At 71.7% G+C, this 56,671-nt stretch carries 48 protein-coding genes, 1 tRNA gene, 3 pseudogenes and 1 riboswitch (2 of these 53 only partly in view); of the genes and pseudogenes, 14 read left to right on the top strand and 38 right to left on the bottom strand.

What is annotated here, in order from left to right; translation table 11 throughout:
* From ABZ622_RS13360 to ABZ622_RS13345, 4 genes are all read right to left on the bottom strand, one after another.
* Positions 1-246, bottom strand: the beginning of a protein-coding gene (locus tag ABZ622_RS13360; protein WP_360542514.1) for a hypothetical protein. It extends 363 nt beyond the left edge of the window; the window shows 246 of its 609 coding nt (coding positions 1-246); its start codon is at positions 244-246; its stop codon lies beyond the left edge, outside the window.
* Between the two features lie 41 nt (positions 247-287).
* Positions 288-1,139 (bottom strand): MurR/RpiR family transcriptional regulator, encoded by an 852-nt coding sequence (locus ABZ622_RS13355; RefSeq protein WP_360542512.1) that lies wholly within the window; start codon positions 1,137-1,139, stop codon positions 288-290.
* A gap of 238 nt (positions 1,140-1,377) precedes the next feature.
* On the bottom strand, positions 1,378-2,076 hold the full coding sequence (locus ABZ622_RS13350) for a hypothetical protein (RefSeq protein ID WP_360542510.1): 699 nt from the start codon (positions 2,074-2,076) through the stop codon (positions 1,378-1,380).
* Positions 2,069-2,605 carry a SigE family RNA polymerase sigma factor gene (locus ABZ622_RS13345; protein WP_360542508.1) on the bottom strand — a complete coding sequence of 179 codons (537 nt, stop codon included), beginning with the start codon at positions 2,603-2,605 and terminating at the stop codon, positions 2,069-2,071. Before ABZ622_RS13345 ends, ABZ622_RS13350 begins: the two co-directional genes overlap by 8 nt.
* A gap of 184 nt (positions 2,606-2,789) precedes the next feature.
* On the opposite strand from ABZ622_RS13345, the gene ABZ622_RS13340 reads away from it, so the two are divergent.
* On the top strand, positions 2,790-3,209 hold the full coding sequence (locus ABZ622_RS13340) for a hypothetical protein (RefSeq protein WP_360542506.1): 420 nt from the start codon (positions 2,790-2,792) through the stop codon (positions 3,207-3,209).
* A gap of 108 nt (positions 3,210-3,317) precedes the next feature.
* Here the strand turns inward: ABZ622_RS13340 and ABZ622_RS13335 are convergent, their stop codons facing one another.
* Entirely contained in the window at positions 3,318-4,079 is a 762-nt protein-coding gene (locus ABZ622_RS13335; protein WP_360542504.1) for an SDR family oxidoreductase, read from the bottom strand.
* Between the two features lie 149 nt (positions 4,080-4,228).
* Between ABZ622_RS13335 and ABZ622_RS13330 the strand changes: the two genes are divergently transcribed.
* Positions 4,229-5,065 carry a helix-turn-helix transcriptional regulator gene (locus ABZ622_RS13330; RefSeq protein ID WP_360542502.1) on the top strand — a complete coding sequence of 279 codons (837 nt, stop codon included), beginning with the start codon at positions 4,229-4,231 and terminating at the stop codon, positions 5,063-5,065.
* A gap of 322 nt (positions 5,066-5,387) precedes the next feature.
* On the opposite strand, the gene ABZ622_RS13325 is transcribed toward ABZ622_RS13330, so the two are convergent.
* Entirely contained in the window at positions 5,388-6,794 is a 1,407-nt protein-coding gene (locus ABZ622_RS13325) for a cystathionine beta-synthase (RefSeq protein WP_360542500.1), read from the bottom strand.
* Between the two features lie 155 nt (positions 6,795-6,949).
* Between ABZ622_RS13325 and ABZ622_RS13320 the strand changes: the two genes are divergently transcribed.
* The 3 genes from ABZ622_RS13320 (at position 6,950) to ABZ622_RS13310 (ending at position 10,605) form a co-directional block, all read left to right on the top strand.
* Positions 6,950-8,014: an SGNH/GDSL hydrolase family protein gene (locus ABZ622_RS13320; protein WP_360542638.1), complete on the top strand. Its 1,065-nt coding sequence runs from the start codon at positions 6,950-6,952 to the stop codon at positions 8,012-8,014.
* Positions 8,015-8,136: 122 nt separating this feature from the next.
* Complete coding sequence (locus tag ABZ622_RS13315) at positions 8,137-9,357, top strand: acetyl-CoA C-acetyltransferase (protein ID WP_360542498.1); 1,221 nt, start codon at positions 8,137-8,139, stop codon at positions 9,355-9,357.
* 417 nt (positions 9,358-9,774) lie between these two features.
* Positions 9,775-10,605: a hypothetical protein gene (locus ABZ622_RS13310; RefSeq protein WP_360542636.1), complete on the top strand. Its 831-nt coding sequence runs from the start codon at positions 9,775-9,777 to the stop codon at positions 10,603-10,605.
* Between the two features lie 75 nt (positions 10,606-10,680).
* Here ABZ622_RS13310 and ABZ622_RS13305 read toward each other — a convergent pair whose 3' ends face one another.
* From ABZ622_RS13305 to ABZ622_RS13295, 3 genes are all read right to left on the bottom strand, one after another.
* Complete coding sequence (locus tag ABZ622_RS13305) at positions 10,681-10,998, bottom strand: hypothetical protein (protein WP_360542496.1); 318 nt, start codon at positions 10,996-10,998, stop codon at positions 10,681-10,683.
* Positions 10,999-11,170: 172 nt separating this feature from the next.
* Positions 11,171-12,058, bottom strand: a complete 888-nt coding sequence (locus tag ABZ622_RS13300; protein ID WP_360542494.1) for a Bax inhibitor-1/YccA family protein — start codon at positions 12,056-12,058, stop codon at positions 11,171-11,173.
* 186 nt (positions 12,059-12,244) lie between these two features.
* Positions 12,245-12,330: transfer RNA gene (locus ABZ622_RS13295), tRNA-Leu, on the bottom strand.
* 489 nt (positions 12,331-12,819) lie between these two features.
* On the opposite strand from ABZ622_RS13295, the gene ABZ622_RS13290 reads away from it, so the two are divergent.
* Complete coding sequence (locus ABZ622_RS13290; protein ID WP_360542492.1) at positions 12,820-13,590, top strand: ABC transporter ATP-binding protein; 771 nt, start codon at positions 12,820-12,822, stop codon at positions 13,588-13,590.
* A 58-nt stretch (positions 13,591-13,648) separates the two neighbouring features.
* Positions 13,649-16,177: an FtsX-like permease family protein gene (locus ABZ622_RS13285; protein WP_360542490.1), complete on the top strand. Its 2,529-nt coding sequence runs from the start codon at positions 13,649-13,651 to the stop codon at positions 16,175-16,177.
* A 111-nt stretch (positions 16,178-16,288) separates the two neighbouring features.
* On the opposite strand, the gene ABZ622_RS13280 is transcribed toward ABZ622_RS13285, so the two are convergent.
* The 13 genes from ABZ622_RS13280 to ABZ622_RS13220 form a co-directional block, all read right to left on the bottom strand.
* Complete coding sequence (locus ABZ622_RS13280; protein WP_360542488.1) at positions 16,289-17,593, bottom strand: cyclopropane-fatty-acyl-phospholipid synthase family protein; 1,305 nt, start codon at positions 17,591-17,593, stop codon at positions 16,289-16,291.
* A 280-nt stretch (positions 17,594-17,873) separates the two neighbouring features.
* Positions 17,874-19,259, bottom strand: a complete 1,386-nt coding sequence (locus tag ABZ622_RS13275; protein WP_360542486.1) for an NAD(P)/FAD-dependent oxidoreductase — start codon at positions 19,257-19,259, stop codon at positions 17,874-17,876.
* Between the two features lie 437 nt (positions 19,260-19,696).
* The gene (locus tag ABZ622_RS13270) at positions 19,697-20,638 is read right to left on the bottom strand and encodes a Ppx/GppA phosphatase family protein (RefSeq protein WP_360542484.1); all 942 of its coding nucleotides are present in this window, start codon (positions 20,636-20,638) and stop codon (positions 19,697-19,699) included.
* Positions 20,639-20,836: 198 nt separating this feature from the next.
* Positions 20,837-21,370, bottom strand: a complete 534-nt coding sequence (locus ABZ622_RS13265) for a DUF501 domain-containing protein (protein WP_124722936.1) — start codon at positions 21,368-21,370, stop codon at positions 20,837-20,839.
* Positions 21,371-21,429: 59 nt separating this feature from the next.
* Entirely contained in the window at positions 21,430-21,900 is a 471-nt protein-coding gene (locus ABZ622_RS13260; protein WP_259930753.1) for a septum formation initiator family protein, read from the bottom strand.
* A gap of 108 nt (positions 21,901-22,008) precedes the next feature.
* On the bottom strand, positions 22,009-23,289 hold the full coding sequence (eno, locus tag ABZ622_RS13255; protein WP_124722934.1) for a phosphopyruvate hydratase: 1,281 nt from the start codon (positions 23,287-23,289) through the stop codon (positions 22,009-22,011).
* 289 nt (positions 23,290-23,578) lie between these two features.
* A complete protein-coding gene (locus ABZ622_RS13250; protein ID WP_360542481.1) occupies positions 23,579-24,355 on the bottom strand; it encodes a transglycosylase family protein in 777 nt (258 codons plus the stop codon).
* Between the two features lie 3 nt (positions 24,356-24,358).
* Positions 24,359-24,530, bottom strand: a riboswitch (cyclic di-AMP (ydaO/yuaA leader).
* 300 nt (positions 24,531-24,830) lie between these two features.
* A complete protein-coding gene (locus ABZ622_RS13245; RefSeq protein ID WP_360542479.1) occupies positions 24,831-25,805 on the bottom strand; it encodes a transglycosylase family protein in 975 nt (324 codons plus the stop codon).
* A gap of 105 nt (positions 25,806-25,910) precedes the next feature.
* A complete protein-coding gene (locus ABZ622_RS13240; protein WP_360542477.1) occupies positions 25,911-27,236 on the bottom strand; it encodes a cytochrome P450 in 1,326 nt (441 codons plus the stop codon).
* A gap of 69 nt (positions 27,237-27,305) precedes the next feature.
* Positions 27,306-28,268, bottom strand: coding sequence for a nucleoside triphosphate pyrophosphohydrolase (locus ABZ622_RS13235; protein ID WP_360542475.1), 963 nt, complete (start codon positions 28,266-28,268; stop codon positions 27,306-27,308).
* Between the two features lie 46 nt (positions 28,269-28,314).
* Entirely contained in the window at positions 28,315-28,971 is a 657-nt protein-coding gene (locus tag ABZ622_RS13230) for a SurA N-terminal domain-containing protein (RefSeq protein ID WP_360542473.1), read from the bottom strand.
* Positions 28,972-29,129: 158 nt separating this feature from the next.
* Entirely contained in the window at positions 29,130-29,531 is a 402-nt protein-coding gene (locus ABZ622_RS13225; protein ID WP_360542471.1) for a GtrA family protein, read from the bottom strand.
* Positions 29,528-30,490, bottom strand: a complete 963-nt coding sequence (locus tag ABZ622_RS13220; RefSeq protein ID WP_360542469.1) for a glycosyltransferase family 2 protein — start codon at positions 30,488-30,490, stop codon at positions 29,528-29,530. Before ABZ622_RS13220 ends, ABZ622_RS13225 begins: the two co-directional genes overlap by 4 nt.
* Positions 30,491-30,613: 123 nt before the next feature.
* Between ABZ622_RS13220 and ABZ622_RS13215 the strand changes: the two genes are divergently transcribed.
* Positions 30,614-33,169, top strand: a complete 2,556-nt coding sequence (locus ABZ622_RS13215) for a YfhO family protein (RefSeq protein WP_360542467.1) — start codon at positions 30,614-30,616, stop codon at positions 33,167-33,169.
* Between the two features lie 18 nt (positions 33,170-33,187).
* Here the strand turns inward: ABZ622_RS13215 and ABZ622_RS13210 are convergent, their stop codons facing one another.
* The 3 genes from ABZ622_RS13210 to ABZ622_RS13200 form a co-directional block, all read right to left on the bottom strand.
* On the bottom strand, positions 33,188-34,738 hold the full coding sequence (locus ABZ622_RS13210) for a serine/threonine-protein kinase (protein ID WP_360542465.1): 1,551 nt from the start codon (positions 34,736-34,738) through the stop codon (positions 33,188-33,190).
* Positions 34,735-35,427: a hypothetical protein gene (locus tag ABZ622_RS13205; RefSeq protein WP_360542463.1), complete on the bottom strand. Its 693-nt coding sequence runs from the start codon at positions 35,425-35,427 to the stop codon at positions 34,735-34,737. Before ABZ622_RS13205 ends, ABZ622_RS13210 begins: the two co-directional genes overlap by 4 nt.
* 120 nt (positions 35,428-35,547) lie before the next feature.
* On the bottom strand, positions 35,548-37,632 hold the full coding sequence (locus ABZ622_RS13200) for an N-6 DNA methylase (RefSeq protein WP_360542461.1): 2,085 nt from the start codon (positions 37,630-37,632) through the stop codon (positions 35,548-35,550).
* A 251-nt stretch (positions 37,633-37,883) separates the two neighbouring features.
* Here ABZ622_RS13200 and ABZ622_RS13195 point away from each other — a divergent pair, with 251 nt between their 5' ends.
* Positions 37,884-38,732, top strand: coding sequence for a DUF4190 domain-containing protein (locus tag ABZ622_RS13195; RefSeq protein WP_360542459.1), 849 nt, complete (start codon positions 37,884-37,886; stop codon positions 38,730-38,732).
* 119 nt (positions 38,733-38,851) lie between these two features.
* Positions 38,852-39,574 carry a hypothetical protein gene (locus ABZ622_RS13190; protein ID WP_360542457.1) on the top strand — a complete coding sequence of 241 codons (723 nt, stop codon included), beginning with the start codon at positions 38,852-38,854 and terminating at the stop codon, positions 39,572-39,574.
* 72 nt (positions 39,575-39,646) lie between these two features.
* Here ABZ622_RS13190 and ABZ622_RS13185 read toward each other — a convergent pair whose 3' ends face one another.
* Both ABZ622_RS13185 and ABZ622_RS13180 read right to left on the bottom strand, forming a co-directional pair.
* Positions 39,647-40,381 (bottom strand): HNH endonuclease family protein, encoded by a 735-nt coding sequence (locus ABZ622_RS13185; RefSeq protein ID WP_360542634.1) that lies wholly within the window; start codon positions 40,379-40,381, stop codon positions 39,647-39,649.
* 162 nt (positions 40,382-40,543) lie between these two features.
* Positions 40,544-40,660: pseudogene (locus tag ABZ622_RS13180) on the bottom strand (SDR family oxidoreductase); the annotation flags it as partial.
* A 10-nt stretch (positions 40,661-40,670) separates the two neighbouring features.
* Here ABZ622_RS13180 and ABZ622_RS13175 point away from each other — a divergent pair.
* Positions 40,671-40,874: pseudogene (locus tag ABZ622_RS13175) on the top strand (transcriptional regulator); the annotation flags it as partial.
* A 22-nt stretch (positions 40,875-40,896) separates the two neighbouring features.
* Positions 40,897-41,118, top strand: a complete 222-nt coding sequence (locus tag ABZ622_RS13170; protein WP_360542455.1) for a hypothetical protein — start codon at positions 40,897-40,899, stop codon at positions 41,116-41,118.
* A gap of 37 nt (positions 41,119-41,155) precedes the next feature.
* Here the strand turns inward: ABZ622_RS13170 and ABZ622_RS13165 are convergent.
* The 4 genes and pseudogenes from ABZ622_RS13165 to mfd form a co-directional block, all read right to left on the bottom strand.
* Positions 41,156-41,442: pseudogene (locus ABZ622_RS13165) on the bottom strand (hypothetical protein); the annotation flags it as partial.
* Between the two features lie 30 nt (positions 41,443-41,472).
* Positions 41,473-42,129: a TetR family transcriptional regulator gene (locus ABZ622_RS13160; RefSeq protein WP_360542453.1), complete on the bottom strand. Its 657-nt coding sequence runs from the start codon at positions 42,127-42,129 to the stop codon at positions 41,473-41,475.
* A complete protein-coding gene (locus ABZ622_RS13155) occupies positions 42,126-43,223 on the bottom strand; it encodes a saccharopine dehydrogenase (protein ID WP_360542451.1) in 1,098 nt (365 codons plus the stop codon). The genes ABZ622_RS13160 and ABZ622_RS13155 overlap by 4 nt, the downstream gene beginning before the upstream one ends.
* Positions 43,224-43,724: 501 nt before the next feature.
* Positions 43,725-47,255 (bottom strand): transcription-repair coupling factor, encoded by a 3,531-nt coding sequence (gene mfd, locus ABZ622_RS13150; protein ID WP_360542449.1) that lies wholly within the window; start codon positions 47,253-47,255, stop codon positions 43,725-43,727.
* 683 nt (positions 47,256-47,938) lie between these two features.
* On the opposite strand from mfd, the gene ABZ622_RS13145 reads away from it, so the two are divergent.
* A complete protein-coding gene (locus ABZ622_RS13145; RefSeq protein WP_360542632.1) occupies positions 47,939-48,934 on the top strand; it encodes a LuxR C-terminal-related transcriptional regulator in 996 nt (331 codons plus the stop codon).
* A gap of 114 nt (positions 48,935-49,048) precedes the next feature.
* Here the strand turns inward: ABZ622_RS13145 and ABZ622_RS13140 are convergent, their stop codons facing one another.
* Both ABZ622_RS13140 and ABZ622_RS13135 read right to left on the bottom strand, forming a co-directional pair.
* Entirely contained in the window at positions 49,049-49,333 is a 285-nt protein-coding gene (locus tag ABZ622_RS13140) for a hypothetical protein (RefSeq protein WP_360542447.1), read from the bottom strand.
* Positions 49,330-50,631 carry an amidohydrolase gene (locus ABZ622_RS13135; RefSeq protein ID WP_360542445.1) on the bottom strand — a complete coding sequence of 434 codons (1,302 nt, stop codon included), beginning with the start codon at positions 50,629-50,631 and terminating at the stop codon, positions 49,330-49,332. The genes ABZ622_RS13140 and ABZ622_RS13135 overlap by 4 nt, the downstream gene beginning before the upstream one ends.
* A 251-nt stretch (positions 50,632-50,882) precedes the next feature.
* Between ABZ622_RS13135 and ABZ622_RS13130 the strand changes: the two genes are divergently transcribed.
* Complete coding sequence (locus tag ABZ622_RS13130; RefSeq protein ID WP_073790073.1) at positions 50,883-51,059, top strand: thiazolylpeptide-type bacteriocin; 177 nt, start codon at positions 50,883-50,885, stop codon at positions 51,057-51,059.
* 80 nt (positions 51,060-51,139) lie between these two features.
* Here ABZ622_RS13130 and ABZ622_RS13125 read toward each other — a convergent pair whose 3' ends face one another.
* The 5 genes in view from ABZ622_RS13125 to ABZ622_RS13105 are tightly spaced (at most 46 nt apart) and all read right to left on the bottom strand, a layout consistent with a single transcriptional unit that may run on beyond the window.
* Positions 51,140-53,125, bottom strand: coding sequence for a TOMM precursor leader peptide-binding protein (locus tag ABZ622_RS13125; RefSeq protein ID WP_360542630.1), 1,986 nt, complete (start codon positions 53,123-53,125; stop codon positions 51,140-51,142).
* 14 nt (positions 53,126-53,139) lie between these two features.
* On the bottom strand, positions 53,140-53,895 hold the full coding sequence (locus ABZ622_RS13120; RefSeq protein WP_360542443.1) for an ABC transporter permease: 756 nt from the start codon (positions 53,893-53,895) through the stop codon (positions 53,140-53,142).
* A gap of 46 nt (positions 53,896-53,941) precedes the next feature.
* Complete coding sequence (locus ABZ622_RS13115) at positions 53,942-54,907, bottom strand: ABC transporter ATP-binding protein (protein WP_360542441.1); 966 nt, start codon at positions 54,905-54,907, stop codon at positions 53,942-53,944.
* A gap of 35 nt (positions 54,908-54,942) precedes the next feature.
* Entirely contained in the window at positions 54,943-56,109 is a 1,167-nt protein-coding gene (locus tag ABZ622_RS13110) for a M50 family metallopeptidase (protein ID WP_360542439.1), read from the bottom strand.
* A protein-coding gene (locus ABZ622_RS13105) for a lantibiotic dehydratase C-terminal domain-containing protein (protein ID WP_360542437.1) crosses the window boundary here: on the bottom strand, positions 56,106-56,671 show its 3' portion. The gene runs 508 nt beyond the window's last position; only the last 566 of its 1,074 coding nucleotides appear in the window; its start codon lies beyond the right edge, outside the window — the gene reads right to left on this strand; its stop codon occupies positions 56,106-56,108. Before ABZ622_RS13105 ends, ABZ622_RS13110 begins: the two co-directional genes overlap by 4 nt.

Here is a 56,671-nt window from a genome sequence, read left to right as displayed (position 1 = left end):
GAGCCCGTCGAACTCGGCCACGGTGTTCCACCCGGGCTGGAAGAGGTAGCCGCCGAGCCACGCGTCGTGGGCATGGCGGAGCTCGGGGTAGTCGCCGATCGTCAGCGACCCGCACCGCAACCCCAGGTGGACCCCGTCCGCAGAGGCCGTCAGCAGGTCACGGGCCGCATCGGCCCCCGTCCGGAATCGCAGCACCCCGGCCCCGCCCGGCAGCATCACACCGATTCCCGGCAGCAGTTCCAGCACCGCGCCATTCTCCCCGGCCCGGACGACAGCCCCGGGGTCCGTCACTCCACGAAGAGCCCCCGCGCCGCCGCCCTCGCGTCGAACTCCTCCAGCCTCGCCTGCGCGTCGGGCAGGTCGTCGCACATCGCCTCCAACAGCACCCGGCCCAGCAGCATCGGCGCGCACGCCGTGTCGAAGGCGAGACCGGTGCCGACGGCGGCCGGGATCAGCAGATCGCTGTATTTGGCGACGGGCGCGAACGCGGAGTCCGCCACCGACACGACGGTCATCCCCTGCTCCTGCGCGTACGCGAGCGCGTCCACGACCTCCCGCGGGTGCCGGGGCAGCGCGAAGCAGATCAGCGCGGAGGCGCCCGCCCGTCGCGCGGCGTCGATCCGGTCGCGCAGCATGCTGCCGCCCTCGTCCAGCACCCGGACATCGGGGTGGACCTTGGCCGCGAAGTACCCGAAGCCGCGCGCCTGCGAGGAGGCGGCCCGCAGCCCGAGCACCGGCAGCGGCCGCGAGGCCGCCAGCAGCCTGCCCGCCCGCTCGACGGGGCCGGGATCGGCGAGCAGCTCGGCCAGGTGCCGCAGGTTCTCGATCTCGCCGAGCACCGCCTGCTGGTACTCGTTGTACGTGTCGTCCCCGCCGCCGGGCACGGACACGGGCTCGGTGGGCGCGACCTCCCGCAGGTGCTTGCGGAGCGCCGGGTAGCCGTCGAAGCCGAGCGCCACGGCGAAGCGGGTGACGGACGGCTGGCTGACCCCGGCCAGCTCGGCCAGCTCCACGCTCGACAGGAACGGGACGTCCCCGGCCCTGCGCACCATCGAGTGCGCGATGCGGCGCTGGGTGGGGGTGAGCCGGCGCCCCTCGAAGAGCTGCTGCAACCGCGCGGCCGGGCTGCTCCCGCTCATGCTGTCCTCTCGGTAGATTCCGGCGCACCGCGATCCGGCGCCGACAAATCCATTCAGCCAGCAAGGCGTCTGCATGTCCATATGCAGCCGGAGGTGCGGGCCGGACGCAGGCCAGGCTCCGGGCCGGACGCAGGCCGGGCCGGACGCAGGCGAGGCTCCGGACCGGACGCAGGCCAGGCCGGACGCAGGCCAGGCTCCGGACCGGACGCAGGCCGGGCGCCGCCCCAGGGCCCGCCGCTCAGGGCGTGTCCGTGCCGTCCAGGATCTCGACGACCGAGACCCAGGACTCCCATCGCCGCGTGAACACCCGCAGCGTATGGCCGCCCGGCACGGTCCCGGCCCAGGCGACGGTCGCACCCCGGTCACCCCGCCCGTCGTCCGGTGCGCTTCCCGGTGTGCGTCGCAGGCCGTCCGCCTCCAGTCCGGTGTGCACCGTCCCCAGCTGTTCCCGGGCCGTTGCCACGTCGTCGTACTCGACGAGGCACTGCCGGGCCACGGCGTTGTGCCCGCCCCGGTACTCCCGGCTGTAGCCGACCCTGTCGGGCGCGCCCGTCCGCGGTGACGTGACCTGGCAGAAGGTACCGAGACCCGCCCGGTCCAGGAGGCCGCCGCGTGCGTCGGAGCCGACCGGCCGTCCCTCGTTCTCCTTCCAGTGCCACGTGCCGTACAGGGGCACTTCCTCCGCGGGCAGGGTCCGGACCGTGCCGTTCTCGCGGAACGGATTGTCCGGCGCGACGGCCACCGCGCCCCGCTCGTGCTGCCGGTCCGTTCCGGCCGGCAGCAGGATCCATGCCCCGGCGGCCATCAGTACGGCCGCGCACAGTGCCGCCGTACTCGCCCTGCGCCGCGCCCGGCGTCGTTGCCCCCTCTGCCGGATCTCCTCGGCGGCGGGCAGCCGCACGACGACACCGTCCAGCAGCTCCTCGACCTCAGCCATGGCCGGCCCCCCTCACACGCCCGGCGGTGGCAAGAGGATCGGCCAGCCGCTCGCCGAGAACCTTGCGGGCCCGGTGGAGCCGGGTCCGTACCGCACCGTTCGACACCCCCGTCTCGCGCGCCACTTCTTCCACCGGCAGGTCCAGCAGATGGTGCAGGACCACGGTCCGGCGTTGCTCGGCACTCAGCTCGGCGAGCGCGTCCATCAGCGCCACCCGGTCCGCCGAGAGGCCGGGGATGTCCGAGGGCGGCCCGTGCCGGAAGTGCGCGCGCACCCGGTTGCGCGTCCTGCGCCAGGTGCTGATCGCCAGCCGGATCGCCACTGTCCGCACCCAGGGGAGCGGGTCGCCCTCACGCACCAGCCGGTCCCAGCGCTGCCACGCCCGCACATACGCCTCCTGCACCGCGTCCTCCGCCTCCGCCAGATCACCCGTCGTCGCGTAGACGGCGGCGACCAGCCGCTTGGCCGTGGCCGTGTAGAACGCGTCGAAATCCTCGGCCCCCGTCAGCATCGTCCTCCGTCCGTTCATCGCCCAGGAACTGTTCTCACCGGATACACGCACCGGCGGGGCCGGATGTTACGGACGGCTTTCCGGTCTCCTGCCGGTTTCCCCCTTGAGGCGCTCAGCCAACGAGGCGCTGAGGCGCTCCCCCGGGGAAAGAGGGGGGACAGCCCCACTGCGCGCGAGGCCGCCGGCTCATAGCGTGAAGGGCATGAAAGCCGGAGACCCCGAGCTCAAGAGCGAGCTCGATGCCGCCCTGCATGCCCGTAGTGAGCTGGGTTCGGAGTACGAGCCCGCGCTCGTGGAGTCTTTTCTGGAGAAGGTCGAGCAGCAGCTCGACAGCACGCTCCACCGCCAGGTCCGGCGCCATCTCGCCGAACAGCGGGTGAACGTCGCCAGGGGTGCGCGCCCGCCGCAGCCCCTGGGGAATTTCGGCGAACGCTACGGCTTCGGGATCATCTCGCTGATCCTGGCCGTCCCGCTCTCGGCGATCGGCGCCTCGACCGCCGGCACCGGAGGTCTCGTCGTCGCCTGGCTCGGGATCATCGCGGTCAACGCCGTGCACGCCGCCCGCAGCTGGCCCTGGTTCTCGCGCCGCCCGGGACGTACGGACTCCGACTGGGAGGACTGACGGCCGGGGGCCGCGCAGCCGTTTCAGAAGCACAGCCCGCTTCAGAAGCACAGCCCGCTTCAGAAGCACAGCCGCCCCGGAAGCACAGCCGCCCGGAGACGCACGGCCCTACGCCTGGCGGGTGGGCTGCACGATCAGCTGGCGCAGGTTGATGTGGCGTGCCCGGCTGGTGGCGTAAGCGATCAGGTCGGCGATCTCGTCGCTGGAGAGCCCGCCGAGCGCGTCGAACATGCCGTCGAGCTGGCTGCTCAGCTCGGCGTTGTCGATGTGGCCGGCCAGCTCCGTGTCGGTGAGGCCCGGCTCGATGTTCGTGACGCGGACGTCACGCGGCCCGAACTCGGTGCGCAGCGACGTCGACAGGTAGGTCAGTGCGGCTTTCGTCGCCCCGTACACGGCGAAATTGGGGAACATGATGTGCGCGCCGATGGACGAGATGTTGACCAGGTCCGCGGTGCGGCCTTCGGCGGCCGCCGCCACCAGGTCGGCCGTGAAGGCCCGGACGATCCGCAGGGCGCCCGTCACATTGGTGTCGATCATCCGCTGCCACTCGTCGGTCCGGCCCGCGTCGACCGGGTTCGGCAGCATCACACCGGCGGCGTTGACCACCAGGTCCACCCGGCCGAAGGTGCTGTGCACCAGCTCGGCCGCGGCGTCGACGGACGCCTGGTCGGTGACGTCGGTGGCGACGGCGAGCGCCTCGCCGCCCGCCTCCTTGATCGCGGCGGCCAGCTCCTCCAGCCGCTCCGCCCGTCGGGCCAGCAGCGCGACCCGTACGCCCTGGGCGGCGAGCAGCCGGGCGGTGGCGCTGCCCATGCCGCTGGCGGCTCCGGTGATGACGGCGGTGCGGCCTGCGAGAGTGCGGTACGACATGTCGTGCTCCTTGTGCGTTTCCGGGACCGGGGCGTTTCCCCGGGCCTGGTTCCACTCTGCTGGGCCGCCACCGGGTTACCCAGGGCGACGCTGTTCCTGGGTCTGCCAGTACCAGGCTGGGCGTCCGCGCTTCTTCTACGATCGACGCCATGGACGCTGACCCAGGTGATTTCCTCCGCTCGTGCCGTGCCCGTATCCAGCCCGAGGACGTGGGGCTCCAGGCGTACGGCCGGCGGCGCGTGCCCGGACTGCGGCGCGAGGAGGTGGCGCAGCTCGCGGGGGTGAGCGTCGACTACTACATCCGGCTGGAGCAGGGGCGCGGCCCGAGCGTCTCGGACGCGGTGCTCGACGCGATAGCCAGGGTGCTGCGGCTGGACGAGACGGAGCACACGTATCTGCGTACGGTGGCGCGCCCCAGGGCGGGCGCCTCGGCTCCGGCCTCCTCCCAGCGGGTACGTCCCGGGCTGCGCCGGGTGCTGGACTCGCTGGCCGGCGCCCCGGCGTTCGTCCTGGGGCGCCGGATGGACGTGCTGGCCTGGAACGCGCTGGGGGACGCCGTCGTCGGCTTCTCCCGGATGCCCGCCGCCGAGCGCAACATGCCGCGCCAGGTGTTCCTGGAGCCGGCGGCGCGGGAGCTGTACCCGGAGTGGGCGGCGGTGGCGGCGGAGACGGTCGCGTATCTGCGACTGGACGCGGGACTGCACCCCAATGACCGGCAACTGGCCACGCTGGTCGGTGAGTTGTCCCTGAAGAGCGAGGACTTCCGCCGGCTGTGGGCGGACCATCAGGTGAAGTCGAAGACCGGCGGCGTCAAGCGCATCAACCACGCGGTCGCGGGTGAGCTGGTCCTGCCGTACGAGACGCTCGGCGCGGCCGGCGATCCCGGTCAGTCCCTGGTGGTCTACACCCCGGAGCCCGGCAGCGAGACCGCCGAACGCATCGCGCTGCTGGCGAGCTGGGCGGCCGCACCGGCACCGGCCGGCTGATACACGTCCGGCCGGTACCCGGCCGGACGGCCGCGCGCGTGGCCGGACGGATGTGTCGCGGGGACCGCCGCACCCCCGGTTGCCCAGGGGGCGGGACGACGGCGGTCCCCGCGAGGGACACGGTCCGGGTCAGTTCCGGTCACCGCGTCCTGGCGACGATGGAGGTCCGGGAGCCGCTCCGTAGTCCGTGTCGCCGTACCGGGTGCCGGCGGGTTTCCCTGCCGACACCCGTAAATCTGCCGGACTCGTGTTAAGCCGGTGCTGCGCGAACGTGTCGCGCTCGTACCGTTTTCGCGAAGCCCCGGACCCGCGGCGCCAGGTCCTACGCCTTGCCGGCCGTCGCGTCCTTGGCGAGGAACGCCAGCAGGTCCTGGCGGCTGACCACGCCCTTCGGCTTGCCCTCCACCAGCACGATCGCCGCGTCCGCGGTGTTCGTGCCGCCGAGCACGGCCATCAGGTCCTCGACCGGTTCGCCGGAGCCGACCTGCGGCAGCGGCGGCGACATGTGCTTCTCCAGCGGGTCGGAGAGCGAGGCGCGCTGGGCGAACAGCGCGTTCAGCAGCTCCCGCTCCACCACCGAACCGATGACCTCGGCGGCCATCACGTCCGGGTGGCCGGCGCCCGGCTTCACGATCGGCATCTGCGAGACGCCGTACTCGCGCAGCACGTCGATCGCCTCGCCGACGGTCTCCTCCGGGTGCATGTGGACGAGGGTCGGGATCGGGCCGTCCTTGTGGTCGAGCACATCGGCGACGCGCGCGGAGGGGCCGGTGTCCTCCAGGAAGCCGTAGTCGGCCATCCACTCGTCGTTGAAGATCTTGCTGAGGTAGCCGCGGCCGCTGTCGGGCAGCAGGACGACGACCACGTCGTCCGGGCCCAGCCGCTCGGCGACCTCCAGGGCGGCGACCACCGCCATGCCGCAGGAGCCGCCGACCAGCAGGCCCTCCTCCTTGGCGAGGCGGCGGGTCATCTGGAAGGAGTCCTTGTCGGACACGGCGACGATCTCGTCCGTGACCGTGCGGTCGTAGGCGCTCGGCCAGAAGTCCTCGCCGACGCCCTCGACGAGGTAGGGGCGCCCGGAGCCGCCGGAGTAGACCGAGCCCTCCGGGTCCGCGCCGACCACCTGCACCGATCCGCCGCTGATCTCCTTCAGATAGCGGCCGGTGCCGCTGATCGTGCCGCCGGTGCCGACGCCCGCGACGAAGTGGGTGATCTTCCCGTCCGTCTGCTCCCACAGCTCGGGACCGGTGGTCTCGTAGTGGGAACGCGGATTGTTGGGGTTGGAGTACTGGTCCGGCTTCCAGGCCCCCGGCGTCTCACGGACCAGGCGGTCCGAGACGTTGTAGTACGAGTCCGGGTGCTCGGGGTCGACGGCCGTCGGGCAGACGACGACCTCGGCACCGTAGGCGCGCAGCACATTGATCTTGTCCAGGGACACCTTGTCCGGGCAGACGAAGATGCACTTGTACCCCTTCTGCTGGGCGACGATCGCCAGGCCGACGCCGGTGTTGCCACTGGTCGGCTCGACGATCGTGCCGCCGGGCTGAAGCTCGCCGCTCTGCTCCGCGGCCTCGATCATGCGCAGGGCGATGCGGTCCTTGACCGAACCGCCGGGGTTGAAGTACTCGACCTTGGCCAGGACCGTCGCCTGGATGCCGGCCGTCACACTGCGCAGCCTCACCAGCGGGGTATTGCCTACGAGACTGATCATCGAATCGTGGAATTGCACCGTGTACTCCGGGGTCTCCGAGATGGTGCGGCAAGGGTATGCGTACGGGGACGGGATTGGGCGATGCGATTGAGCGACGGTCGCCGCGGGGCAGTTAGCTGTATGTACGGCGGTACGGCGACGAGGAGGTGGACCGGACTGTGTCGAGGGCAAGGGTGGCACGGCGGATCGCGGCGGGCGCGGCCTACGGCGGCGGCAGCATCGGACTGCTCGGTGCGGCGGCGGTGGGCGTCCTGCTGGCGGAGGTCCAGCTGGCGAAACGGCAGGTGGGCGGCGGGACCGCACCGGTTCCGCCGAGCGCGGACGGGCGGTACGGGGTGGCGTTCGCCGGGCCCGCGGACCCGTTGCGGCTGGGGTTGCTGGGTGACTCGACGGCGGCCGGGCAGGGGGTGCGCCGGGCCGGGCAGACCCCGGGGGCGCTGCTCGCCTCGGGGCTGGCGGCGGTCTCGGAACGGCCGGTGGATCTGCGCAATGTGGCGCAGCCGGGTGCCCGGTCGGACGATCTGGAGCGGCAGGTCTCGCTGCTGCTGGCCGACGCCTCCGGTCCGCCCGACGTCTGCGTGATCATGATCGGTGCGAACGATGTGACACACCGGATGCCGGCCACCCAGTCGGTGCGCTGTCTGACCACCGCCGTGCGCAGGCTGCGTACGGCGGGTGCGGAGGTCGTGGTCGGCACCTGCCCGGATCTGGGCACGATCGAGCCGGTCTACCAGCCGCTGCGCTGGATGGCCCGGCGGGTGAGCCGGCAGCTGGCCGCCGCCCAGACGATCGGCTCGGTGGAACAGGGCGGGCGCACGGTGTCGCTGGGCGATCTGCTCGGGCCGGAGTTCGAGGCGAATCCGCGGGAGCTGTTCGGCCCGGACAACTACCACCCGTCGGCGGAGGGGTACGCCACGGCGGCGATGGCGGTGCTGCCCACGCTCTGCGCGGCGCTGGGGCTGTGGCCGGAGTCCGAGCGGCTGGACGGGGCCCGGCGCGCGGACATGCTGCCGGTGGCCAAGGCGGCCTCCCAGGCGGCCAAGGAGGCCGGTACGGAGGTCACCGGGGCACGGGCGCCGTGGGCGCTCCTCAAGCAGCGCAGGCGGCGGCGTCTGCCCGCGGCCACGGAGCCCCACCCGCAGCCGGAACCGCACGGGGAACCGCGCGGCCTTCCGGCGAACCGGCCGGCCCGCCAGGGGCCGGCCGCCCCTCCGGGGTCCGGCCCCGCCATCGACTGAGCGGTCGCTTAGAAAAGAGGTCGGCGTCACATGCGCAGCCCGGTGACCCAGCGTCTACGTACAGGTAACTTCCAAGTCAGTACGTGCCCGAACCCGCCTTCCAGCCCTCATGGAGCCGCGTGATGCCCGAAGCCGTGATCGTCTCTGCAGCCCGTTCCCCCATCGGCCGGGCCTTCAAGGGTTCGCTGAAGGACCTGCGCGCGGACGACCTGACCGCCACGATCATCCAGACCGCGCTGGCCAAGGTTCCCGAGCTGGACCCGAAGGACATCGACGACCTGATGCTCGGCTGCGGCCTGCCGGGCGGCGAGCAGGGCAACAACCTGGGCCGCATCATCGCCGTGCAGATGGGCATGGACCACCTTCCCGGCTGCACGATCACCCGCTACTGCTCCTCCTCGCTCCAGACCAGCCGGATGGCGCTGCACGCCATCAAGGCCGGCGAGGGCGACGTCTTCATCTCGGCCGGTGTCGAGATGGTGTCCCGCTTCTCGAAGGGCAACTCCGACAACTGGCCGGACACCCACAACCCGCTGCTCGCCGACGCCGAGGCCCGCACCGCGGCCCGCGCCGAGCGGGGCGGCGACGACTGGCACGACCCGCGCGAGGACGGCGTCGTCCCGGACGCGTACATCGCGATGGGGCAGACCGCGGAGAACCTGGCCCGGCTCAAGGGCGTCACCCGCCAGGACATGGACGAGTTCGGCGTCCGCTCGCAGAACCTCGCCGAGGAAGCCCTCAAGAACGGCTTCTGGGAGCGCGAGATCACCCCCGTCACCACCCCGGACGGCACGGTCGTCTCGAAGGACGACGGCCCGCGCGCGGGCGTCACCCTGGAGGGCGTGCAGGGCCTGAAGCCGGTCTTCCGCCCCGACGGCCTGGTCACCGCGGGCAACTGCTGCCCGCTCAACGACGGCGCCGCCGCCCTCGTGATCATGTCCGACACCAAGGCCCGCGAGCTGGGCCTGACCCCGCTGGCCCGGATCGTCTCGACCGGGGTCTCCGGTCTCTCCCCCGAGATCATGGGGTACGGACCGGTGGAGGCGAGCAAGCAGGCGCTGAAGCGGGCCGGGCTGACCGTCGGCGACATCGACCTGGCCGAGATCAACGAGGCGTTCGCCGCCCAGGTGATCCCCTCCTACCGCGACCTCGGCCTGCCGCTGGAGAAGGTCAACGTCAACGGCGGCGCGATCGCCGTCGGCCACCCCTTCGGCATGACCGGCGCCCGGATCACCGGCACGCTGATCAACAGCCTGCAGTTCCATGACAAGCAGTTCGGCCTGGAGACCATGTGCGTGGGCGGCGGCCAGGGCATGGCGATGGTCATCGAGCGGCTGAGCTGAGGCGCAGCGGAGGGTAGGGGTCGTCCGAGGCACGAGGACGGCACCTGCCCGCAGCGGAGACAAAGCGAACGCGACCGACAAGCACAGGCGGCTGAGCTGAGGCGAGCTGAGCTCAGCCGGGCCGGGCTGAGCCGGATCGGATCCGGCATTGCCGTCAGCGGGCCTTCGCCCCATACGGTGGCTGGTTCCGAGCCCCGACCGTGACCGAATCTCCCCCAGGATGTGACCTATCTCCTGGGGGAGAGTCATTCCCGCAGGTCACACCCGCATCAGGGTTAAACCCTGGGCCCAAAGACCTGTCCAATTCGTGACGTAATGCACTGACACAGAGCGCAGGTAGGGGACAAGCTGATGTAGGAAGTCGGGGGATCGATTGAAACCGGGAGTATGTCAGTGAGCACCATGCCTCTTGCCCTGTTGCTGACCACCGCCGCCGCCACGGCCGTGGGCGCTGCTGCTCTGCACGCTGCTCACGGGCTGCGCAAGCAGGTCGCGGCCCTTCGTACGGAGCTGGCCGCGGCCCGTGCGCAGGGCATCACCGTGCCCGCACAGAGCCGCAGCACCGCCACCCCCGTCGCCGAGATACGCGCGGCCGTCGCCGAGGCCCTCGCCGAGGAGCGCGAGCGCGAGCTCGCCGAGGCCCGTGCCTTCTGGGCCACCCAGGAGGCCCGCGACGCCGCCGACGCCCCGTCCCTGCTGGGCGGTCTCACCGGGATGGGAGACGACGCCCCCTTCTTCATGCCCCGCCAGTCCGACTTCGCGGGCCTCGAAGCGATGGACCTCGACGCCACCGAGGCCCTCGACGAGCTGGTGGAACTGACGGAGCTGGCCGACGTGACCGAGCTGCCCGGACCGGCGGAGTTCGCCGAGGACTCCCCCGAGCTGGCCGCCGCCCGCCGCCGGCACCCCTCGCACCCCGACTTCGTACCGGTGCAGACCCCGGTCGTCACCGACCACGAGCGCACCGTGAACCGTCTCGAAGAGCTGGCCGACAGCCGTACGGAGCTCTCCGATGTGCGCCCCGGCCCGCTGGGCACCCTGGACGTCTACGTCTTCGCCGACGGCACCACGCTCTGCATGACCCCCGGGCACCGCGAGACGGCCGAACGGCTGGCCGGTTCGCTGCTCGCGGGCGAGCACCCGGTACTGCTGGGCGGCTCCGGCGTCTCCGGCGCGTACGCCCTGACCTTCTCCTGCGGCAAGGAGAACGTCTACATCCTCGCCGACCGGGTCATCGCCTCGTTCTGACACCGCTCCGTCCGGGCACAGCGGCTCTCGCCGGCCGCCGCCCCCGGGCCGGTCCGCCCGGACCCGCCACCGCCGCTACGCGAACGCGCGCGCAGCGGCCCCGTTCACGAATTGCACGGCCTCGTCGAGCTTGTCCGACGGGGCCGTTTCCAGTGCCACCGCCAGATCGCGCCCGGCCACGGCGAGCTGGTCGCCGATGGAGAAGATCCCGGCGTCCGGCATGGGGTGCGGCTCCCGGTCCGGCGCCTCGATCCGCTGGGCGCGCAGCGACAGTTCCCGGGCGGCGGCCAGTCCTTCGGCAGCGGCTCCGCGCTGCAGACGGCTCTGCGGGGCGGCGCGCAGCCGGTCGGCGAATCGGTCCACGGCGGTGATCAGCGGGGTCGTATCGAGCACTCCGCGACCCTACGCGCCCCGGCAGGACGGTTGCCAACGGGCCGGTGAAGGGCAGCCCGCAGGCTGCTCCGAGAAGTGTGCGCCGGCACGGGAAGCACGTGGCGGAGACCGAAAAAGGGAACGGCCCGCAGGCAGTGCCTGCGGGCCGTTCCCGTCGTGCGGGTGCGTGCGATCAGTCGTCGCCGCTGAGGATGGCGAAGAGACGCAGCATCTCCAGGTAGATCCACACCAGGGTCATGGTGAGGCCGAAGGCCGCCAGCCAGGACTCCTCGCGGGGGGCACCGTAGGCGATGCCGTCCTCGACCTGCTTGAAGTCCAGGGCCAGGAAGCACGCGCCGAGGATGATCCCGATGACACCGAAGAGGATGCCGAGGCCACCGCTGCGGAAGCCGAGGCCGTCACCGCCGCCGAAGACGGCGAACAGCATGTTGACCACCATCAGGAGCATGAAGCCCACGGCGGCGGCCATCACGAAGCCGTAGAAGCGGCGGGTGACGCGGATCCAGCGCATCTTGTACGCGAGCAGCACACCGGCGAAGACACACATGGTGCCCATCACCGCCTGCATCACGACGCCGGGCCCGATGTACGTGCTGACCGCGCTGGAGATCACTCCGAGGAAGACACCCTCGAAGGCCGCGTACGAGACGATCAGCGCCGGCACCGGCCTGCGCTTGAAGGACTGGACGAGCGACAGGACGAACGCCACCAGGGCGGCGCCGATCGCGATGCCGTACGACTTGCCGAGGTTCGCCTCATCGACCGGCAGCAGCGCCCAGGCGAGCGCGGCGCCGAGCACCACGGTGCCCAGCGTGATCGCGGTACGCGTGACGACGTCGTCGATCGTCATCGCGCCGGTGCGCGCCGGTGCCTGCGGGGCGCCGTACTGGGCGTCCGGCTGGGCGTAGGGGTTGGTGGCGTACGGGTTGGCGGCGGCGCCCTGCGCGTACGGGTTGGCACCCGCTGCGGGGGCCCCGGCCTGCGGCGCCGCGTTGAAGCCCGCGTATCCGTTGTCGCGGCTGAAGCCCCGTCGCGAGAAGACCGGGTTGCTGCTCCTCATCTCACTCCTCCATGGCCACCCTGCGCGGCCTTCCCACAAGAGTAATGGGTAGGCAAAAGAATCAGACTAGTGCTTGGGGAGGATCTTTGCGGGAACCTGTCCGGAGCCGACCCGGAAACCTGTCGGAAAACCGATCCGGATCACCGGTGGGTGGACCTGCCGCCGGCTCGGCCGCCAAGAGAGAAGTGGTGCCTGGAACCGGACTCGAACCGGTACGCCCCCGAGGGGCAGCGAGGTTTAAGCTCGCCGTGTCTGCATTCCACCATCCAGGCCTGGCGCGCGGCTCCGCGTTGGCACATGACCCTATCCGGGGACTTCCCCCGAACAGCGGATCAGTGACGCGATGTTGTCTTATTTTATTGACCGTTTGAGGGGTCGTCAGCACTCGTGAAAGGGCATCGCCACATGCCTGGGCGGGGTAGCGGGTACGGCGGCCGGTAATCCGGATTGACGTAAAGTCGCCGCACTCGGACGGCGCATTCGCCAGGCGCGCGCCCGTGATCGCCACGGGCGCGCCACCGGGCGGGGCGCGGGGCCGGACACAGGAGCCGGGCGTTCGGCCGGGCGGGTGGCCCCGGACCGGCGACTCAGGGTCGGTGTCATACCGCAGGAGGACCCGGGGCCCTCCCGGTGCGACTCAAGGCTGTCCCCGGAACGGGCATGCGGAGGGACGACCGGCGGCGGAACGGCGGTGACGATTGAGGGGTTCCGTTCAACCACCGGACGAGCCCTCGGCCGGAGCCCCGAAACAGGAGATTCCCGTGACCACCATTTCCACCGCACCCCGCGTCACCACGGTGGCCGCCCGCGCCACGGATCTGTCGAAGGTCTACGGGGAGGGCGAGACCAGGGTGACCGCTCTGGACCAGGTCAGCGTGGACTTCCCCCGGGGCGAGTTCACCGCGATCATGGGCCCGTCCGGCTCCGGCAAGTCCACGCTGATGCACTGCGTGGCCGGTCTCGACAGCTTCAGCAGCGGTTCGGTGCGGATCGGTGAGACGGAGCTCGGCTCCCTCAAGGACAAGCAGCTCACCCAGCTCCGCCGGGACAAGATCGGCTTCATCTTCCAGGCGTTCAACCTGCTGCCGACGCTGACGGCGTACGAGAACATCACGCTTCCCATGGACATCGCGGGCCGCAAGCCCGACGCCGAGTGGGTGCGCCAGGTCATCGACATGGTGGGCCTCGCCGACCGGCTGAACCACCGGCCGACCGAGCTCTCCGGCGGTCAGCAGCAGCGCGTCGCGGTGGCCCGCGCCCTGGCCTCCCGGCCGGAGATCATCTTCGGTGACGAGCCGACCGGAAACCTGGACTCCCGCTCCGGCGCCGAGGTCCTCGGCTTCCTGCGCAACTCGGTGCGCGAGCTGGGACAGACCGTGGTGATCGTCACCCACGACCCGGCGGCCGCCTCCTACGCGGACCGGGTCATCTTCCTCGCGGACGGCCGGATCGTCGACCAGATGATCAACCCCACCGCGGACCGGGTCCTGGACCGGATGAAGGCGTTCGACGCCAAGGGCCGCACCAGCTGAGTCCCGTACCGCCCCGCGCCCCTTCCCGGACCCTCTCCCCATCCCAGGACTGACAGACATGTTCCGTACCGCCCTGCGCAATGTGCTCGCGCACAAGGCCAGGCTGCTGATGACCGTCCTCGCCGTGATGCTCGGCGTGGCCTTCGTCTCCGGCACGCTGGTCTTCACCGACACCCTCGGCAACGCCCTTCGCAACCAGTCGGCCAAGAGTTACGACGACGTGGCCGTCGCCGTCACCACCTACGCCGACCAGCGCGACGAGAAGACCTCGGGCATCACCGCCGCCACCCTGGAGAAGATCCAGGGCCTGGACGGCGTCTCCACCGCCACCGGCCGGGTCTCCGGCTTCGCCGGGGTCGCCGACCCCGACGGCAGGCTGATCGGCAACGGCTGGTCGAACACCGGCGGGAACTACTTCCCCGGCAAGAACGGCAAGGACTCCGCGTACACCTTCGTCGACGGTACGGGCCCGGCCGCGGCCGACCGGATCGCGCTCGACAAGGAGACCGCGAAGAAGGGCGAGTACAAGGTCGGTGACCGGGTCCGGGTCGCCACGAACGGGCCGGTGAAGGAGTACGTCCTGTCCGGCGTCTTCACCACCGAGGACGGCGCGGTCAACGCGGGCGGCAGCCTGGTCCTCTTCGACACCGAGGTCGCCCAGAAGCTCTACCTCAAGCCCGGCGTGTTCCAGGACGCCAATGTGTCCGCCGCGCCCGGCGCCTCCGCCGAGAAGCTGCTGGCCGACGTGAAGCCGCTGCTGCCCAAGGACGCCGAGGCCAAGACCGGCAAGGCGCTCGCGGACCAGCAGGCCAAGGACATCGAGGCCGGTCTGAGCGGTCTCAACGGGATGCTGCTCGCCTTCGCCGGCATCGCCCTGTTCGTCGGTGTCTTCCTGATCGCCAACACCTTCACCATGCTGGTCGCCCAGCGCACCAAGGAACTGGCGCTGATGCGCGCCGTCGGCGCCTCGCGCCGCCAGGTCAAGCGCTCGGTGCTCCTCGAAGCGGCCGTCGTCGGCGTGATCGCCTCGGTCATCGGTTTCGCCATCGGGCTGGGCCTCGCCATCGGGCTGCGCTCCGCGATGGGCCTGTTCGGCGGGAAGATCCCGGCCGGACCGCTGATCGTCTCGCCCACCGCGGTCCTCGCCGCCTTCGCCGTCGGCGTCCTGATCACCGTGCTGGCCGCCTGGCTGCCCGCCCGCCGGGCCGCCAAGATCCCGCCGGTCGCGGCGATGAGCAGCGTGCACGCGACGGCCACGGTCAAGTCCCTGGTGGTGCGCAACTCGATCGGCGCGGTGCTCACCCTGCTGGGCGGGGCGGCGATCGTGGCGGGCGCGTCCAAGAGCGGATCGTCCGGCCGGACGGTCATCGCGGTAGGTGCCTTCCTCACGCTGGTCGGTGTCATCGTGCTGATCCCGCTGCTGTCGCGGCCGGTGATCGCGCTGGTCCGCCCGACGCTGAAGCGGCTGTTCGGGGTCTCCGGCAAGCTGGCCGCGCAGAACGCGGTCCGCAACCCGCGCCGTACCGGCGCCACCGCCTCCGCGCTGGCGATCGGCCTCACCCTGGTCACCGGCATCTCGGTCCTCGGCGTCACCCTCGGCCAGGCGGTCGACCGGATGACCACGGACAACATCAAGGCCGACTACATGGTGACGATGGCGAGCGGCGGTCCGCTCGACGAGTCGGCGCTCACCGCGCTGCGGAAGGCCGACGGGGTCTCGGCCATCTCGCCGCAGCAGGCCACCTCGCTGGAGGTCAAGGGCGAGTACCACTCCGCGTCCGCCGTCAGCCCCGGCGACGTCCAGAAGCTCTTCACGCTGCCGGCCGTCTCCGGCTCGCTCGACGCGCTGGACAAGGGCGAGATCGCCGTCGACAAGAAGACGGCCAAGTCCAACGGCTGGAAGACCGGCGACACCCTCCGGGTGAAGTTCGACGACGAGAAGAAGGGCGAGCTGAAGGTCGGGGCGGTCTTCGAGGGGAACGAGATGCTCTCCCCGATCCTGGTCCCGAAGAACGTCGCCGACGCGCACGGCGGCATGTCGTTCATCCGCGAGATCTGGCTGAAGACGGACGGCGGCGCGAGCGACGCCAACGAGCAGGCCCTGGTGAAGGCTCTGGGTGACAACCCGGCGATCAGCATCATGGACCGTCAGGACATCCGTGACATGTTCGGCGGCTCGGTCAACCTCGCGATGAACATCATGTACGGGCTGCTCGCGATGGCCCTGATCATCGCGGTGCTCGGGGTCGTCAACACCCTGGCGATGTCGGTCTTCGAGCGCCAGCAGGAGATCGGCATGCTGCGGGCGATCGGCCTGGACCGGGGCCGGGTGAAGCGCATGATCCGGCTGGAGGCCGTGGTCATCTCGCTCTTCGGCGCGGTGGTCGGTGTCGTGCTCGGCATGTTCCTCGGCTGGGCGATCGGGCAGACCCTGTCGTCGGAGATCCCGGAGTACGCGCTGGTCATCCCGTGGGACCGGATCGCGGTCTTCCTGGTGCTGGCGGGGATCGTGGGTGTGCTGGCCTCGCTCTGGCCGGCCCGCAGCGCCGCGAAGCTGAACATGCTGACGGCGATCAAGACCGAGTAGTACGACCCGGCGGGCCCCTGGGCCCGCCGGACACAGCCGAGGGCCGGTACCCGCAGCGAAGGAGCTGCGCGTACCGGCCCTCGGCCGTTTCCGTGGCGTCCCGTCCCGGTGTCAGCCGGTCGCGGAAGCCGTCCAGTCGCGGGCCCGCAGCGGCAGGCCGGCGACCCCGCCCTCCGCCGGGCGCACCGCGAGGATCTGGTTGACGCCGATCTTGTTGTGCTCGAAGGAGAGCGCGCAGGCGGCCATGTAGAGCCGCCAGACCCTGGCCCGTCCCGGCGAGGTCATCCGGACCGCCCGGTCCCAGTGCTCCTCCAGGTTGGCGACCCAGCGGCGCAGGGTCAGCGCGTAGTGCTCGCGCAGCGTCTCGACGTCGCGGGCCTCGAACCCGGCCTCTTCGAGGGTGGCCACGGTCCGGCCCACCGGGGCCAGTTCGCCGTCGGGGAAGACATAGGCGTCGATGAAGTCGTCCACGTGGTACGCGGACTCGTCCTTCTCGGGGCGGCGGGCGATCTGGTGGTTGAGCAGCCGGCCGCCCGGCTTGAGGAGTGCGTAGAGGTCGTCGGCGTACTCGCGGAACCGGACCGAGCCGACGTGTTCCGCCATGCCGATGGACGAGATGGCGTCGTAGGGGCCGTCCCTGACGTCCCGGTAGTCCTGGACCCGGATCTCGATCCGGTCGGTCAGGCCCTCCTGTGCGATGCGCTTCCTGGCGAAAGCGGCCTGTTCCACGGAGAGGGTCACTCCGGTGACCCGGGCGCCGTACTCGCGGGCGGCGTGGATGGCCATGGAGCCCCAGCCGCAGCCGACGTCGAGGAGGCGGTCGCCCTCCTTCAGCGCGAGCTTGCGGCAGACCAGGTCGAGCTTGTCGCGCTGGGCGTCCTCAAGGGTCCCGCCGTTCTCCCAGTAGGCGCAGGAGTAGACCATGGACGGGCCGAGGACCAGTTCGTAGAAGTCGTTGCCCACGTCGTAGTGGTGGCTGATGGCCTGCCTGTCCCGGCGCTTGGTGTGGAGGGTGCCGGTGCGGCGGCGGACCTCCTCGGGCGGCGGGGGCGGCGGGGGCAGCGGGCCGGCCAGTTGCAGCAGCCCCTTGGCGAAGGCCCGTACCTTGGGGTCGCGGACCGGGTGGACGCGGTCCGCGGTCTCTCCCCCGCGTTCCCAGATGAGCGAGGCCATCAGGTCCAGGGCCTCGTAGAGATCGCCTTCGATGTCGAGTTCGCCGGCCACCCAGGCGCGGGCCAGGCCCAGTTCGCCCGGCTTCCAGAGCAGCCGGCGCAGCGCGCGACGGTGCCGGATCACAAGTACGGGGGCACCGGGCGGTCCCGATTCGCTGCCGTCCCAGGCCCGGATACGGACCGGCAGCTTTTCTCCCAGCAACTCCTCGGCGAGAGCGGTCAGCCGCAACGCGGCGTCTGCCATGGCGCACACCTCCGTGATGGTGTTCCCAATGTGCCCAAACATGGTCGAACATGCCTGCAACCACGCCGGGCACCCGTGTGCCGCGACGAGGTACGTACTCCTCAACAGTCCGCGAAGCGCCCGCCATCCCGCTACAGCGCAATGGATCGGCAAAATAGCTGTACATCACATGCACTTGGTTGCGGATACGCCGAAGGGGCCGCCCGCACCACGGATGGCGGACGGCCCCTTCGGGCGTCGTACAGGTACTGCTGCGCGGGTGAGTGGGCCCGCGGGCGGACTAGGAGGCCTTGGCCTTCTCGCCCTCGGCCTTGGCGGCGGCCGGTGCCGGGGCCGGCTTGGCGGCCTCGTAGAACTCCTCGCGCGGCGTCTCCATGGCGCCGAGCGAGACGACCTCGCGCTTGAGGAACATCGCAAGGGTCCAGTCGGCGAAGATCCGGATCTTACGGTTCCAGGTCGGCATCGCCATGCCGTGGTAGCCACGGTGCATGTACCAGGCGAGGCGTCCCTTGAGCTTGATCTTCATCTTGCCCATGACGATCATCGCGACGCCCTTGTGCAGCCCCAGACCGGCGACGGCACCCTTGTTGGCGTGGCTGTAGTCCTTCTGCGGGAAGCCGCGCATCCCGGAGATGACGTTGTCGCCGAGGACCTTGGCCTGCCGCAGCGCGTGCTGGGCGTTGGGCGGGCACCAGGCGTTCGGGTTGCCGGCCTTGCGGCCGACCATGTCCGGAACCTGGGCGTTGTCGCCCGCGGCCCAGATGTAGTCGGTGCCCTGCACCTGGAGCTTCTCGGAGGTGTCCACGTGACCGCGCGGACCGAGCGGCAGGCCGAAGCGGGCCAGCGCCGGGTTCGGCTTCACGCCGGCCGTCCACACGATGGTGTTGGAGTCGACCTCAAGGCCGTTCTTCAGCACGACGTGACCGTCGACGCAGGAGTCCATGGAGGTCGAGAGGAAGACCTCGACGCCACGGGACTCCAGGTGCTCCCGGCCCCAGGTGCCCAGCTTCGGGCCGACCTCGGGAAGGATCTTGTCGGCGGCGTCGACGAGGATGAAGCGCATGTCCTCGCGCTTCACGTTCGTGTAGTACTTCGCCGCGTCGCGGGCCATGTCCTCGACCTCGCCGATGGTCTCCGCACCGGCGAAGCCACCGCCCACGAAGACGAACGTCAGCGCCTGGCGGCGGACGTCCTCGTCGGTCGTCGAGTCGGCCTTGTCCAGCTGCTCAAGGACGTGGTTGCGCAGGCCGATGGCCTCCTCGATGCCCTTCATGCCGATGCCCTGCTCGGCGAGGCCGGGGATCGGGAAGGTGCGGGAGACCGCGCCCATCGCGATGACCAGGTAGTCGAAGGGCAGCTCGTAGGCCTCGCCGACGAGCGGCGCGACGGTGGCGACCTTGCGGTCCTGATCGATGGTCGTGACGCGGCCGGTGAGGACCTCGGCCTTCGGCAGCACGCGTCGCAGCGGGACGACGACGTGCCGGGGCGAGATGCTGCCGGCCGCAGCTTCGGGGAGGAAGGGCTGGTAGGTCATGTACGACCGGGGGTCGACGACCGTGACGGTCGCCTCGCCGTAGCGCATCTTCTTGAGGATGCGCCGAGCTGCGTACAGGCCTACGTACCCACCGCCTACTACGAGGATCCTGGGACGCTCCGTGGTGCTCATGCCATCGAGTATCCACCCCCCTCGGGGGGCATGCTCGTGAGCCCCTTCACAAGGTTGGCGTCCCCTTCTGCTACACTTCGCCGCCCACGTGACCCAGGTCATGACGCCGCAGGGGAACCACGGCGTGACGGCGAACGTTGTTCACCGCTTGTGAGCTGGCCCTTGGCCCTCCGGACTGGGTGAACCACCGCCCCGGTTCACCCGCCGGCAACGCGCCCGGAACACTTCCGCGCGACCCCGCAACGGCCTTGCGAGCGACCCCGGATGCCCATCCGGAGCAGAACTGCCCTCCATGGAGCCGAATTCCTTGTGAAGAAGTTCACGAACTTCGTCGCGACGGGTCCCGCGAACCACCGCCCGGGTGGCCCGGAAGAGCTCAAAGGTGCAGGCCAAGGTACGCGTGAGCGCCCCGTCCGGGGGGCTCACGCACAGCCCTTCTAGGCGATCGACCAGCCGATTCCGTCGAGGATGTCGTGCTCGCTGACGACGACCTCGCGGGCCCCGGTCCGTTCCATCACGGCGAGCAGGATCAGCGCCCCGGACGTGATCACATCGACCCGCCCCGGGTGCATCGCGCCGATCGCGGCCCGTTCGGCGTGGGTGGAGCCGAGCAGCCGTCCGGTGATCTCCTGGACCTGCTCGAAGGAGATCCGGGAGTGGTGGATCGCCTCGGAGTCGTACTCGTCCAGTCCCAGGGCGATCGCGGCGATCGTGGTGACCGTCCCGGCCAGCCCGACGAGGGTGGCGGCGCCGGTGAGCGGGACGCTCTCCTCGGCGAGGTCGAGGGCGGCGGCGATGTCGGCCCGGATCGCGGCGATCTGCCCGTCGGCCGGCGGGTCGGTCACGACACCGTCGCGCACGAGGTGCCGCTCGGTCATCCGTACGCAGCCGATGTCCACGGAGCGCCCGGCCCGCACGTGGTCGTCGCCGACGACGAACTCGGTGGAGCCGCCGCCGATGTCCACGACGAGATACGGCTTCGCCAGGTGATCGCGGCCCGCGAGCTCCTTGGTGGCTCCGGTGAAGGAGAACTCGGCCTCCTGGTCACCGCTGATCACCTCGGGCTCGACGCCCAGGATCTCCAGCACCCCGCGGACGAAGTCGTCCCGGTTCTCCGCGTCGCGGGAGGCGGAGGTGGCGACGAAGCGGATCCGCTGCGCCCCGTGCTCCTTGATGACCGCCGCGTACTGCCGACAGGCCGCGAACGTCCGCTCCAGCGCCTCGGGCGCGAGCCGGCCGGTACGGTCGACGCCCTGCCCGAGCCGGACGATCTCCATCCGCCGGTCGAGCTCGGCGAACTCACCGGTGGACGGATCCGCGTCGGCGACAAGCAGACGGATGGAGTTGGTACCGCAGTCGATGGCGGCCACGCGGGTCATGAACGCTCCAGAATCGTGGGCAGAGCCCAAATCAAGCCCCTCCGACGGACGAGGAGCAACCAAGCCCCTCCGACCATCGAGGAGCAAACCAAGCCCCTCCGGCGATTGAGGAGCGGGGGTCGGGGGCAGAGCCCCCGAATCAAGCCCCTCCGGCGATTGAGGAGCAGGGGTCCGGGGGCGGAGCCCCCGTGCGAACGGTCAGCCCTCGTCCGGCGCGCCGCACGGCGAAACGCACGGCCCCTTGCGCCACCACTCCGGCAGCATCGCGATCGCCTCGTCCCCCAGCGGGTTCACCCCCGGCCCCGCGGCCAGCGAGTGCCCGACCAGGACGTGCAGGCACTTGACCCGGTCCGGCATGCCCCCCGCGCTCGGAAAGCCCTCCAGCACCTCGATCGCGTCGCGCCGGGCGATGTAGTCCTCGTGCGCGGCCCGGTACGCGGCGGCCAGCTCGGGGTCCGTACCGAGGCGCTCGGTCATCTCCTTCATGACCCCGTTCGCCTCCAGCGTGCCGATCGCGGACGCGGCACGCGGGCACGTCAGGTAGTACGTCGTCGGGAACGGCGTACCGTCCTCCAGCCGGGGCTGCGTCTCGACCACGTCCGGGTTGCCGCACGGGCAGCGGTGCGCGATCGCGCGCAGACCGCGCGGCGGACGCCCCAGCTGCTGCTGGAACGCGGCGATGTCCGCCTCGGTGGGCGCGGTGGACTCGGTCTGGGGAGGGGGCGTTTCCATGCCTGCCTAGGTTCTGATCGGGCTGCTCGAACTGCGGTTCTGCAGATGGATGAAGAGATTCAGTCGCGGTCGGCGCTGTCGACGCCGTCCCAGAGGTTGGAGTGCCACGGCCGGCCGGACTCGTCCGTCCTGCCCTCGCGCTCCTTGACCGCGTCGGGGTCGATCACCGTGTATCCGGTCTCCCCGGGAAGAAGGTAGTGCAGGTGCGTACGGGCCAGCTGCCGGATGTACGCGTCGTCCTGGAGGCGCGCCTTCTCGTCGCGCAGCTCCTCGGTGCGGGCCTTGGCGTCCTGCGCCAGCCGCTCCTGGTCGGCGATCTCGTCCTGCTGCGAGACGTACTGCCGCATCGGGTACGCGAGCGCGACCACCAGCGAGCACACGACCAGCGCGAGGAAGGCCGCCCGGCCGGTGAGCCGTGAGCGGCGGGCCTGGCGGCGGTTCTGGGACCGGTAGACACGGGCCGCGGTCTGCTCGCCGAGCAGCCGCAGCCGGGTCGCGGTGGAGAACCGGTCCCGGTCCTTCGCGGCCATGTCTCCGCCTCCCCACTACGCACGTCCGTCCCCGCACACGGTACGGGACCGAGTGCGGGGACGGACGGACGCCATGGCCTTCGGCCCCTGCCGGGCCGAACGGGATGATCAGCCCTTGAACCGCGGGAACGCCGAGCGGCCCGCGTACACCGCGGCGTCGTCGAGGATCTCCTCGATGCGCAGCAGCTGGTTGTACTTGGCGACGCGGTCCGAGCGGGCCGGGGCGCCGGTCTTGATCTGGCCGCAGTTCACCGCGACGGCGAGGTCGGCGATGGTGACGTCCTCGGTCTCGCCGGAGCGGTGGGACATCATGCACTTGAAGCCGTTGCGCTGGGCCAGCTCGACGGCGTCCAGGGTCTCGGTCAGCGAGCCGATCTGGTTGACCTTGACGAGCAGGGCGTTGGCGGAGCCCTCCTCGATGCCGCGGGCCAGGCGCTCGGGGTTGGTGACGAAGAGGTCGTCGCCGACGATCTGCACCTTGGCGCCGAGCTTGTCGGTGATGACCTTCCAGCCGGCCCAGTCGTCCTCGTACAGCGGGTCCTCGATGGAGACCAGCGGGTACGCGGAGACGAGCTCCTCGTAGTACTCGGTCATCTCGGCGGCCGAGCGGGACTTGCCCTCGAACTCGTACTTGCCGTCCTTGTAGAACTCGGACGCGGCGACGTCGAGCGCCAGCGCGATGTCCTTGCCCGGGACGTAACCGGCTTCCTTGATGGCCTCGACGATGAGGTCCAGGGCGGCGCGGTTCGACTCCAGGTTCGGCGCGAAGCCGCCCTCGTCGCCGAGACCGGTCGACAGGCCCTTGGTCTTCAGGACCTTCTTCAGCGTGTGGTAGACCTCGGCACCCCAGCGCAGCGCCTCGGAGAAGGACTCCGCGCCGATCGGCGCGATCATGAACTCCTGGATGTCCACGTTGGAGTCGGCGTGCGAGCCGCCGTTGAGGATGTTCATCATCGGAACGGGCAGCAGGTGCGCGTTCGGGCCGCCGAGGTAGCGGAACAGCGGCAGGTCCGAGGCCTCGGAGGCGGCGTGTGCGACGGCCAGCGAGACGCCGAGGATGGCGTTGGCGCCGAGCGAGCCCTTGTTCTCGGTGGCGTCCAGGTCGAACATCGCCTGGTCGATCAGCCGCTGCTCGGTGGCGTCGTAGCCGACGAGCTCCGGGCCGATCTGCTCGATCACGGCGAGGACGGCCTTCTCGACGCCCTTGCCCTGGTAGCGGTTGGGGTCACCGTCGCGAAGCTCAATGGCCTCGAACGCACCGGTGGAGGCGCCGGACGGAACGGCAGCACGGCCCGTGCTGCCGTCGTCGAGGCCGACCTCTACCTCGACCGTGGGGTTTCCGCGGGAGTCGAGGATTTCCCGGGCTACGACGACGTCGATGGACGGCACGAGGCATCTCCTTCTGGGATATGACGCTGTTTGTGCAGGGTCGCTTTGGCCTTGCGACAAGAGCCTAACCGGCCCGGCCCGATCAGTCGGCCGTCCGCCCGACCCCTGGGACGAAAAAGGACCCGAGAGCACACATTGCCGGGCAAACAGTAAGAAATTTACCGGTCGGTAACTACAACAGTTGAACGATCCGGCGCTCCCCCGAGCGCGAACGACAGCGCCCCGGTCCGGCGCACACGGGGGAATGCGCGCCGGACCGGGGTGGTGCTCAGGGAGGAGAGAGCCGCGACTACTTCGTCAGGTGCAGCTGCTGACCCGGGTAGATCAGGTCGGCGTCCTTGACGATGTCCTTGTTCAGCTCGAACAGCTGCTGCCAGCCGCCCTCGACCTTGTTGGCGGCGGCGATCTCGCTCAGCGAGTCGCCGGAGACGACCTTGTACTCGCCGTCGCCCTTCTTGACCTTCTCGCCGGTCGGGGTGGTGACGGTCTTCTTCGACTCGGCCTGCGGGGCGGCGGAGCGGTCCGAGCGGGAGGCGGCGGGGGCCTCGGTGCGCTCGGCCGGCTTCGGCTGGGCCTGCCGGGTCGGCTGCGACTGCTGCTTCGGGGCGGCCGGGGCGCTCTGCTGCTCGGAGGCACCGGAGTTCGAGGTGGAGTTCGAGGAGGAGCCGGTGTCGACACCCGGGTTGACGCCGTCGTTGGTCAGGTTGCCGGCGCCGGCGCAGCCCCAGGCACCCGGGCCCTGCATGTCGAGGAGCTTCTCGGCGGTGGCGATCTGCTGGGCCTTGGTGGCCAGGTCGGCACGGGCGGCGTACTGCGTACCGCCGGCGGCGGCCCAGCTGGACTGCGAGAACTGCAGACCGCCGTAGTAGCCGTTGCCGGTGTTGATGGACCAGTTGCCACCGGACTCGCACTGGGCGACGGCGTCCCAGGTGGCGACGGAGGCGGCGGAGGCGCCGGTCGCGCCCATCAGGGGCACGGCGACTGCGGCACCGGCGACACCGGCGAGCGTGGCGATACGGACGGCCTTGGACGGGCGGCGGTGCTTGCCCTTGCTGGAAAGCAGCATGGAACTTCTCCTCACCGACGCCTACGAGGTGAGCTGTCGGGTTCGGGCCAAGTGAGTTGCCCGGTCGCACGTCCTAGCGCGCGACTTCACCCCAAGCCGGTCCTGATGCGTCTTTCGACGATCGGGCCCGGCGCTTACCTGGGTCCCCCGCTCCTGCCTACGGCGCTTTACGCGTCTGTTCCCTTCGACCGACGGCAGGATTCGGCGTGACGGTCGACGGGGCCCGCGGTGCGAGCGGTTCCGACCGTAAACATACGCAACCCCCACATTCAACGATGGACACATCGGACAATAAGCCCTTACTTGCATCTGAAGAATCATCGTTTCCGCAGGTGGGACACGATGCGGGAGGGTTCCCCGGATGCGACACGCCAGTTGACGCAAAGAGACCCATGTCTCACTTACGCATAAGCGGACATAGGTCCCTGAACTACCCCGATTTTTGAGGCATTTTTAGTCGGTTATCAGACTGCCCTCATGTGGCCTTCACATCGAGATCGAGGCTCTGGCCAGGGAGGATGAGGTCCGGGTCGGCGCCGACGGCAGCCTTGTTGGCCTCGTAGAGCGCGGGCCAGCCACCGGGGATGTTCTGTGCATCAGCAATCGACCAGAGGTTGTCGCCGACATGGACGGTGTACGTGCCGTCGGCGGGCGTGTCGGCCGTGTCGCGCGCGTCGTTGCCGCCGCGCGAGGCATGACGGCCCGCCTCGCGGCCGCCGTCCGTGCCGCCGTCCGTGCCGCCGCCCTTCTCCGCGGCCGGCGCGCCGCGGTGCTTGCCGCCGGACGCGTCGGGCGAGCCGGAGGCGTCGCCGGGCGCCCCGGAGGGGGCGTCGGGGGACGGGGTGGTCGAGGCCGAGGGCTTCGGGGCCGGCGAGGTCTTCCCTGACGGCTCGTCGGTCTTCTCCGAGCCGTCGGCGCCGTCCACGGCGTCCGTGCCGTCGGAGGCGTCGTCGGAGGCGCTGTCGGACGGTGTGGCGTCGTCGGACGGGTCCGCCGACGTGCCGTCGGACGGCTTCGCGCTCCCGGTCGGGTCGTCGGTGGGCACGGAGCCCGGATCCACCCCGGGCAGCGTCCCGTCCACGGCGAGGCCGGAGATGACCGCACAGCTGGGCCAGGCCTTCGGGCCCCGGTCGTCCAGCACCTTCTCGGCCACCGCTATCTGCTGCGCCCGGCTGGCGAGGTCGGCGCGCTCCGCGTACGCCTCACCGCCGTACGCCTTCCAGGTCTCCTGCGAGAACTGGAGGCCGCCGTAGAAGCCGTTGCCGAGGTCGGCGCTCCACATGCCGCCGCTCTCGCACTCGGCCACCCGGTCCCAGGTCTGGGCGTCGGCCGCGTGCGCACCGGACGCGCCGAGCAGCGGGATGGCGATGGCCGATCCGGTCACGCCCGCGGCGACGACGATGGCGGGTGCCTGACGGGGGCGACGGTGTCTGCCGTTCGCGGAGCCCATGGGGTTGCCTTCCGGGTAGCTGACAGGTGACTGGTGAGTCGAACGGTGAACCTAGCCGGGTTCGAACGGGAGTCACAAGTCGATGCAGCGCAGATCACGTGAAAGTCACAGAGTTGACAGGGTGTCACTTTCTGCGTGGGCGGGCCCCGGGGTGAACTCCACGGGAAGCGTGCGAAGTCCGCGCATGATGAGCCCGCCACGCCACCGCAAATCGGTGGGTTCCACCGCAAGCCGCAGGTCCGGAAGGCGGTTCAGCAGCGTGGCGAGCGCGGTCCGTCCCTCCAGCCGGGCGAGCGGCGCTCCCAGGCAGTAGTGGATGCCATGCCCGTATCCGAGGTGCTGATTGTCACGCCGCGCGAGGTCGAGCGTGTCGGGGTCCTCGAAGCGCTCCGGGTCGCGGTCGGCCGCGGCGAGCACCACGAGTACGGGGTCCCCGGCGGCGATGTCCTGTCCGCCGAGCGTCAGCGGCTCGGTGGCGAACCGCCAGGTGGCCAGCTCCACCGGGCCGTCGTAGCGCAGCAGTTCCTCGATGCCGGTCTCCAGCAGCCCGCTCTGCCCCTCATCCAGGGAGTGCTGGAGCCGTTCGCGCTGACCGGGGTCGCGCAGCAGCGCGTAGACGCCGTTCCCGATCAGGTTGACCGTCGTCTCGAATCCGGCGAACAGCAGGATGAAGGCCATGGCGGCGGCCTCGTTCTCGGTGAGGTGCTCGCCATGGTCGCTGGCCCGGATCAGCCCGGAGATCAGGTCGTCCCCGGGGTTCTCCCGCTTGCGGTGGATCAGTTCGGCGAGATAGCCGCGCATCTTCTTCACCGACCTGGCCACCCCGCCGCGCGGGCCGCCGCCGTGCCGGATCATCATGCCCGCCCAGTCCCGGAAGTCGTCCTGGTCCTCGCGCGGAACGCCCAGCAGGTCGCAGATCGCGTAGATGGGGAGCGGGAAGGCGAAGTCGTGGATGAGGTCCGCCTTGCCCTCCGCGACGAAGCGGTCGATGAGGCGGTCCGTCAGTTCCTGTACGCGCGGTGCGAACTCGGCGACCCTGCGCGGGGTGAACGCCTTGGAGACGAGGCGGCGCAGCCGGGTGTGGTCCGGCGGGTCGATGTTCAGCAGATGCGTCATCAGCTCCGCCTTGCGCTCGCCCGGGATGCCCGTCTTCCCCTTGGCGTGCGCGGGCCCGGCGTGGTGCGCCGGGTTCTTGGAGAGCCGGGTGTCGGCGAGCGCCTGCCGCGCGTCCTCGTACCGGGTCACCAGCCACGCCTCGACGCCGCTGGGCAGCGTGGTCCGGTGCACGGGGCTGTGCTCCCGCAGCCAGGCGTACGCCGGGTACGGGTCGGTGGCGAACTCCCAGGTGAAGAGTTCGGGGGCGCCGACGGGGCAGGCGGCGGGCTGATCGGCGGGACTGTCGGCGGGGTTGTCGGCGGGGCTGTGGTTCACCCCCCGACGTTATCCGCCGCCCCCGGACGCCGGGCAACGCCCTCCGGCGTCAGGCATTGCCCTCCGGCGTCACCCGTTGCCCTCCGCCGCCCGGATGGCGTCCCGGTAGGCGCGGCCCGCTGCCCGCAGGGCGGCCTCGGGGTCGATGCCGTCCTGCTCGGCGCGTACGGCGAGGGCGAGCAGTTCGTAACCGATGCCGTCGCCCGTGGGGAGCGGCACGTCGAGCTTCGCGGTACGGACCCGGCCGGCCAGCTTCGCCGCCAGCGCCAGGCCGGGCTGGCCGAGCGGGACCCCGTCGGTGACCGAGTCGCGCTGCTTCTCGATGGCCTTGGTGCGCAGCCAGTGCGCGTGCACGTCCTCCGGGGTCTCGGCGCTCTCGTCGCCGAAGACGTGCGGGTGGCGGTGGATCAGCTTCTCGACGAGGGTCGCGGCCACGTCGTCGACGGAGAACGGCTCCTGCTCGTCCTCCTCCGCGATCCTGGCGTGGAAGACGACCTGGAGGAGCACGTCGCCGAGTTCCTCGCGCAGCTCGTCGCGGTCGCCGTCCTCGATCGCCTCGACGAGTTCGTACGCCTCCTCGATGGCGTACTTGGCGAGGCCCTCGTGGGTCTTCTGCGAGGTCCACGGGCATTCGAGCCTGATCCGGTCCATGACCTGGACCAGATCGAGGAGCCGGGCACCCGGCAGGTCGTACGACCCGGGCAGCAGCTCCAGGTCCGGCATCCGCACCCGGCCCGAACCGGCGAGCCGGGCGAGCCCGTCGGTCAGCGGCTGGTTCCCCTCGCCGCCCGCGAGGACGACGACGGACCGGCCGCCCGCACAGGCGTCGACGAGCTCCTGCGCGGTGGGCGCGGAGTGCTCGACGGTGACGCCCGCCTCGCGCAGATACGGCAGCTGCGGGTGGTCCGGCTCGGCGCAGAGCACCCGGTCCGCGGCGTGCAGCGTCTGCCAGGCGGGCCAGGACAGGAGTCCGGGCGCGACGCGGTGGCTGGCGGTGAGCAGGACGATACGGCCGGGGTCTTCAGCGTTCACCGTTCGAATCTACCCCGGTCGCACCGGCCGCCCCCGCCGCGGCCGGTCAGGCCCCGGTCTCGGCTGCCGCGCCGGCCGGCTTGGTGACCCGGTTGATCCAGGGGGCCTTGTAGTCGGCGAGCTGGGTCTGCTTGTTGTCCCAGCTGCCGTAGCGCGGATTGACGTCGACCCGCAGGGCCTTCGACGCCTTGCCGAGCGCCTCGCCGACGGCCTGCTGGCCGGCGGGCTGCTGGAGGTCGGCGCCGAGCGCCTGGGCCAGCTTGGTCAGCTGGACCTGCTCGCGCAGGACGGCGTCGATCTGGTCGGGGGCGACCCAGCTCTGCTGGAGCATCGCCGTGCGCAGCCGCTCCTCCCCGCCGGACTGGGCGGCCGCCGCCTTGCGCATCTGCTGGATCTCGTTGCGGTTGACGGACACGCCCGCGTCCTGGGCGGCCCGGTCCAGGACCCGGTCGAAGATCAGGCCGTGCAGCTTGGCCCGGCTGAGCTGTCCGGACTTGTCGATGAGCTGGGCGGCGTCCTTCGAATCGCGCTGCGCCTCGCGTACGGCGGCCACCTGGCCCTGCAGCGTGGAGATCTCGATCCGGTCCCCGCCGACGACGGCCGCGGCACCCGGGTGGGACTCGCTGCCGCAGGCGGTCAGGAGTGGGGCGGCGGCGAGCAGGGCGGCGGAGACGGTGAGCGCGGTGCGACGGCGGCGGTGCAAAGGAACCTCCCGGGGAGAGTTTGTGCATCAGTGCACAAGACCTTGCGGTGATCGATGTTAGGCAGTGGACACGGCTGGGGCCACCGATTCGGCCAACGATTCGGGAGGAGTTGGGGATGTGGGCCCGACCGGGACGGCCCGAGCCGTCCCGGCGGGGCTCAGGGCACGCGTTCGGCCGCCGGGGCCGGGGTGTCCGGCCGGAGCATGATCGTGCGCGAGACGACGAAGGTGATCGGGATCGCCGCCGCGGCCGCGACCAGCGGCGCGTACCGGCTGCTGAACCCGGCGAGGCCGACCAGCAGATAGACGCCGCCGGTCGTGATGGCGAAGTTGGCGGCGTTGGTGAGCGGGAAGAGCAGGAACTTCCGCCAGGTGGGCCGGGTCCGGTAGGTGAACCAGGAGTTCAGGAAGAAGGACCCGATCATGCTCAGTACGAAGGCGATCACATGGGCGGCGATGTAGGGCAGCCACATCAGCAGGACGAGATAGCAGCCGTAGTACGTGCCGGTGTTCACCACTCCCACGAGGGCGAATCGGGCCATCTGTGCGGTGACCGTCATCGGCGTACGAACTCCTGGGGTTCCCGTATCTGTCGCAACGCCTCGGTGTTCGTGGCCTTGACCAGGAAGTGCGGGCGCCGCTTCACCTCGTAGTAGATGCGGCCGACGTACTCGCCGACCACTCCCACCATCACCATCTGGACCCCGGCGAGTGCGGTGACCACGACGATGAGGGTGACGTAGCCGGGGGTGTCCACCCCCTGCACCAGGGCGACGCCGACGATCCACGCAGCATAGGCGAAGGCCACCGACAGCAGCAGCATGCCGAGGTAGAGCGCGGCGCGCAGTGGTTTGTTGTTGAAGGACAGCAGTCCGTCGAGACCGTAATTGAGCAGCTTTCCGAAGGTCCAGGCGGAACTGCCCTGTTCACGGACGGCATTCTCGTAGGAGAAGGTCGTCGTGCGGAATCCCACCCAGGCGAAAAGGCCCTTGGAGAACCGGTTGTATTCGGTGAGTTCCAGTACCGCGTCGACGGTGCGGCGGGAGAGCAGCCGGAAGTCCCCGACGCCGTCGACCAGCTCCACGTCCACCAGCCGGTTGATCAGCCAGTAGTAGGCGCGGGCGCTGAGCGTGCGGGTGACCCGGTCGCCCTTGCGGGTGCGGCGGGCGATCACCTGGTCGTAGCCCTGCGCGTGTTCCTCCAGCATCCGGCCCACGAGCTCGGGCGGGTGCTGGAGGTCGGCGTCCATGATGACGACGGCGTCGCCCTCGGCGTGCTGGAGGCCGGCCAGCATGGCGGCCTCCTTGCCGAAGTTCCGGCTGAAGGAGACATAGCGGACCCGCGGGTCGGCCGCGGCCAGTTCCTGGAGGATCACCAGGGTCCGGTCCGCACTGCCGTCGTCGACGAAGACCAGCTGGAATTCATGTCCCAGCCCGGCCATTTCGTCCGTGACGCGTTCATGGAAGCGTTCGAGGATCTCTTCCTCGTTGAAACAAGGCACCACCAGCGAGATCAGCACGGAAGTACATCAGCCCGGCCAGATGTCGGAACTCGATGCAGCACGTGACCGGTGGGCGTCCATTGCGTGAACTGACCCAATTCGGCCCGGGGTTGAGCGTTCGAAGCTGGCATATTCCTGCGTATGCCGACTTCCCGCCCCCGCCTGTGCGCGGGCTCGCTCGCCGCGCTGCTCACCGTCGCCGCGGTCTGCGCGGGTGACGCCGTCGCGCGGGTCTTCCCGTTCGGGCCTCACACGCGCAGCGTCAACGACCTGGGCAATCAGTTCGTGCCGTTCCACGCCCGGCTGTGGGACCTGCTGCACGGGAACGCGGACGGCGGGCTGCTGCTCAACTGGTCCTCCGGGTACGGGACGAGCTTCCTGCCGGATCTCGGCACCTATCTGACCAGCCCGTTCGCCCTGCTCGTCGGGGTGTTCCCGCGCGACCGGATCGATCTCGCGGTCTATGTGGTGACGGTCCTGAAGATGGCGTCGGCGGCGGCGCTGATGACGCTGTTCCTGCTGACGGTCCGCGGCGGGCGCTGGTGGGCGGCCGGGACGCTCGGTGCCTCGTACGCGCTGTGCGGCTGGTCGGTCGCCGAGGCCTCGTACAACCCGATGTGGCTGGACGGGCTGGTCGCGCTGCCGCTGCTCTGCCTGGTCGCGGAGTGGGCGCGTACGGGACGGCACCGGATCGCCGGGCCGCTGCTCGTCGCGGTGGTGTGGGCGGCGAACTTCTACACCGCGTACATGGCGACGCTCGGTGCCGCCCTGGTGCTGGCCGCCCGGCTCTTCACCGAGCGGGACGACCGGCGGGCGGTGGTGCGGGGGATGGTGCGGGCCGTCTGCACGGTCGGGGTGGGGATCGGGCTCTCGGCGCCCGTGCTGCTCCCCGTCTACCTGGGCACCAAGCACGCCTACCCGGGCTGGGACCGTGCGTTCGCGCCGGCGGCCTGGCCCGATGTGCTCGCCCGGCTGCTGCCGGCCACGTACAGCTTCTTCACCCCGGCCCTCTTCCTCGGCACCGGCACCCTGCTGCTGGCCTGTGTGCTGGCCTTCCAGCGGTCCGTGCCGGGGCGTGAGCGGTGGACGTGGGTGGGGCTGGTCGCGGGCGTCGCGCTGTCGTTGCAGTGGGAGCCGACGCATCTGCTGTGGCACGCCTTCGCCACGCCCAACGGCAGCCCGTACCGGCAGACCTTCGTGCTGGCCGGGCTGGTGGTGATCGCCGCCTGGGTGTCCGTCTCGTACGGCCGGCCGGAGCGGCGGGCGCTGCTCGGCGGGGGCGCGGTCCTGGTGCTGCTGGCGGCCGGGGCGGGCTTCAGCGACCTGGTCACCGGGTGGACGTATCCGCTGTTCGGGGTGGGTCTGGTGGCCGCGGCCTGCGCCCTGGTGCTGGTCGGGCGGGGCCGCAGGCTCGCGGCACTGGCCGCCGTGCTGCTGATCGGCGCACAGGCCGGGCAGGCCGCCGCGAGCACCGCGTACTTCGACCGGGAGCGGCTGAACCGGCTCGACGACTACGCGCCCTGGGGCGAACGGCAGCGGACCCAGGCGGCCATGGTGGCGGGCGCCGACGGCTGGCCGGGCTATCGCACGGACCCCGGCCGTGAGCAGACCACCGCCAACGATCCGCTGCTGGTGGGCGGGCAGGGCAGCCAGTACTACAGCAGCCACACGCCCGCCGTGCTGACCCGCACGATGCGCGCGCTCGGCGGCGGGTGGACGTCCAACGGCCGGGCCGTGCAGAGCCTCGACAACCCGGTCACGGACGCGGTCTTCTCGGTCGGCGCGCGGGTGCGCGGGCCGCGCGATCCGCACCAGGGGGCCGGGCGCACGGGCATGGGCGGTACGGACGACCGGCCGGTGACGGTGAGCCGTGCCGAAGCCCCGCCGCTGGTGACGGTGCGCGGGCCGGGCGGGCCGGTGCCGTACGGCCGTTCGCCGTTCCGGAACCAGGAACAGCTGCTCGGCTCGCGGGTCTACACGGTCCCGACGACGGTTCTGAAGAGGGCGGACGGCGGCGCGGTGGCCGACAAGGGGGCGTACGACTACCGGGTGGGGCGCGGCACGTACACGCTGACCGCCGCCTGCCCGGCGGGCACCGAGGCGTATCTGTGGTCGCCCGACATGTTCGGCTGGGCACGGCTGGGCGAGGGCCCGGAGGTGGAGTTCAAGGGGCAGCTGCCGGCCAGGCGGGCCGCGATGCACCACCTGGGCAAGGTCGGCGGGGCCGGGAGCGTGCGGGTCACGCTGACCCCGGTGCGTGCCGGGACCGTGCCGCATCGGGCGGTCGGCTGTCTGGACGGGGCCCGGCTGGACTCGGCGGTCGCCGGGCTGAAGCGCACCGGCGCGAGCGCCGTGCACGTCACCGATCACGGCGTGCGCGCCGAGCTGCCGCCCGGCACCACCGGAACGGTCGTGCTCGCGGCGCCCCGCATCGCGGGCTGGAGCTGCCAGGGCCGTCCCGCCGACAGCTATCTGGGCCTGGTCGCCACCCCGGCACCGGCCCGGGGCGGATCCGTCGACTGCACGTTCCGGCCCCCGGGGCTGCGGGCGGGTGCGGTGGCCGGGGCGGGCGCGCTGGCCGTTCTCGTACTCGGCGGGCTGGCGCTCGGGTACCGGCGGCGGAGGTCGGAGGCCGGGCGGCCCGGGCCCGACCGGCCGGGACAGCACGCCGGGGTGCCGGAGACCGTGGGGGTCTGACCGGGGCCGGTCCGGCGGTCAACCGCCCCGCACCTCCACCTGGCGGTCGAGCCTGCGGCGCAGCTCCGCCGGCAGCGGATGGTGCGGCCCGTAGGCCCGCTCGGCGTCGTACAGCAGCGCCTGGAGCTGGACCCGGGCGGTCACGTGGTCGCCGAGCGCGAGGAGCAGATGCGCGATGCGGTTGCGGATCTCGAAGGAGCGGGCCGGGTCGCCGCCCGTGGCGCGGTGGTTCTCGAAGTACGGGAGGACCTCGCGGTACTCGGCGAGCGCGGCGGCCGGTTCGCCGAGCTGTTCCAGGCACTGGGCGGCGTCGTGGCGGAACTGGAGGGTCTGCGGGTCGGCCGGGCCCGCCTCCGCCGCGCGGTCGTCGGCGAGGCGGCGCAGCTCGGGCAGGGCGCGGCGGTACTGGCCGTCGTCCATCAGCGTCGCCGCGTACTGCTTGCGCAGGATGCGGACCACGGCGGAGTCCTCGCCGTGCTGTTCGGCGGCGACCGGGAGGATCGAACCGAGGATGTCCACGGCCTGGGTGATCCGGCCCTCGCCGAGCAGCTTCTTGACGTCGTCGACGGCGGCGGCCACATCGGGCCGGGCGGCTGCGGGCGCGGGCCGGCCCGGTGGCGGGGACGGGGGCTGCGGCCGGGTGGCGGTGCGGTCGGGCCACGGGGCGTGCGGGCGCAGGAAAGGACGGGTCGGATCGAGCGGTCCGACAGGGAGCCCGGTGCCCGGCGAGGGAAGCAGCGGGGCGAGGTGTTCGTACACCTCCTGGGCGCCGGACGGGCGGTGCTGCGGGTCCTTGGCGAGCAGCCGCAGCACCAGCGCTTCGAGCGGCTCGGGGATGTCGGGCCTGATCCGGCGGACCGGGACCGGCGGCTCGTGGAGGTGGCGGTGGAGCACGCCGAGGGCGGTGGTCCCGGCGAACGGCACTTCTCCGCTGAGCAGTTCGTGCAGGAGCACGCCGAGGGCGTACAGATCGGTGTACGGGCCGACGGCGCCGCCCATCGCCTGCTCGGGGGCCATGTAGGCCGGGGAGCCGATCGGTGAACCGGTGTGGGTGAGCCGGGTGGTGTCGGTGTCCAGGACGGAGGCGACGCCCAGATCGAGAACGGTCACGGTGCCGTCCGGACGCACCATCACATTGCGGGGCTTGAGGTCGCGGTGGACGATCGGCACCGCGTGCACGGCGCACAGGACGGCGCAGAGCTGGGCGGCGACCGCGACGGACCACTGCCAGGGGTACGGGTCGTGCTCGGCGAGATGGTCGGAGAGGTCGGCGCCCTCCACGTACTGCATGACGAGGAACAGGTCGTCGCCGTCGCTGCCCGCGTCGTGGACGGTGACCAGGCCCGGGTGGTCGACCTGGGCGGTGACCCGGCACTCGCGGACGAAGCGGCGGCGCAGCTCGTCCGCGGCCTCGCTGTCGATGGGGCCGGTGACCCGGTCGGGGCGGAGCAGCTTCACCGCGACGCGGCGGTCCAGGCGCTGGTCGTAGGCCGTCCAGACCTGACCCATGCCGCCCTGGCCGAGGACGGTCGCCAGTTGGTACCGACCGCCGATGAGACGCCCGTTCACCGGCCCTCCTCCTTGCGGAGGTAGTCGCTCAACTCGTCCAGCTCGGCTCGGACCTGGTCGATGCGCTGGGGGTGGGGGTGCGGCTGGGGCGAGGGGGCCGGTTGGGGCTGCTGCTGGGGCGCGGCGGGCGGCTGCTGTGCGGGCATGGCCGGAGGTGACGGGACGGGCGTGGGAGCGGGCGTGGGAGCGGTCATGGGCATGTGCACGGGTGCGGGTGCGGGTGCAGGTGAGGGTACGGGCGCGGGTGCGGGCATTTGCGTCGGCACCGTGGGCGCGTACTGGTACCCGTACCCGTATCCCGGCACCGGCGGGGCGGCCGCGTAGCCGCCCGTCGGGTGCGGCTTCGTCAGCCGTTCGTAGTGGCGGATGTCCCCGACCAGGTAGTACGCGAACGAGCCCAGCATCGCCACCAGCAGCAGCGGGATCAGGACGTTGTCGATGCCGCTCGGCTCGTCGTTGCCGTCCCTGCCGAGGATCGGCAGGAGCACGCAGACGAACACGAACCCGGCCCCGGTCAGCCACCAGTCGGACGCCCGGCGGCGCACGATCGCGAGCCGGAGCAGCGGGCTCCACAGCAGCAGCCCGACCGAGCCCACCGAGAGCACGCCGAACAGCACGCGCATCGAGACGATCCAGGCCCGGCTGGGAACCCGGCGCGGCGGCGTCGGCGGATGACCCGGGGCGTACATGGCTGCTCCTGGAGACCTGGTCGTTGAACATCCGCGCACACGCTCCGTGTGCGCAGATCCGAGCGTAAAGGGCGACACCGACAACCGGCCCCGGGTTGTACGGAACCGTTGTGGTTCACCTCACTTCGGGGCGACCGTGCCGTCCGTCAGTCCGTCGTACATCCCCTGTACGAGCTGTCCGCCGAGCCGGCCGGCCAGCCTGAGGGCGTCCTCGAACTCGGCCAGGGCCCGGAACCGTTCCCCGTACCGCTGCTGCTCCGCGAGCGGCAGCCGGGGCAGTTGGAGGCGGCGGGCGTCCAGCCGGGTGGCGGTGGAGGCGTAGCTGCTGGCCTGGCGGTTGTTGGCGGTGCCGCGCAGGAAGCCGGCCAGGAACCAGGGGTCGAGGGCGGCCGGATCGGGGCGCAGCAGCTGGAGGTTGCGGCCGAGCGCGGCGCCCGCGGTGGCGTCGTCGATGACGCGGGCGGCGGAGCCGCCGCCGAGGACGGGGACGACGACATCGCCGGGTTCGACGAGGACCGGTTCCTCGGAGGGCCCGTCGGTGGGCAGGCTTCCCGAAGGGGCGGTGGAGCCCAGGACGTCGTGTTCGGTGAGCACGGGCCCCGGGCCGGTGCCGGAGCCGCCGGTGCGGAGCTGGAGGGCGCCGGCGCGGGCGAGTTCGCCGACGGTGGTCAGGGGCCAGTGGGCCGGGTCGGAGAGGGTCACGGCGGGCGGGGTGAGGGCGCCGGTGCGGCCGAGCGTCTCGGCGAGCCGTTCCCGTACCCGGATCAGCTCGCCGGGTCCGCCCGCGGCGGCCGGGGGAGGCAGATGGCGGGCGGGGGCCAGGTCCACGTCGTCGTCGAGGAGTTCGATGACGGGTACGGCGCGGCCGGCGCCGGGGCGGTCCCCGGCCGGGGCGGAGCCCTCGAAGGACTGCCAGGCGTCGAGCACGGCGCGGCGGACCGCCTGCCAGTCGAGCCGGTCGCGCCCGCCGGTCGCGGAAGGCTGCCCTCCCGAGGCCGGTTCGGCGGGTTCCGCGGTGTCGACCAGCAGCAGTTCGGGCGAGGGGTGCGCCCCGCTGCCGGGCTTGCGGAGCACCCAGAGGTGGAGCGGGATGCCGTACGGGGGCGCGGCGCCGGCCGGGAGCGCGATGACGGCGCGCAGGGCGCCGCGGCGCAGCAGATCGGCGCGGATCCGGCGGCCGGAGCGGCGCGAGGCGGCGGCCGGGGGCATCAGCAGCACGGCGGTGCCGCCCTCGCGCAGATGGGCCAGGGCGTGCTGGACCCAGGCGAGTTCGGACTCGGTACGGGCCGGGAAGCCGTACTCCCAGCGCGGGTCGTAGGCGAGTTCGTCGTGGCCCCAGTTGCGTTCGTTGAACGGCGGGTGGCAGAGCACGGCGTCGGCGGCGAGCTGCGGGAAGGCGTCGGCGCGCAGGGTGTCGGCGGTCCGTGCCGCCAGGGCGCAGCCGGTGTCGGTGTGCAGGGCGAGCCTCAGCGCGGTGAGCGCGGCGAGGTCGGGGTCGGTCTCCTGGGCGTACAGGGCGGCGGGGTCGGCGACGGCGCGCAGCAGGGCGCCGGTGCCCGCGGCCGGGTCGAGGACCGTGCGGGCGGGCCGCTCCCCCGCCTCCACCAGGGCGGCCATCAGTTCGGCGAGTCCGGGCGGGGTGAGCGTGTACTGGCGCGGGTTGGCGTCCAGCTGACGGCCGAGCAGGAACTCGAAGGTCTCCCCGGCCCCGGTCCCGGCGGCGAGTTCCGCGACGGCACGGAGCAGCGGTACGGACGGGAGCAGTTCGGTGCCGCTCGGGGTGTGAACGGCCCGGCCGTCTTCCGCCGCCGGTCCGAATCGGGCGGTGAGTGCCTTGTCGAGGGCGAGGGACAGCACGTCGGCCATCCGTTCGTCGGGCGCGGCGGCGATCTCCGGCCAGGTCTTGGGAGCGGTCCGCAGGAGCAGCAGGGCGCAGCCCGTGTGGACCAGGGCGGGGACCGCGCCGGCCGGGTGCCCGGCGACCTGCTGCCAGACCCGTTCGCGCAGCGGGACCTCGGCGAGTTTCCCCTGGTCGCGAAGCCACTGCTCGACCGCGGGGAGCGCGAAGGACGGGCTCGTCTCGGTGCCGCCGACGGGCTTGGGGAAGTCGGCGTGGCGGCGGCGCCAGTTGCTGACCGCGGCACGTCCCACCCCAGCCAGCCGTGCGATCCCGGCCGCGGTCACCTCTGTCGAGTTCTCCGGCACTGACTGTCTCCCTGGGCCTGGTCCTGGCACTCGTCCCGGTACTGCTTGTCGGCGAGCATACCGACCAGGTTCACACGCCACCGATTCACAGCGTGCATCGACCCATTCCCCGTGAACCGTGTTGACTCGGTTCACAAGCTCTGCTGTTATTGACCCATCGCCGCACAAGCCGATGGGCAGGGCGATGCACACGAGCGATGCACGGAATCGCTCACCACCACCCATTTCCGCTTTCGCCGGAGGGCACAGCCATGTCCCAGTTCACGCAGCCGCCGCAGTCCCCGCAGCCCCAGCAGCCGTACGCCCCCGCCCAGATGCCGGGTGCGCGTCCGGCCCGTAACGGACTGGGCATCGCGGCCCTCATCCTGGGTGTCATCGGCGCCGTGTCCGGCCTGATCCCGTTCCTGTTCTGGCTGGCGGGCATCCTCGGCCTCATCGCCCTGATCCTGGGCCTGGCGGGCCGGGGCCGGGCGAAGCGCGGCGAGGCCACCAACAAGGGGATGGCGACCTTCGGCGCCGTGCTCGGTCTGATCTCGCTGATCCTCACGGTGGTGGGCGCGGTGATCACGTTCAAGGCGGTGGACGACGCCGTGAACGACCTCAACAAGGCGGTGTCCGACACCACGGCCTCCGCGAAGCCGAAGCCCGGCGGGGACTCCGCGAAGGGCAAGGGCTCGGACAAGGGCGGCGCGGACAAGAAGGACACCGGCAAGGCGCTGGAGGCCGGTGACTCGGCCGTGTACGACGACGATCTGACGGTCACGGTCGGCGACGCCACCTCGTACACCCCGGACGCGTACGCCGCCGGGCACACCAAGGGCCAGAAGGCCTACAAGGTCGCCGTCGTCATCGAGAACGCGGGCAAGGAGAAGTTCGACTCCACGCTCGTCAGCGTCTCGGCGCGGGCCGGCCAGGACGGCGTGGACGCCGAGCAGATCTTCGACAACAAGGTGGGCACGGGCTTCAGCGGCACGGTCCTGCCGGGCAAGAAGGTCACCGTCCAGTTCGCCTTCGACACCCCGGCGGACGCCAAGAACCTGACGGTCGAGGTCAACCCCGGCTTCACGTACGACGCCACGCAGTGGGACCTGAAGCTCTGACCGTCCTTCTGGGACGGACGGACCGAACCGGGCAGACCCGAACGACCGGGCAGCCCCGAATGACCGGACAGACCTGAAGGACCGGACAGACCGAACCGGACAGACCGGAGCCGACCCCCATGCGCCTTCCCGCCCGCGCCTCGGCGGCCGCCCTGAGCGCCGCGACCGCCCTCACCCTCGCGACGGCCTGCGGCATGCTTCCGGACGACGCACCCGACACCACCGCCCCCTATGCCCGGCTGACCGCCCCCGAGGTCGTCAACAAGGCCCGCGCGGCGACCCGGGCCGCCAAGTCGGTACGCATGACGGTGGAGGCGGCCTCCCCCGAGGGCCCGGTCGAGGCGTTCGTGGCCACGGACATCCGGGGCGAGTGCACGGTCACGCTCTCGATGGGCGCGGCGGGCACCATGGAGCTGGTGCGGACGGGCGGCACGGTCCGCACCCGCTCCGACGCCGCGATGCTGCGATCGGCCTCCACCGCACCGGCCGAGAACCTCGCCGGCCACTGGGTGAGCCCCACCGTCGCCGACCGGCACGCGAAACTGGCCGAACGCTACTGCGACCGGGAGACGTTCCTCGGCCGCCTCGCACCGAAGACCGGGACGGCCCGCAAGGGACCGACGGCCGCAGCCGGCTCCGGCACCCCCGCCCTGACCGTCACCGGTAGTTCGCGCGACGGGAATTGGACGGCGGACATCGCCGCTGAAGGCAGACCGTTCCTGCTGAAGCTGCGCCTCCCGCGCGGCGGAACAGGAGGCGGAACGGGAGGCGGCACCGCCCCCGTGACGGTCGAATTCTCCGCATTCGACAAGCCGTTCACGGCGAGCCTGCCGAAGCCCTGAACTTCTGAGCGCTCCGGCCCGCAGAGCCCGCCCCGCCCCGGGGCGGGCTTCCGCGTACCCCGGCCCACCCGCTCACCCGCCGCACTGCTCCAGCATCGCCGTCTTGTCGGCGGTGGTGACGGGCAGTCCGTACTTCAGGGACACCTGCGCGAACCGCACCGCGTACGAGCAGCGGACCGGCTTGTACGGCGGCAGCCAGGACGCCGGCCCCGAGTCGCGCTTGGCGTTGTTGGCCGGCCCGTCCACCGGGATGAGGTTGAGCGGGTCGTTGGCGATCTGCTGCCGCTTGGCCCCGTCCCAGCGCGCGGCGCCCATCTGCCAGTCGTACGACAGCGGCATGACGTGGTCGATCTGGACCTTGGTGGCCTGCTGCTTGCGCCAGTCGATGGTGGAGCCGGTGTACGGGTCCTTGAGGGTCATCGACACGACCACGCAGTCCGAACCGGACCGGTGCTTCAGGTCCTTGCCGTCCCTGGCGAGGAGGTCGTTGCGGGTGTCGCAGCCGTTCCTCGCGAGCGGTATCCCGTCGACCGAGTCCTTCCACGCGTAGCCGAACTTGTCCCGCGCGTAACCGGACTTCGGCCCCCGCCCCTTCGTCGCCACCTTCTCGATGACCTTCCGGCCGGCCGCCCGGTCCGCCTCGGAGGTGAGCGGCGCGAGGCCCGGCTTCGTACCGTCGGCGTTGTCGAGCGGGCTGGCCCCGAATCCGGTGACGGCCTGCCCGCCACCGCCTCCTTCGGAGGGCGTGGGCTCCGGGTCACAGCCGGCCAGGGCCAGCACCGCCGCCACACTGAGGGCGGGCAGCATCACTCGGTAAGCGCGGGGAGATATCACTCGGAACCGTCCTGACGGGGAGAAAGCCGAACCCGGGAATCCTACGGACGCCTTCCCCGCTGACGGGTGTTCATGAGCGCGCCGCCGACCCGATGCGGCCGGAATCACATCCTCCGCCCCGGGCCCGGCCCCGACTCAGGACCGCATGCCGCCGTCCATGCGCAGGACCGTGCCGGTGACGTAGGAGGCGCGGTCACTGAGCAGCCAGGCGGCGGCCTGGGCGATCTCGTCCGGGTCGGCCGCGCGGCCCAGCACGCACCGGAACGGCCGGCCGCTGTACGGCGTCTCGGACACGGACGAGTTCGTCCGGACCTCGGCCCAGCATCTGCGCGCCGCCGCGGCCCGCTACCCCGACGACCCGGAAGTGACCGGCCTGGTCGATGAACTCCAGGCCGGCAGCGAGGAGTTCGCCCGCATCTGGGCAGCCCACGACGTGACCGCCCGCCCCACCCTCTGCAAGACCTTCCACCGAGGGCAACGAGACCGCTTTGGACCGGCTGGCCGATCTAGCCGACGCAGCCGGCGACTACGCGGAGCTGAACGAGCTGTTGGACGAAGGGTCCAGGCACGCCGGCTTCCTGCTCACTCGACGCGCGGCCTCGACCTGCGATCTGCGCGAGCTGCAGCGGATCACCGACGCCGGGTACGACGAGGCCGGGAACGAGCTGGACCGGCTGTTGAAGGCACCAGTTGACGGGCATCGGGATTGAGGGATCCCGCCGCCCGGACCGGCTCCCGCCCGCCCCCTCATACCTTGCCGATGCCCAGCGTCGTTTCGGACGGCAGCAGTCCGGAGCCGATCGCCGCCACCCACAGCGGCCCAGCGACTCGACCAGCCGTTCCCGCTCCTCCCCACCGAGCGCCCGCCACGGGGCGGCGGCCGCCTCGTCCGTACGCCGCTCGACTTCGACACGCAACACCCGCCCCGCCTCGGTCGCCGTTCCGCCCTCCGTCAACAGCCCGCGCTTCGCGAGCCGTTGACGAGCTGCCCGCCACTTCTCATCGCTCCACCCCCGGCTCGCGAAAACCTCCGGGCGCGTGGTCGTGGCGGACAGGCGCCGCCGTCAGTCGAGCAGAGCGGCGGCCGTGGCGACGAGTTCCGCGTCAGCGGCCTCGGTGCGGTGGGCGGCGATGCCGGAGCGGAAGAGCGCCGATCCTTCGATCAGCATCGTGAAAACGCTTGCCCGTGCCTGGCAGACGGCGTCGGGGAGAGCGGGGTTGCGAGCGCGGAGGAAGCCGGCCACCTGGTCCTGATACTCGCTGTAGAAGGTGCGCAGGATCGCCGCGACGATTTCGTCACGGCCTGCCAGTGCCCACAACTCGGCGTAGACCCGCACGAGTCGCGGATCGTCGTGGTCGACCAGAAGCTGACGGACCAGCCCCTCCGCGTCCAGCGGAGTGTGCGTGGCGGCGTCGGCGTCGGCGTCGGCGTCGGCGTCGGCGTCGGCGTCGGCGTCGGCGAACAATGGGGCCAGCCTGTCGAGCGAACGGTCCAGGGTGCGACGCAGGACGGCAGCGATCAACTCCGTTCGGGAGGGGAAGTAGTACTGCACGTGCCCCAGCCGTGCCTGTGCCGTAACCGCTACCGCCCGCATGGTCAGTTCGCCGTACCCGACCTCGAAGAGGATCTTCTCGGCGGCGTCCAGGATTGCAGCACGCCGCCGCGCACCCTTGCTCGTGGTTGCGGTGCGCTTCTCCTGCCCTGGGGACCGATCGCTCATGCCGCCCTGTCCTTGGTGTGTTCTTCGCGCACTGCCCTGTGCACAACCAGGTCGACGCCCTGCGCAGCGAGGTCCGACGGCACGCTCCGCGGACTCGGGAGCTGTTCGGGGAAGACCACGCCGCTCGGTGCGGGATCGCCGTCATCGCCGCGCACCCGGCGCAGCCCCATCAAGGCACCCAGAGCGGTCAGATGGGCCTGCCCGGCCGGATCAGTCACGGTCGCGGAGAGTGTGTCACCCCCGTGGGCGACGTCGATGCGGAGCTGAGCCGTGCCTCCTTCGCCCGGCGCGTACAGCAATCCGCGGCGCACACCGGTGAAGCGCTCGCCGCGGCCCCAGCGGAAGAACCCGAGCCGCTTGGCGGCCAACAGGGCTGCCGTGGACGCGGGCGAACTAAAGCCGATCCGGGTCGTTGCGGTCTTAGCCCCGAGGGTGAGGGGAAGGGTGAACTGCTCGGGGGTGTCGATCCTGGCGACCCGGGTGAGCGTCTCCCCGATACGGACGCCGCTGGCGCCGCTCAGCGGCATGACCGTATGCCGCTGCCCGTCCTGCACCACTTCGTAGTCCAGTCCGAGGCGGTCCATGAACTCCACCGAGTCCGCGCCCGCCCGGTCGCCGAGGTCCCAGCGGATCGCCACGTCGACCGTGTCCACGCCGCCGAGCCGGTCGCCGAGATGGGCGGCGACGAGGCTGGCTATACCGCCCATCCACGCGGAGGACAGCAGCACCGGCGCGGTCGGGCCTGCCAGTGCCGCGACGGTGACCGCGCGCTGCAACCGCGCGGTCCAGCGGGTGACGTCCACGAACGGCACCCCGCCGCTGATCGCCGCGCGCAGCACCCGGTCGTCCGGATCGTTGGCCATCGTGACAACCGCGCTGACCACCGCCCGGAACGGTGCCGAGTCCGCCAGGTCCCAGGTGCGCAGTTCCGCGCCCACCTCATCCGCCAGCCGCTGTCCACGCTGAACGGTGCGCCCTGTCAGTACCAACGGCCACGACGAGGCCGCCATCCGTGCCAGCTCCGCGCCGACCGTGCCGTATCCGCCGACCAGGAGCACAGGCCCGTCGGCGTCAAAGACGAGTTCGTCATTCATGACACCAATATAGGTCACGTGACCAAAAATTGTCACGGCGGAGAGATCCCGCCTTTCGTGATCACCGGATCACGTTCAGTGACGCACACATGTCGCGGCCGGCGCCGGACCTCCCGCCGGGGCGGGAGGTCCGACGTCGCCCTGAAGCGCACTGCAGATCCTTTGCGGGCTCGATGCGCGCGACAGCGGACCTGGCCGACCGGCGCTCCAGGTGTTCGACTGGTACGCCTGTTCGGGGCGCGGGTCACACCTGGTGAACGAGCTCGCCGACGGACTTCGGAATCGACGATCACATCGCGGGGAAGACCGTGTAGCCGAGTCTCAAGATCTCCGCCACTTCCGCGACGCCCCCGCCGGCTCGGGAGCGAACGTGACACTTCGGCGCCGACTGTCACGTCGGAAAGGCATGTGACCGCGCGAGCCGGCCGGATCGCAAAGCCCGGATCGCAAAGGGGGAGAGGCTGCTTCCGCAGCCTCTCCCCCTTTCTTACGCACAGTGCGTCACGACCCCAGGATCGTGGTGAGGAACTCCCCCGTCCAGGCCAGCAGTTCACGCCCCACCACCGGCTTGCCACCGACCCTGGCGGTGGTGGGGCGCGGGACGAGGATCTGGTGGACGGCGGGCTTGATGACCGTCTTCGGGTACAGGCGCTTCAGGCGCAGTTCCTGCGATTCGCGCAGCTCCACCGGGGCGAACCGGATGTTCGGGCCCTGGAGGACGATCTCGCCGACGCCGCAGGCGCGGGCCAGCATGCGCAGGCCGGCGACCAGGAGGAGGTTCTCGACCGGTTCGGGGAGCTTGCCGTAGCGGTCGGTGAGTTCCTCGCGGACGGCCCTGATGTCGTCCTCCGTGTTGGCGGAGGCGATGGCGCGGTACGCCTGGAGGCGCAGCCGCTCGCCGGGGGCGTAGTCATGGGGGACGTGGGCGTCCACCGGGAGCTCGATCTTGACCTCCAGCGGCGGCTCCTCCTCCACGCCGCCTTCGAGGGAGGCCCGGTAGTCGGCGACCGCCTCGCCCACCATGCGGACGTACAGGTCGAAGCCGACGCCCGCGATGTGGCCGGACTGCTCGCCGCCCAGGAGGTTTCCCGCGCCGCGGATCTCCAGGTCCTTCATCGCCACGTACATGCCCGCGCCCATCTCGGTGTGCTGGGCGATCGTGGCCAGGCGCTCGTGGGCCGTCTCGGTGAGCGGCTTCTCCGGGGGGTAGAGGAAGTACGCGTAGCCGCGCTCGCGGCCACGGCCGACCCGGCCGCGCAGCTGGTGGAGCTGGGAGAGGCCGAAGTTGTCGCCGCGCTCCACGATCAGGGTGTTGGCGTTGGAGATGTCGATGCCGGACTCGACGATCGTGGTGGAGACCAGGACGTCGAACTTCTTCTCCCAGAAGTCCACCACCACCTGCTCCAGGGCCTGTTCGGACATCTGGCCGTGGGCCGTCGCGATCCGGGCCTCCGGGACGATCTCGCGCAGCCGGGCGGCGGCGCGGTCGATCGACTCGACCCGGTTGTGGATGTAGAACGCCTGGCCCTCGCGGAGCAGTTCGCGGCGGATGGCCGCGCCGATCTGCTTCTCCTCGTACGGGCCGACGAAGGTGAGGACCGGGTGGCGCTCCTCGGGCGGCGTGGTGATCGTCGACATCTCGCGGATGCCGGTCACGGCCATTTCGAGCGTACGGGGGATGGGCGTCGCGGACATGGTGAGGACGTCCACGTTGGCGCGGAGCTTCTTCAGCTGCTCCTTGTGCTCGACGCCGAAGCGCTGCTCCTCGTCGACGATGACCAGGCCCAGGTCCTTGAACCTGGTCTCGGAGGAGAAGAGGCGGTGGGTGCCGATGACCAGGTCGACGGAGCCCTCGCGGAGCCCTTCGAGGGTCACCTTGGACTCGGAATCGGACTGGAAACGGCTCAACGCCCTTACGTTGACCGGGAATTGGGAGTAGCGCTCGGTGAATGTGCCGTAGTGCTGCTGGACCAGGAGGGTGGTCGGTACGAGGACGGCCACCTGCTTGCCGTCCTGGACCGCCTTGAACGCCGCCCGGACCGCGATCTCCGTCTTGCCGTAGCCGACGTCGCCGCAGATCAGCCGGTCCATCGGGACGGACTTCTCCATGTCCTCCTTGACCTCGGCGATGGTGGAGAGCTGGTCGGGCGTCTCCGCGTACGGGAAGGCGTCCTCCAGCTCGCGCTGCCAGGGGGTGTCCGGGCCGAAAACATGGCCGGGGGCCGCCATGCGGGCCGAGTAGAGCTTGATCAGGTCGGCGGCGATCTCCTTGACCGCCTTCTTGGCGCGCGCCTTGGTCTTCGTCCAGTCGGCGCCGCCGAGCCGGTGCAGGGTGGGCGCCTCGCCGCCGACGTACTTGGTGACCTGTTCCAGCTGGTCGGTCGGGATGTAGAGCCGGTCGCCGGGCTGGCCGCGCTTGGCGGGGGCGTACTCGACGAGGAGGTACTCGCGGGTGGCACCCTGCACGGTGCGCTGCACCATCTCGATGTACCGGCCCACGCCGTGCTGCTCGTGGACGATGTAGTCGCCGGTCTCCAGCGTCAGCGGGTCGATCGTCTTGCGGCGGCGGGCCGGCATCCGGCCCAGGTCCTTGGTGGCGGTGCGCTGGCCGGTGAGGTCGGTCTCGGTGAGCACGGCGAGCTTCAGCGCCGGGTCGACGAAGCCCTGGTCGATCGCGCCGCAGGAGACATGGACGAGCGACGGGGAGATCTCCGCCAGGTCCGGGTCGAGGCGGGCGGCGATGCCCTCGCCGCTCAGCACCTCGACGGTGCGGGAGGCGAGGCCCTGGCCCTCGGTGACGTACACCGTGCGCCAGCCGTCGGCGATCCACCCCTTGGTGTCGGCGAGCGCGCGGGCGGTGTCGCCGCGGTACGCCTCCGGGGCGTGCATCGTGAGCTTGAGGGTGTCCTCGTCGAGCTCGTCGTCGGCGGCGAACGGAGAGACCGACCACCACATCATCCCCAGCTCACGGGCCCGGTCCCGGACGTCCGCGATGCCCCACAGCGAGGCCGCCCCCACGTCGATCGGGGCCTCGCCGCCGCCCGCGGTGGCCGCCCAGGACGCCTGGAGGAACTCCTGGCTGGTGGCGACCAGGTCGGCGGCCCTGGTGCGGACCCGCTCCGGGTCGCAGACCAGCGCCATCGCGCCCTCCGGCAGCACGTCGAGCAGCAGCTCCATGTCGTCGACCAGGACCGGGGCGAGGGATTCCATGCCCTCCACCGCGATCCCCTCGGCGATCTTGTTGAGGAGTTCGCCCAGCTCGGGGTGGGCCTCGGCGAGCGCGGCGGCCCGCTCCCGCACCTCGTCGGTGAGCAGCAGCTCGCGGCAGGGCGGCGCCCACAGCCCGTGCTCGGCGATCTCCAGCGACCGCTGGTCGGCGATCTTGAAGTAGCGGATCTCCTCGACGTCGTCGCCCCAGAACTCCACTCGAAGGGGGTGCTCCTCGGTCGGCGGGAAGACGTCCAGGATGCCCCCGCGTACGGCGAACTCGCCGCGCTTCTCGACCAGTTCGACCCGGGAGTACGCGGCCGCCGCGAGCGCCTCGACCGTCTTGCCGAGATCGGCGCTCTGCCCGATGCGCAGCGCCACCGGCTCCAGGTCGCCGAGCCCCTTGACCTGCGGCTGGAGCACGGAGCGGATCGGCGCGACGACGACGGAGACCGGCCCGGTCTCCGGGTCGTCCGCCCTCGGGTGCGCGAGGCGCCGCAGCACGGCGAGGCGGCGGCCCACCGTGTCCGAGCGGGGCGAGAGCCGCTCGTGCGGCAGCGTCTCCCAGGACGGGTACTCCGCGATCGTGTCCGGCGGCAGCAGGGTGCGCAGCGCGGCCGCCAGGTCCTCGGCCTCCCGGCCGGTCGCGGTGACGGCGAGCACCGTCCGCCCGGTCTCGCGGGCCAGCGCGGCGACGGCGAAGGGGCGGGCGGCGGGCGGGCCGACGAGGTCGACATGCATCCGGTGACCGTCGCCGGCGGCCTTCACCGCTTCGTCGAGCGCCGGATCACGTACGACGACATCCAGCAGACCGTGCAGGCTCATGAAGGGCTTCCGTCCGGTAATGAAGGGCAGGTCCCGACAGCCGGCTGCTGCCAGGGACGGGCAACGCGAAGGGCCCGACACGTATCACGGGCCGGGGTGAATCCAGCGTACGACGCCCGTACGACAGCCGCGCCCGCGATCTTCGCCGCGCGGCGGCCGGACGGGGCGGGAAGCGGCGCGGGGCCCGGCGAGTGGCCGGAATCCTCACCGTCGTGCACGTCTGCGGCGAACTCGGCACACGGCGTGCTCGTTCGTGTTCAGGCAGGACGCGGAGTGCCGGCAGGCGGAGCGACGGCAAGCGGAGCGTCAGCGGTGGGAACTGCTGAGCGGGGGCCACCGGGTGGGGGTGCCGGGATGGCGCACCGCCCCGGGGGACGGCGCGCGTTGGCCAAAGCCCTTGCCGCCGAACGGAATCGCGTCGTGGGGGCGGCAGTACCGGGCGGGGACAGGTGCGACCGTCCGTCGTACACGGACGGCCACTTGTCGCAGAACACACACCGTTCATCTCCGTCCCGTACACAGTTGTGTCCGGGGTCCTCACAGAAAAGATCTCAGCGTCTACTCTTTGGCCGAAAGATTCCACAAGCAGGTGCACGGGCAGTCAGCGCGGCAGCCGCGGACCAACACTCGCGATCGACCACCGGGGGTGCGCGGCCGTGCAGGACCAGGCAGCGGGGGCACACGTGGGCGACAACGAGATGTCCGTGTACGGAGTCTCGGCGGCCGAGGAAGAGATCTACCGGCATTTCCTGCGCAACCCCGGCACCACCACGGATGATCTGCACCTGTTGCTGCACACGACCCCGCAGGCCGCGCGTGCCTGTGTCGAGCGGCTCCAGGAGCTGAAGCTGCTCCACCCCGAGGAGCCCGGTCCGCGGGTCCACCCGACCGATCCCGAGACCGCCGTGGCCCGGCTGATCGACCGGCGGCTGCACGCCCTGCACCAGGAGTTCCAGCGGGTCACCCGGTCCCGGCACGTCATCGACGGTCTACGCGCGGAGCAGTACACCCGTAAGGCTCCCCCGCTCGGGATCGAGCAGTTGGAGGGGCTCGCGCAGATCCGCAACCGGATCGACGACCTCGCGTTCTTCGCGCGGGACGAGATCCTCTCCGTGGAGCCGTACACCCAGCTGTCGCCGGAGAACATCGCCCGTTCGCGCCCCCTGGACCTGCGCTGTCTGCGGCGCGGCGTGAGGATCCGGAACGTGGTGGTCCGGGACGCCCTGCGGGACCGGCCGACCGCCGCCTATCTGCGGGAGCTGGCCGAGCACGGGGCGATGATCCGGGTGACGGAGCACAGCGCCGAGCGGCTGCTGGTCTACGACCGCAAGGCGGCGCTCGTACCACTGGACCCGCGCGACACCTCGCGTGGCGCGCTACTGGCCCACCGCGGCGGTCTGGTCAGCAACATCATCGCCCTCTTCGAGAAGATCTGGGACCAGGCCGCGGATCTCGACCGGGCGGACGGCCCGGCACCGGCCCCGGACGACTGTCTGTCGGAGACCGAGCGCCGGGTGCTGGTGTCCATGTGCTCCGTGGGCAAGGACGAGGCGGGCGCCCGCGAACTGGGCGTCTCGGTACGCACGTACCGGCGGCACGTGGCCGATCTGATGCAGACCCTGGGCGCCGCGAGCCGCGCCCACGCCGCGCTGCTGGCCCGGGAGCGCGGCTGGATCTGAGGGTCACGCGGCTGGACGCGAGGGCGTGCGGCTGGACCCGAGGCCGCATGGCTGGACCCACATGGCTGGACCTGAGGGCCGCACGGCTGGATCCGAGGAACGCGCGGCTTCCGTTCAAGGCTCCTCGGTCCAGCCGTCCAGGGCCCGGTCGGCTAGGGCCCCGGCGACGGCCCGGCGGACCGCGTCCCGGTCGACGGGCCCGTCGAGGTCGATGCGCAGGTCGATGCGCAGGTCGATCCGGTCGGGGCCCACCGAGCGCAGGGTGCAGAGCCAGTAAGCGGGCAGCAAGCTCAGCAGCCGTACGACGGTGGTCTCACCGGTCGCGGCCGTGCCGTCGCGGCGGACGGCGACCAGGTCGACATGGCCGGTGCCGTACGCGGTCTCGCCTCGGCGGCTCATGCCGGCTCCCCTTCCGGCCGGGCCAGGAGCCGCCGCGCGGCCGACGCCATGGCCGCGATCCCGGCGGGCAGGGCGGTACGGACATCGGGGGCGAACTCCGGCGAGTGGTTCGGCGGCACCGGCTCCCCGCCGTCCCGGGCCCGGCGCCACCGCCCCGCCCCGGTGGCCCCGAGCAGCCAGTAGACCGTCGGTACGCCGCCGGTGCCGAACCGGGGGAAGTCCTCCGTGGCGGTGAGCGGTCCGGTGCCGACGACCCGGTGCGGGCCGAACAGCGCCTCGTGCGCCCGGCGCACCTCGGCGCCGGCGGCCGGGTCGGTCAGCAGGGCGGGTGAGCGGGCGGTGACGGTGACGTCCGGGTCCGCCGGGCAGCCGGCCGCCGCGCACTCGGCCCGGACGATCCGCAGCACGGCGGCCACCATCCGGTCCACGGCCGGTTCGGAGAGCGCCCGCACACAGAGCGACAGGTCCGCGGTCTCCGGGATCACGTTGCCGGGGCCCCCGGCCCGCAGGGCGCCGACGGTCAGGACGGGGTGCTCGGCCGGGCCGGTCTCCCGGGTGACGCAGGAGTGGAGCCGCAGCACCGTCGCCGCCGCCGTGAGGACCGGGTCGACGGCCAGGTGCGGGGTCCCGGCGTGGCCGCCGCGCCCGTGCACGGTGACGTCCACCGAGGCGCTCGCCGCCATCAGGGGCGTACGGGGGTCCTCGGCGTGCGCGAGGGTGCCCGCGGGGGCGGGCGAGGTGTGCTGGGCGAGGACCGCGTCCGGGGTGCCGAAACGTTCGTACAGGCCGTCGGCCAGCATGTCCCGTGCCCCGGTCAGGGTCTCCTCGGCGGGCTGGCCCACCACCAGGACGGTGCCCCGCCAGGCGGACCGGGTCCGGTCGAGCGTGTCCGCCGCCCCGGCGAGCGCGGCGAGGTGGAGGTCGTGGCCGCAGGCGTGCATCACCCCGGGCACGATGCTCGCGTAGGCCAGGCCGGTGCGTTCGGTGACCGGGAGGGCGTCGAGTTCGGTGCGGAGCAGGACCGTCGGGCCGTCCCCGTTGCGCAGGACGCCGACGAGTCCGTGCCCGCCGCCCACGTTCCGGGTCACCGTGCAGCCGCTCGCCTCCAGCCGGGCGGCGAGCAGTCCGGCGGTGCGCAGCTCGGCGCCGGGGAGCTCGGGGTGGGCGTGGGCGTCGAGGTACAGCTCCAGTGCCGGGCGCAGCACCTCCCGCTCCACCGCGGGCCCCGGGGCGCCGGGCCGGGGGCCCGGTGGGGGGATCGGCGGGCGGCCGGGCGGGGACTGGGCTGTCTCCTGCATGTCATCTCACCTCGTTCCGCCGGGCGGGCCCGGTCGTCGTGGTCGTCCGGGCCCGCCGGTCCGTGGGGGGCCGACCGGTTCAGCGTGCGCCGCCCCGGCTTCAGCGACGCGGCGTTCCGCTGACAGGGGGTGTCAGCGGTCTGACAGCGAAACCGCTGCCGATCCGACAGCGGCCGCCGCTGGAATGGCCTCGTCGCAGGGGAACGGCGCCGGAGCGGCCGGCCCGTCCCCGGGAACCAAGGGAGAACACCATGGCCCCCAAGACCGAGCTCGCCACCCTCGCCGACGAGATCCTGGAACTGGAGTCGGAGACCTTCGAGATCTCGGACTACTCGGACGCCGCCGAGGTCGTGCTCGCCGGTTCGACGTCCTGCTCCTCGACCTCGACCTGCTCCAGCACCACCAGCACCACCTCCTGCTGCGCCTGACCGGTTCACCGGTCGTACGCCGTTCGCGGGGCGACAGGCCCTCTCCGTGCCGTGGGCACGGGGAGGGCCTGTGTGCTGTCTCACGGGAACGGGTGCGGGACCCGTTTGACCGCGGATTCCGGCAGGTCGTCGGCGCGCCGTCCGGCCGCCCGCGGCGCGGTGCGCAGCCGGGGCATCAGCAGGGCCCGCTGACGGGCCCAGCCGAAGTCCAGCGGCAGCAGGCCGGGGACGACGGCGGCGACCGTGTGCAGGCCCATGCGGCGCTGTTCGGGGGTGGTCTGGTCGACGGCGACGACATCGTGCCCGGCGGCGGCGAGCCGGTCGCGCAGCAGGTTCAGGTCGTCCAGCAGATCCCCGGTGCGCGGTCGGTGGGGCTGCCAGTCGGCGAAGGTGTCGGCCAGCGGGCGGACGGCGACGGGTTCCAGGTACTCCCGGGCGTGTTCCGTCATCTCCGGCAGCCCGTACAGCTGGGCGTGGTCCTTGAGCTGGCGGACACGGCCGAAGTCGGTGGCCATGGCGCTGAGTTCGGCGTGCCGTTCGGCGACCTGGTACGGCAGGTGCGGGATGTAGGTGAGGACCTCGGACAGTGCGGACTCGACGGTGGCCTCCGGGTCGAATCCGGCGGCGGCGGCGAACGACAGGGTGCCGTACCCGCCGTCCCGGCGGACCGCCAGGGCGGTGACGACGGGCACGCCCAGGTCCATCCGGGTGTCGAAGGCGTGGACGTCGTAGCCGTGCAGTCCGGCCCGGTCGGTCATGCTGCGGACGGCCGGGGAGCGGCAGGTCGTGAGGTCGATGGCGGTGAGCGGGGTCCGGCTGTGCCAGGCCAGCAGGAAGGCGTCCCGTTCGATGATCTCCAGCAGGCCGTAGAGGATCGCTTCCTCCGGACTGCCCCCGGTGGCACAGCCGTTGGAGCATTCGAAGACGAAGTTGTCGGCCTCGACCCCGGCGCTGTAGTGGGCGAGCCGGGCGGGTACCAGGACCGGCCGGTCGTCGCGCAGGGAGTGGCCCCACACCCAGGGGATGGGGCGGTCGGGGTCGAACGGGGAGACCATCGGGTCGTTCGCGTAGGTCTCGGGGGCGTAGAGGCCGCAGGCGGCGGGGTCCACGGCGTGGTCGGCGAGGCGGTGGTAGCTGTCCACGACGGGTGAGGTGCCGCGTCTGCGGGTGGTGCCCGCGTAGCGTTCCAGGCCCTCCAGGTGGGCGAGGACGCGGCTGGTGCCGTAGCTGTTGGCCTGGCCGCTCCAGGTGACGTCGTTGAGCCCGGCGTAGCCGCGGACGAAGTGGGTGCCCGCGGCGGGTGCCGTGGTGGTGGACGTCGGGTTGATCCAGAGGTCCGAACCGAGGGCGCCGCAGACCGGGTTGACGAGCGCGGCGGTGGGCAGCGGGTACGAGGACAGGGGCCGCAGCCGGTAGCCGTCGGGGTCGGGTTTCGGGGCCGGGCCGAGGTGCATGCGGGCTGCTTCGGCGGTGTCGGGGACCTCCTGGACGCAGGAGGGGCAGAGCGGTTCGGGCAGGACCGGGAAGGTCGCGGTGGCGAGGGTGATGAGGTCGATCCGGCTGACCCGGGGCAGGGCGCGGTCGGCCGGGGTGGCGTCGGGCAGGTCGTGGGCGCCGCCGAGGGCCGCCCGGTAGAGGGCCCAGACGGCGTCGGCGGCGTAGGCGGTGAGGACCGGCCAGTGGGTGGCGCCGTGCGGTGGCCGGCCGAGTTCCAGGGCCTCGCGCTCGGAGCGGCTGCGCAGCCGCTGCCAGCGCATGGCGAGGCACTGGCCGCAGGCGGCGGTTCCGGGCCCGCCGCCCCAGGGGCCGATCAGTACGGCGCGGGAGGTGAGCTGGACGTTGGCGGCCGGGCGGAGCCGCGCGTACGGGTCGGGGGCGCCGAAGCCGAGGGTGTCGGCGGCGCCGAGCGGGACGACGAGCGGGACGGGCAGGGCCGTCGGGGCGGGCAGGTCCCGGTGGCGGCGGGCGAGTTCGGCGTGCAGGGCGGCACGGGCCTCCTCCAGCGGAGTCTCGCCACGCACGAGGGTCTCGCCACGCACCACGGTCTCGCCGCGCCCCTGCGGCATGGCGGGGGCCGCCGTCATGACTTGTCGCTCCAGCGGAAGGTCTTCATCGCGATCGCGCCCAGGACGACGGCGAACCCGGCGAGCACCACGCAGGCCAGCCCGATGTCGCCGGTGGTGCCGCCGCCGGTGAGGGAGCCGGAGATCCCGTCGTTGAGGTAGCGCAGCGGCAGCACCCGGGAGAGGTTCTGCATCCAGCCCGGCATCGCGTCCAGCGGGAAGAACGAGCCGGACAGGAACGCCATGGGGATCATCAGGCAGTTGGCCACGGCGGCGACGGCCTCCGGGGTGCGGGCGTAGCTGCCGACGATGACGCCCAGGGCGAGGAACGCGGTGATGCCGAGCACCAGGACGGGCAGGGCGAGCGGCCAGCGGCCGTCCAGCTCCAGGCCGAAGGAGGGCAGCAGGGCGATGGCCACGAACAGGACGGCCTGGACGGCGCCGATGCCGAGCGCCAGTACGTACCGGGAGGCGAGGACGGCGGAGACCGGTGTCGGGGTCATCCGGATGAGGCGCAGGATGTCGTCGCGCCGCCACTGCATGAGGACGAAACCGACGCCGAACACGGCGGCGTTGCCGACGCCCCAGGACAGGACGCCGGGGGCGATGTAGTTGATGTAGGGGCGGCCGCTCTCCTCGACCGTCTGCCCGTGGAAGATCAGGCCGAAGACGACGAGGAAGATGAGCGGGAAGGCGAAGGTGAAGAACAGTGTGGTCTTGTCGCGCGTGTAGGCCCGGTATCCGGCCTGGCTCAGCGCCGCGTATGCGCTCATCGGGGGTCTCCGTATCGCTGCTGAAGTCGGTGCGGTGCGTGGGGGGTCAGGGGGTTTTGGGGGTGGAGCCGGTGAGCGTCAGGTAGACGTCCTCCAGGCCGGCGGTGCGTGTCTGTACGCCCCGCAGCCCGGCCAGGGCGTCGATCGCGGCGAGGACCTTGCCGGATTCGAGGGTTTCCAGCACGAGGGCGCCGGGCTCCTCGGTGACGGCGTCGACGCCGTCGATGGCCCGCGCCTGCTCGGCGGTGATCCGGTCGTCGGGCACGACGAGCCGGGTGGTGGGTGCGGCGGCGGCGACGAGGTGGGCGGGGCTGTCCAGGGCGACGACGGAGCCCTCGACCATGATCGCGACGCGGTCGCAGAGCGCCTCGGCCTCGTCGAGATGGTGGGTGGTGTAGATGATGGTGCGGCCCTCGCTCTTGAGCTCGCGCAGCACCTGCCAGAGCGCTCGCCGGGCCTGCGGGTCGAGGGCGGCGGTGGGCTCGTCCAGGAAGATGAGTTCGGGTTCGTGGACGAGCGCGGAGGCGATGGCCAGGCGCTGGCGCTGGCCGCCGGAGAGGTCGTCCACCCGGGTCCCGCCCTGTTCGGTGAGGCCGACGGAGGCCAGGGCCCGGTCGGCCGCCGCGTGGTCCGTCCGGTAGAGCGCGGCCATGGTGCGCAGGTGCTCGCGGGCGGTGAGGCGGACGAAGAACGCCGAGGTCTGGGTCTGTACGCCGAGCCGGGGCAGCAGTTCGGGGTTGCGCGGCCAGGGGCTGGTGCCGAGGACGGTGACGGTGCCGGAGTCGGCCCTGCGCTGGCCCTCCATGATCTCGACGAGGGTGGTCTTGCCGGCTCCGTTGGGCCCGAGCAGTCCGAAGAACTCGCCGCGCCGCACGGAGAACGACACCCCGTCGACGGCGTGCCGGTCCCCGTACGTCTTGCGCACGGTGTCGAGGGCGACGGCGGGTGCGGACCGGTCGCCGTCCGGGCCTGCCTGGTTGCCCGGGGAGGCGGAGGGGGCGGTGGGGGTCATGGAACTCTCCTTGCACGGGGTGCGGGGCGGCGGGGTCAGGTGGGGAGCAGGTGGTGGGCCACCGCCACGACGGCGGCCAGGACGGCGGCGAGGACTGCGGCGAGCGCCAGCACCGCGCCCAGCCCGTAGGCGCGGTACGCGGTCCGGGCGCGGCGCGGGTAGCCGGCCGCCGCCGGGTCGCGGCGGGCGGCCAGGCGCAGGTAGACGAGGGTCGAGGCGGCCAGTTCGGTGGCCCCGCACAGCTGGCTCGCGATCCGGTAGCCGTCGAGCGGCGGGAGCGGTACGAGCATGGCCAGCGCCTGCACGCTGCCCAGGAGCAGCAGCGCGCCGAGCGCGTCGTGCGTGGCCGCGCCCAGGGGGGCGAACAGCCACAGCGCGCAGAACGGCAGCAGGAACAGCAGGTTCATCACCGCACCGGCCGCCGCCGTCTGGATGCGTTGCCAACGGGAGCCGAGATAGAGGTAGTTGTCGACGGTGCAGTACATGATGACCACGGGCAGCCGCCAGCGCAGTCCGATTTCGGCCACGGTTCCGCCGTGGTGCCGGGCAACCACCCCGTGGGCGAGTTCGTGCAGCGCGGTGCTGAACCAGAGGAGCGTGGCGGTGCCGACGAGCAGCACCGGGTTGGTGAACAACTCCACGGTCACGTCGAGGAGTTCGCCCGTCCGGACGGCGACCACCGCCTCCATCGCCAGCACCAGGGCGAGCAGCGGCACCATCCAGCCGGGCGACAGCAGGAAGCCGACCGCCCGGTGCAGCCGGCCGGTGGTGGCGTCGGCGTCGGCGACCAGCCGGATGCTGCCCCGCAGCAGCCCGCGCCCGGCAGCGGGAGCAACGGGAGCGGCGGGAGCAACGGCGGCGGGAGCGGCAGCGGGCCCCGGCGTGGGCGAAGGCGCCCCGGCCAGCAGTCCGCGCGTACCGAGCATCCGCAGGATCTGCTGCCAGCGGGCCCCGTCCAGCCTGCGCCCGTACTCCCGCGCGTACTCCTCGCCGATCTCCGTCAGGCTGCGGCTGCCGTCCATCCGGGCGATCAGGAAGTGCTCCTTGGGGCCGACCCTGAAGGAGCCGCCGCCGGAGGTGTCCTTGATCAGGTGGACCGTCGCCGCGCCCTGGAGCAGCGCGTCGCTCAGCAGGACCTGGGGGCGCAGTTCGGGCCGGTACTCGTCGAGGCCCCGGGCGGCCCCGGGCGGGGTGGTGCTCATTCCGGCTCCCGCAGCGCCCGGCCGAGGACGTGCGAGAGGTACGCCTCGTCCCGGATGGTCACATGCAGCCGGTTGTTGGTCATGTGCATGTACGGGGAGAGGAGCAGGGGCAGCGCGGCCGCGGGGTCGGTGACGACTTCGTCGCGTTCCCCGTCCCAGGACCGGAACACCAGATCGCCGTCGCGGCTCAGCGCGACCGCGCGTTCCCGCAGTTCGGCGCAGTGCTCGGCCCATCCGGCGAGGAAGCCGGGCAGTCGCGCCGTCTCCCCCACGCCCTCCTTGGCCGTGGCGGCGCGGATGCGGGTGAAGCGGGCGGCCAGGCCGGGCGCCATGGCGGCGTAGTTGCGGTCGTACTCCTCGCTGCCGATGAACCCGGTGCCGGGGAACGCCTTGTGCCAGAACTCGTAGTAGCTGTCCAGGTAGTCGGCGAGTTCCGTGCGGTCCGGCAGGAACGCGGCGGACATCACCATCATCAGCTGCGCGGAGGTGCCGAGCAGCACGGTCCGCAGATGGAGATTCTTCGTCCGGAACGCGTCGATGACCAGGTCGCTGGAGTGCCGGA

This window comes from Streptomyces sp. NPDC007164, from assembly GCF_040634135.1.
Taxonomy (GTDB): Bacteria; Actinomycetota; Actinomycetes; order Streptomycetales; family Streptomycetaceae; genus Streptomyces; species Streptomyces sanglieri.
The sequence above is the reverse complement of the archived record's forward strand: the minus strand, read 5'-3'. Positions and strand labels throughout refer to the sequence as shown.

Coding starts and splice junctions, on each gene's coding strand:
- ABZ622_RS13355 (WP_360542512.1), bottom strand. CDS start 1,139: ATGAGCGGGAGCAGCCCGGCCGCGCGGTTGCAGCAGCTCTTCGAGGGG.
- ABZ622_RS13350 (WP_360542510.1), bottom strand. CDS start 2,076: ATGGCTGAGGTCGAGGAGCTGCTGGACGGTGTCGTCGTGCGGCTGCCC.
- ABZ622_RS13345 (WP_360542508.1), bottom strand. CDS start 2,605: ATGAACGGACGGAGGACGATGCTGACGGGGGCCGAGGATTTCGACGCG.
- ABZ622_RS13340 (WP_360542506.1), top strand. CDS start 2,790: ATGAAAGCCGGAGACCCCGAGCTCAAGAGCGAGCTCGATGCCGCCCTG.
- ABZ622_RS13335 (WP_360542504.1), bottom strand. CDS start 4,079: ATGTCGTACCGCACTCTCGCAGGCCGCACCGCCGTCATCACCGGAGCC.
- ABZ622_RS13330 (WP_360542502.1), top strand. CDS start 4,229: ATGGACGCTGACCCAGGTGATTTCCTCCGCTCGTGCCGTGCCCGTATC.
- ABZ622_RS13315 (WP_360542498.1), top strand. CDS start 8,137: ATGCCCGAAGCCGTGATCGTCTCTGCAGCCCGTTCCCCCATCGGCCGG.
- ABZ622_RS13300 (WP_360542494.1), bottom strand. CDS start 12,058: ATGAGGAGCAGCAACCCGGTCTTCTCGCGACGGGGCTTCAGCCGCGAC.
- ABZ622_RS13285 (WP_360542490.1), top strand. CDS start 13,649: ATGTTCCGTACCGCCCTGCGCAATGTGCTCGCGCACAAGGCCAGGCTG.
- ABZ622_RS13280 (WP_360542488.1), bottom strand. CDS start 17,593: ATGGCAGACGCCGCGTTGCGGCTGACCGCTCTCGCCGAGGAGTTGCTG.
- ABZ622_RS13275 (WP_360542486.1), bottom strand. CDS start 19,259: ATGAGCACCACGGAGCGTCCCAGGATCCTCGTAGTAGGCGGTGGGTAC.
- ABZ622_RS13270 (WP_360542484.1), bottom strand. CDS start 20,638: ATGACCCGCGTGGCCGCCATCGACTGCGGTACCAACTCCATCCGTCTG.
- ABZ622_RS13265 (WP_124722936.1), bottom strand. CDS start 21,370: ATGGAAACGCCCCCTCCCCAGACCGAGTCCACCGCGCCCACCGAGGCG.
- ABZ622_RS13260 (WP_259930753.1), bottom strand. CDS start 21,900: ATGGCCGCGAAGGACCGGGACCGGTTCTCCACCGCGACCCGGCTGCGG.
- ABZ622_RS13250 (WP_360542481.1), bottom strand. CDS start 24,355: ATGCTGCTTTCCAGCAAGGGCAAGCACCGCCGCCCGTCCAAGGCCGTC.
- ABZ622_RS13245 (WP_360542479.1), bottom strand. CDS start 25,805: ATGGGCTCCGCGAACGGCAGACACCGTCGCCCCCGTCAGGCACCCGCC.
- ABZ622_RS13225 (WP_360542471.1), bottom strand. CDS start 29,531: ATGACGGTCACCGCACAGATGGCCCGATTCGCCCTCGTGGGAGTGGTG.
- ABZ622_RS13215 (WP_360542467.1), top strand. CDS start 30,614: ATGCCGACTTCCCGCCCCCGCCTGTGCGCGGGCTCGCTCGCCGCGCTG.
- ABZ622_RS13205 (WP_360542463.1), bottom strand. CDS start 35,427: ATGTACGCCCCGGGTCATCCGCCGACGCCGCCGCGCCGGGTTCCCAGC.
- ABZ622_RS13195 (WP_360542459.1), top strand. CDS start 37,884: ATGTCCCAGTTCACGCAGCCGCCGCAGTCCCCGCAGCCCCAGCAGCCG.
- ABZ622_RS13190 (WP_360542457.1), top strand. CDS start 38,852: ATGCGCCTTCCCGCCCGCGCCTCGGCGGCCGCCCTGAGCGCCGCGACC.
- ABZ622_RS13185 (WP_360542634.1), bottom strand. CDS start 40,381: ATGCTGCCCGCCCTCAGTGTGGCGGCGGTGCTGGCCCTGGCCGGCTGT.
- ABZ622_RS13160 (WP_360542453.1), bottom strand. CDS start 42,129: ATGAGCGATCGGTCCCCAGGGCAGGAGAAGCGCACCGCAACCACGAGC.
- ABZ622_RS13155 (WP_360542451.1), bottom strand. CDS start 43,223: ATGAATGACGAACTCGTCTTTGACGCCGACGGGCCTGTGCTCCTGGTC.
- mfd (WP_360542449.1), bottom strand. CDS start 47,255: ATGAGCCTGCACGGTCTGCTGGATGTCGTCGTACGTGATCCGGCGCTC.
- ABZ622_RS13140 (WP_360542447.1), bottom strand. CDS start 49,333: ATGAGCCGCCGAGGCGAGACCGCGTACGGCACCGGCCATGTCGACCTG.
- ABZ622_RS13135 (WP_360542445.1), bottom strand. CDS start 50,631: ATGCAGGAGACAGCCCAGTCCCCGCCCGGCCGCCCGCCGATCCCCCCA.
- ABZ622_RS13130 (WP_073790073.1), top strand. CDS start 50,883: ATGGCCCCCAAGACCGAGCTCGCCACCCTCGCCGACGAGATCCTGGAA.
- ABZ622_RS13125 (WP_360542630.1), bottom strand. CDS start 53,125: ATGCCGCAGGGGCGCGGCGAGACCGTGGTGCGTGGCGAGACCCTCGTG.
- ABZ622_RS13120 (WP_360542443.1), bottom strand. CDS start 53,895: ATGAGCGCATACGCGGCGCTGAGCCAGGCCGGATACCGGGCCTACACG.
- ABZ622_RS13115 (WP_360542441.1), bottom strand. CDS start 54,907: ATGACCCCCACCGCCCCCTCCGCCTCCCCGGGCAACCAGGCAGGCCCG.
- ABZ622_RS13110 (WP_360542439.1), bottom strand. CDS start 56,109: ATGAGCACCACCCCGCCCGGGGCCGCCCGGGGCCTCGACGAGTACCGG.